General features: G+C 58.6%; 57 protein-coding genes and 2 pseudogenes (2 of these 59 running past the window's edge). 23 read left to right on the top strand and 36 right to left on the bottom strand.

The window, feature by feature from the left end; genetic code table 11:
* Positions 1-1,429: the 5' portion of an N-acetylmuramoyl-L-alanine amidase gene (locus tag ACVW0C_RS04695; protein WP_457384485.1), read on the bottom strand. Its footprint begins 383 nt before the window's first position; 1,429 of the gene's 1,812 nt are visible here — the first part of the coding sequence; the start codon lies at positions 1,427-1,429; the stop codon falls past the left edge of the window.
* Between the two features lie 315 nt (positions 1,430-1,744).
* Here ACVW0C_RS04695 and ACVW0C_RS04690 point away from each other — a divergent pair, with 315 nt between their 5' ends.
* The 3 genes from ACVW0C_RS04690 (at position 1,745) to ACVW0C_RS04680 (ending at position 4,136) form a co-directional block, all read left to right on the top strand.
* Positions 1,745-2,761, top strand: a complete 1,017-nt coding sequence (locus ACVW0C_RS04690) for a hypothetical protein (protein WP_457384484.1) — start codon at positions 1,745-1,747, stop codon at positions 2,759-2,761.
* Positions 2,762-3,114: 353 nt separating this feature from the next.
* Positions 3,115-3,720 (top strand): precorrin-6Y C5,15-methyltransferase subunit CbiT, encoded by a 606-nt coding sequence (cbiT, locus tag ACVW0C_RS04685; RefSeq protein WP_011432027.1) that lies wholly within the window; start codon positions 3,115-3,117, stop codon positions 3,718-3,720.
* Between the two features lie 197 nt (positions 3,721-3,917).
* A complete protein-coding gene (locus ACVW0C_RS04680; protein WP_011432028.1) occupies positions 3,918-4,136 on the top strand; it encodes a hypothetical protein in 219 nt (72 codons plus the stop codon).
* Positions 4,137-4,635: 499 nt separating this feature from the next.
* Here ACVW0C_RS04680 and ubiE read toward each other — a convergent pair whose 3' ends face one another.
* The 5 genes from ubiE to ACVW0C_RS04655 form a co-directional block, all read right to left on the bottom strand.
* Positions 4,636-5,412, bottom strand: a complete 777-nt coding sequence (ubiE, locus tag ACVW0C_RS04675; RefSeq protein WP_414522813.1) for a bifunctional demethylmenaquinone methyltransferase/2-methoxy-6-polyprenyl-1,4-benzoquinol methylase UbiE — start codon at positions 5,410-5,412, stop codon at positions 4,636-4,638.
* A 105-nt stretch (positions 5,413-5,517) separates the two neighbouring features.
* Positions 5,518-6,759: an RNA-guided endonuclease InsQ/TnpB family protein gene (locus ACVW0C_RS04670; protein WP_457384483.1), complete on the bottom strand. Its 1,242-nt coding sequence runs from the start codon at positions 6,757-6,759 to the stop codon at positions 5,518-5,520.
* A 97-nt stretch (positions 6,760-6,856) separates the two neighbouring features.
* Positions 6,857-7,660: a hypothetical protein gene (locus ACVW0C_RS04665; RefSeq protein WP_457384482.1), complete on the bottom strand. Its 804-nt coding sequence runs from the start codon at positions 7,658-7,660 to the stop codon at positions 6,857-6,859.
* A 57-nt stretch (positions 7,661-7,717) separates the two neighbouring features.
* Complete coding sequence (locus ACVW0C_RS04660; RefSeq protein WP_457384481.1) at positions 7,718-7,996, bottom strand: hypothetical protein; 279 nt, start codon at positions 7,994-7,996, stop codon at positions 7,718-7,720.
* A 101-nt stretch (positions 7,997-8,097) separates the two neighbouring features.
* On the bottom strand, positions 8,098-8,721 hold the full coding sequence (locus tag ACVW0C_RS04655) for a CatB-related O-acetyltransferase (RefSeq protein ID WP_414399320.1): 624 nt from the start codon (positions 8,719-8,721) through the stop codon (positions 8,098-8,100).
* 102 nt (positions 8,722-8,823) lie between these two features.
* Here ACVW0C_RS04655 and cobU point away from each other — a divergent pair, with 102 nt between their 5' ends.
* The 3 genes from cobU to ACVW0C_RS04640 are packed head-to-tail and all read left to right on the top strand — an operon-like array spanning position 8,824 to position 10,437.
* On the top strand, positions 8,824-9,381 hold the full coding sequence (gene cobU, locus ACVW0C_RS04650) for a bifunctional adenosylcobinamide kinase/adenosylcobinamide-phosphate guanylyltransferase (RefSeq protein ID WP_414331153.1): 558 nt from the start codon (positions 8,824-8,826) through the stop codon (positions 9,379-9,381).
* A 37-nt stretch (positions 9,382-9,418) separates the two neighbouring features.
* On the top strand, positions 9,419-9,898 hold the full coding sequence (locus tag ACVW0C_RS04645; RefSeq protein WP_457384480.1) for a CRR6 family NdhI maturation factor: 480 nt from the start codon (positions 9,419-9,421) through the stop codon (positions 9,896-9,898).
* Positions 9,895-10,437, top strand: a complete 543-nt coding sequence (locus tag ACVW0C_RS04640; protein ID WP_457384479.1) for a hypothetical protein — start codon at positions 9,895-9,897, stop codon at positions 10,435-10,437. Before ACVW0C_RS04645 ends, ACVW0C_RS04640 begins: the two co-directional genes overlap by 4 nt.
* A gap of 149 nt (positions 10,438-10,586) precedes the next feature.
* On the opposite strand, the gene psbA is transcribed toward ACVW0C_RS04640, so the two are convergent.
* The 4 genes from psbA to ACVW0C_RS04620 form a co-directional block, all read right to left on the bottom strand.
* A complete protein-coding gene (gene psbA / locus ACVW0C_RS04635; protein ID WP_457384454.1) occupies positions 10,587-11,651 on the bottom strand; it encodes a photosystem II q(b) protein in 1,065 nt (354 codons plus the stop codon).
* Positions 11,652-11,758: 107 nt separating this feature from the next.
* Positions 11,759-14,302, bottom strand: a complete 2,544-nt coding sequence (locus tag ACVW0C_RS04630) for a UPF0182 family membrane protein (protein WP_457384478.1) — start codon at positions 14,300-14,302, stop codon at positions 11,759-11,761.
* Between the two features lie 4 nt (positions 14,303-14,306).
* Complete coding sequence (locus tag ACVW0C_RS04625; protein WP_457384477.1) at positions 14,307-15,749, bottom strand: TIGR03279 family radical SAM protein; 1,443 nt, start codon at positions 15,747-15,749, stop codon at positions 14,307-14,309.
* 122 nt (positions 15,750-15,871) lie between these two features.
* Positions 15,872-16,156: a DUF2103 domain-containing protein gene (locus ACVW0C_RS04620; protein ID WP_011432039.1), complete on the bottom strand. Its 285-nt coding sequence runs from the start codon at positions 16,154-16,156 to the stop codon at positions 15,872-15,874.
* A gap of 77 nt (positions 16,157-16,233) precedes the next feature.
* On the opposite strand from ACVW0C_RS04620, the gene ACVW0C_RS04615 reads away from it, so the two are divergent.
* From ACVW0C_RS04615 to ACVW0C_RS04590, 6 genes are all read left to right on the top strand, one after another.
* The gene (locus ACVW0C_RS04615) at positions 16,234-16,911 is read left to right on the top strand and encodes a molybdenum cofactor guanylyltransferase (protein ID WP_202943706.1); all 678 of its coding nucleotides are present in this window, start codon (positions 16,234-16,236) and stop codon (positions 16,909-16,911) included.
* Between the two features lie 32 nt (positions 16,912-16,943).
* On the top strand, positions 16,944-19,085 hold the full coding sequence (locus tag ACVW0C_RS04610; protein ID WP_457384476.1) for an FAD-dependent oxidoreductase: 2,142 nt from the start codon (positions 16,944-16,946) through the stop codon (positions 19,083-19,085).
* A 326-nt stretch (positions 19,086-19,411) separates the two neighbouring features.
* Positions 19,412-19,750 carry a hypothetical protein gene (locus ACVW0C_RS04605; protein ID WP_414329426.1) on the top strand — a complete coding sequence of 113 codons (339 nt, stop codon included), beginning with the start codon at positions 19,412-19,414 and terminating at the stop codon, positions 19,748-19,750.
* 84 nt (positions 19,751-19,834) lie between these two features.
* Positions 19,835-20,176 carry a histidine triad nucleotide-binding protein gene (locus tag ACVW0C_RS04600; RefSeq protein ID WP_011432043.1) on the top strand — a complete coding sequence of 114 codons (342 nt, stop codon included), beginning with the start codon at positions 19,835-19,837 and terminating at the stop codon, positions 20,174-20,176.
* A gap of 85 nt (positions 20,177-20,261) precedes the next feature.
* Positions 20,262-20,912, top strand: a complete 651-nt coding sequence (locus ACVW0C_RS04595; protein WP_414342089.1) for a precorrin-8X methylmutase — start codon at positions 20,262-20,264, stop codon at positions 20,910-20,912.
* Positions 20,913-21,147: 235 nt separating this feature from the next.
* Positions 21,148-21,567, top strand: a complete 420-nt coding sequence (locus tag ACVW0C_RS04590; RefSeq protein WP_457384475.1) for a hypothetical protein — start codon at positions 21,148-21,150, stop codon at positions 21,565-21,567.
* Between the two features lie 103 nt (positions 21,568-21,670).
* Here the strand turns inward: ACVW0C_RS04590 and ACVW0C_RS04585 are convergent, their stop codons facing one another.
* The 6 genes and pseudogenes from ACVW0C_RS04585 to ACVW0C_RS04560 form a co-directional block, all read right to left on the bottom strand.
* Positions 21,671-23,419: a diflavin flavoprotein gene (locus ACVW0C_RS04585; protein ID WP_457384474.1), complete on the bottom strand. Its 1,749-nt coding sequence runs from the start codon at positions 23,417-23,419 to the stop codon at positions 21,671-21,673.
* 115 nt (positions 23,420-23,534) lie between these two features.
* Positions 23,535-25,301 carry a GTPase HflX gene (hflX, locus tag ACVW0C_RS04580; RefSeq protein WP_457384473.1) on the bottom strand — a complete coding sequence of 589 codons (1,767 nt, stop codon included), beginning with the start codon at positions 25,299-25,301 and terminating at the stop codon, positions 23,535-23,537.
* Between the two features lie 263 nt (positions 25,302-25,564).
* Positions 25,565-25,996 (bottom strand): DUF488 domain-containing protein, encoded by a 432-nt coding sequence (locus ACVW0C_RS04575; RefSeq protein WP_457384472.1) that lies wholly within the window; start codon positions 25,994-25,996, stop codon positions 25,565-25,567.
* Positions 25,993-26,610: pseudogene (locus tag ACVW0C_RS04570) on the bottom strand (DUF488 domain-containing protein). The gene ACVW0C_RS04575 and the pseudogene ACVW0C_RS04570 overlap by 4 nt, the downstream one beginning before the upstream one ends.
* Positions 26,607-27,101, bottom strand: coding sequence for a dual OB domain-containing protein (locus tag ACVW0C_RS04565; protein ID WP_414342098.1), 495 nt, complete (start codon positions 27,099-27,101; stop codon positions 26,607-26,609). The pseudogene ACVW0C_RS04570 and the gene ACVW0C_RS04565 overlap by 4 nt, the downstream one beginning before the upstream one ends.
* A 29-nt stretch (positions 27,102-27,130) precedes the next feature.
* Positions 27,131-27,574: pseudogene (locus ACVW0C_RS04560) on the bottom strand (BMP family ABC transporter substrate-binding protein); the annotation flags it as partial.
* Positions 27,575-27,975: 401 nt separating this feature from the next.
* Here ACVW0C_RS04560 and ACVW0C_RS04555 point away from each other — a divergent pair.
* Positions 27,976-29,346: an amidohydrolase family protein gene (locus tag ACVW0C_RS04555; RefSeq protein WP_457384471.1), complete on the top strand. Its 1,371-nt coding sequence runs from the start codon at positions 27,976-27,978 to the stop codon at positions 29,344-29,346.
* Here the strand turns inward: ACVW0C_RS04555 and ACVW0C_RS04550 are convergent.
* From ACVW0C_RS04550 to ACVW0C_RS04535, 4 genes are read right to left on the bottom strand one after another with little or no spacing between them, the layout of a single operon-like run.
* Positions 29,254-29,712 (bottom strand): FxLYD domain-containing protein, encoded by a 459-nt coding sequence (locus ACVW0C_RS04550; RefSeq protein ID WP_414332474.1) that lies wholly within the window; start codon positions 29,710-29,712, stop codon positions 29,254-29,256. The two genes, ACVW0C_RS04555 and ACVW0C_RS04550, sit on opposite strands and share 93 nt — an antisense overlap.
* Positions 29,713-29,743: 31 nt before the next feature.
* The gene (locus tag ACVW0C_RS04545; RefSeq protein ID WP_457384470.1) at positions 29,744-30,370 is read right to left on the bottom strand and encodes a 5-formyltetrahydrofolate cyclo-ligase; all 627 of its coding nucleotides are present in this window, start codon (positions 30,368-30,370) and stop codon (positions 29,744-29,746) included.
* A gap of 44 nt (positions 30,371-30,414) precedes the next feature.
* Positions 30,415-30,879, bottom strand: a complete 465-nt coding sequence (locus tag ACVW0C_RS04540) for an FKBP-type peptidyl-prolyl cis-trans isomerase (RefSeq protein ID WP_414407059.1) — start codon at positions 30,877-30,879, stop codon at positions 30,415-30,417.
* Between the two features lie 60 nt (positions 30,880-30,939).
* A complete protein-coding gene (locus ACVW0C_RS04535) occupies positions 30,940-31,599 on the bottom strand; it encodes a hypothetical protein (RefSeq protein WP_457384469.1) in 660 nt (219 codons plus the stop codon).
* A 97-nt stretch (positions 31,600-31,696) separates the two neighbouring features.
* Between ACVW0C_RS04535 and cobJ the strand changes: the two genes are divergently transcribed.
* Positions 31,697-33,595: a precorrin-3B C(17)-methyltransferase gene (gene cobJ, locus ACVW0C_RS04530; RefSeq protein WP_457384468.1), complete on the top strand. Its 1,899-nt coding sequence runs from the start codon at positions 31,697-31,699 to the stop codon at positions 33,593-33,595.
* 18 nt (positions 33,596-33,613) lie between these two features.
* On the opposite strand, the gene modB is transcribed toward cobJ, so the two are convergent.
* Positions 33,614-35,401 (bottom strand): molybdate ABC transporter permease subunit, encoded by a 1,788-nt coding sequence (modB, locus tag ACVW0C_RS04525; RefSeq protein ID WP_457384467.1) that lies wholly within the window; start codon positions 35,399-35,401, stop codon positions 33,614-33,616.
* Between the two features lie 37 nt (positions 35,402-35,438).
* Positions 35,439-36,200, bottom strand: a complete 762-nt coding sequence (modA, locus tag ACVW0C_RS04520; protein WP_457384466.1) for a molybdate ABC transporter substrate-binding protein — start codon at positions 36,198-36,200, stop codon at positions 35,439-35,441.
* Positions 36,201-36,458: 258 nt separating this feature from the next.
* Between modA and ACVW0C_RS04515 the strand changes: the two genes are divergently transcribed.
* Positions 36,459-36,668 carry a TOBE domain-containing protein gene (locus tag ACVW0C_RS04515; protein ID WP_011430671.1) on the top strand — a complete coding sequence of 70 codons (210 nt, stop codon included), beginning with the start codon at positions 36,459-36,461 and terminating at the stop codon, positions 36,666-36,668.
* Positions 36,669-36,696: 28 nt separating this feature from the next.
* On the opposite strand, the gene ACVW0C_RS04510 is transcribed toward ACVW0C_RS04515, so the two are convergent.
* The 14 genes from ACVW0C_RS04510 to ACVW0C_RS04445 form a co-directional block, all read right to left on the bottom strand.
* Positions 36,697-38,349: a helix-turn-helix domain-containing protein gene (locus ACVW0C_RS04510; protein ID WP_457384465.1), complete on the bottom strand. Its 1,653-nt coding sequence runs from the start codon at positions 38,347-38,349 to the stop codon at positions 36,697-36,699.
* Between the two features lie 343 nt (positions 38,350-38,692).
* Positions 38,693-38,950, bottom strand: coding sequence for a hypothetical protein (locus ACVW0C_RS04505; RefSeq protein WP_011432066.1), 258 nt, complete (start codon positions 38,948-38,950; stop codon positions 38,693-38,695).
* Between the two features lie 99 nt (positions 38,951-39,049).
* Positions 39,050-39,319 (bottom strand): ferrous iron transport protein A, encoded by a 270-nt coding sequence (locus tag ACVW0C_RS04500; RefSeq protein ID WP_238376962.1) that lies wholly within the window; start codon positions 39,317-39,319, stop codon positions 39,050-39,052.
* Positions 39,320-39,456: 137 nt separating this feature from the next.
* The gene (locus ACVW0C_RS04495) at positions 39,457-39,756 is read right to left on the bottom strand and encodes a 2Fe-2S iron-sulfur cluster-binding protein (RefSeq protein ID WP_099813376.1); all 300 of its coding nucleotides are present in this window, start codon (positions 39,754-39,756) and stop codon (positions 39,457-39,459) included.
* Positions 39,757-39,798: 42 nt separating this feature from the next.
* On the bottom strand, positions 39,799-40,164 hold the full coding sequence (nifW, locus tag ACVW0C_RS04490) for a nitrogenase-stabilizing/protective protein NifW (protein WP_099883832.1): 366 nt from the start codon (positions 40,162-40,164) through the stop codon (positions 39,799-39,801).
* Entirely contained in the window at positions 40,161-40,424 is a 264-nt protein-coding gene (locus tag ACVW0C_RS04485; protein WP_414351585.1) for a CCE_0567 family metalloprotein, read from the bottom strand. Before ACVW0C_RS04485 ends, nifW begins: the two co-directional genes overlap by 4 nt.
* Positions 40,425-40,490: 66 nt before the next feature.
* Entirely contained in the window at positions 40,491-40,946 is a 456-nt protein-coding gene (locus tag ACVW0C_RS04480; protein WP_414373906.1) for a NifX-associated nitrogen fixation protein, read from the bottom strand.
* 2 nt (positions 40,947-40,948) lie between these two features.
* Positions 40,949-41,368 (bottom strand): nitrogen fixation protein NifX, encoded by a 420-nt coding sequence (gene nifX, locus ACVW0C_RS04475; protein WP_414342057.1) that lies wholly within the window; start codon positions 41,366-41,368, stop codon positions 40,949-40,951.
* Between the two features lie 74 nt (positions 41,369-41,442).
* Positions 41,443-42,780: a nitrogenase iron-molybdenum cofactor biosynthesis protein NifN gene (gene nifN / locus ACVW0C_RS04470; protein WP_457384464.1), complete on the bottom strand. Its 1,338-nt coding sequence runs from the start codon at positions 42,778-42,780 to the stop codon at positions 41,443-41,445.
* Entirely contained in the window at positions 42,780-44,174 is a 1,395-nt protein-coding gene (gene nifE, locus ACVW0C_RS04465; RefSeq protein WP_457384463.1) for a nitrogenase iron-molybdenum cofactor biosynthesis protein NifE, read from the bottom strand. The genes nifN and nifE overlap by 1 nt, the downstream gene beginning before the upstream one ends.
* Positions 44,165-44,524, bottom strand: coding sequence for a Mo-dependent nitrogenase C-terminal domain-containing protein (locus tag ACVW0C_RS04460; RefSeq protein WP_011432074.1), 360 nt, complete (start codon positions 44,522-44,524; stop codon positions 44,165-44,167). The genes nifE and ACVW0C_RS04460 overlap by 10 nt, the downstream gene beginning before the upstream one ends.
* Before the next feature lie 3 nt (positions 44,525-44,527).
* The gene (locus ACVW0C_RS04455) at positions 44,528-44,752 is read right to left on the bottom strand and encodes a DUF2949 domain-containing protein (RefSeq protein WP_457384462.1); all 225 of its coding nucleotides are present in this window, start codon (positions 44,750-44,752) and stop codon (positions 44,528-44,530) included.
* Between the two features lie 42 nt (positions 44,753-44,794).
* Positions 44,795-45,340, bottom strand: coding sequence for a ferritin-like domain-containing protein (locus ACVW0C_RS04450; RefSeq protein WP_011432075.1), 546 nt, complete (start codon positions 45,338-45,340; stop codon positions 44,795-44,797).
* A gap of 54 nt (positions 45,341-45,394) precedes the next feature.
* Entirely contained in the window at positions 45,395-45,688 is a 294-nt protein-coding gene (locus ACVW0C_RS04445; protein ID WP_457384461.1) for an Asr1405/Asl0597 family protein, read from the bottom strand.
* Positions 45,689-46,461: 773 nt separating this feature from the next.
* Here ACVW0C_RS04445 and nifB point away from each other — a divergent pair.
* From nifB to nifV, 8 genes are all read left to right on the top strand, one after another.
* Positions 46,462-47,898, top strand: coding sequence for a nitrogenase cofactor biosynthesis protein NifB (gene nifB / locus ACVW0C_RS04440; protein ID WP_011432078.1), 1,437 nt, complete (start codon positions 46,462-46,464; stop codon positions 47,896-47,898).
* A gap of 25 nt (positions 47,899-47,923) precedes the next feature.
* Positions 47,924-48,217: a ferredoxin III, nif-specific gene (gene fdxB, locus ACVW0C_RS04435; RefSeq protein ID WP_099813103.1), complete on the top strand. Its 294-nt coding sequence runs from the start codon at positions 47,924-47,926 to the stop codon at positions 48,215-48,217.
* A gap of 39 nt (positions 48,218-48,256) precedes the next feature.
* Positions 48,257-49,456, top strand: coding sequence for a cysteine desulfurase NifS (nifS, locus tag ACVW0C_RS04430; protein WP_457384460.1), 1,200 nt, complete (start codon positions 48,257-48,259; stop codon positions 49,454-49,456).
* A 56-nt stretch (positions 49,457-49,512) separates the two neighbouring features.
* The gene (gene nifU, locus ACVW0C_RS04425) at positions 49,513-50,424 is read left to right on the top strand and encodes a Fe-S cluster assembly protein NifU (RefSeq protein ID WP_414351570.1); all 912 of its coding nucleotides are present in this window, start codon (positions 49,513-49,515) and stop codon (positions 50,422-50,424) included.
* 277 nt (positions 50,425-50,701) lie between these two features.
* The gene (gene nifH / locus ACVW0C_RS04420) at positions 50,702-51,580 is read left to right on the top strand and encodes a nitrogenase iron protein (RefSeq protein ID WP_011430651.1); all 879 of its coding nucleotides are present in this window, start codon (positions 50,702-50,704) and stop codon (positions 51,578-51,580) included.
* Between the two features lie 95 nt (positions 51,581-51,675).
* Positions 51,676-53,139, top strand: a complete 1,464-nt coding sequence (nifD, locus tag ACVW0C_RS04415; RefSeq protein ID WP_457384459.1) for a nitrogenase molybdenum-iron protein alpha chain — start codon at positions 51,676-51,678, stop codon at positions 53,137-53,139.
* A 65-nt stretch (positions 53,140-53,204) separates the two neighbouring features.
* Complete coding sequence (nifK, locus tag ACVW0C_RS04410; protein WP_457384458.1) at positions 53,205-54,740, top strand: nitrogenase molybdenum-iron protein subunit beta; 1,536 nt, start codon at positions 53,205-53,207, stop codon at positions 54,738-54,740.
* 253 nt (positions 54,741-54,993) lie between these two features.
* On the top strand, positions 54,994-55,507 hold the beginning of the coding sequence (nifV, locus tag ACVW0C_RS04405) for a homocitrate synthase (protein WP_457384457.1). Its footprint extends 674 nt past the window's final position; the window shows 514 of its 1,188 coding nt (coding positions 1-514); its start codon is at positions 54,994-54,996; its stop codon lies beyond the right edge, outside the window.

The following is a 55,507-nucleotide window of genomic DNA, read 5'->3' as shown; positions in this document are numbered from 1 at the left end:
CGGTGCGGGTCATCACCACTCCATATCCCCGCTCCTGCAACAGTCGTCGTACCTGGTGGGAAATGGAGAGCACGATGTCCTTCTCCTGGATCCCATCCACCCCGATGGCACCGGGATCCCGTCCCCCGTGGCCGGGGTCGATGGCAATGACCGTCCGGTTCAGAGATTGGGGGGTGGAAGGGGAGGCAGGGCCGGGCGTCTGCGGCTGAGGTATTGGTGGAGGAGCATTCAGAGGTCGCAGCTCCAAGGTAATGCGGCGGGATCCCTGGCCGGGGTTGGGCTCGAAGACATTGAACTCCTCGGCGGGCTGCACCAGAATGCTGACCGTGCGGGCATCTTCCTGGACAAAGCGGATCCGCTCCACCGGCCCTCCAACCGGCAAGCCGGGATCCGGCATAGACTGGGGCAGGCGAGCGGGCGCCACGTTGATGCGGTAGCCACCACTCTCGGGATCCCAGCCGGCCCGGTAGAACATGAATCCATCGGCGCTGATGATCAACCGGTTGCCCTGGAGCTGAACCGATTGCAACGTGGCCAGCGGCCCACTGCTGTTGACAGAGCTGACCTCGGGCAAAAGGCTGGCCTGGGCAGCACCGCCGGCAGGCTGGATCCAGATCCCACCTCGCTGTGGGTCGTAGCGGGCTTCCCAGTCGCCACCGGAGGAATCCACATCCAGCACTACCCGAGCAACGGTGGGCTCAAACTGCCCGATACGCAGCCGCGAAACCCCCAGACGGTTGATGACATAAGCTCGCTGGGTGAGGGCAGGGCTGAGGGTGGTGTTGAGAAAATCCACCACTACCCGATCCGGATCGAGGATGCGCCGCACCGTAGTGGAGGGGCTGCCTTGGGTACGGATAAAAAAGCCTTCTGCTTGCGGGGATACCTCTAAAATTTGATGGCCGGAGCGAGGAGATGGGGTGGGTGCCGGGCGTCGGGGAGGCAGTGTCGGCAAAGGCGGGGACGGCGGGAAGGGATCCCTGGAACCTCCCAATAAGCCGGCAGATGAAGGGGGAGAAGAAGAGAGAGATCCGGCCTGGGTGAATTGAACAGCCCAGCGGGAGGGGCCGGCAGTGAGCAGTTGCAGTTGGTTGAGGCTGAGAGGCTGATCCGGCTGCAGATAGAGCACAAAACGGGTGATGGTATCCGTAAGCTGGCTAATCTGCACAGAGGCGACACGGCCTGCAAAGGTCTGGGTCTGGGGCTCCCGTCCGAAGCGGGTGTTGGGAAAATCCAGCACAACCCGAGGCGGATTCTGCAGCACGAACAGAAAAGGCCGCACCTCGCCCTGGGTGTTAACTTCCAGCCGCCCTTGCTGGGGGTCGTAGTACCAACGCTCAATGCGCGATAAACCTGGGGCTGTAATCGCCTGAGCCTGGACAGATTCCGGGGGAAACAGCCCTGCCCCCGCCAAGCTCAACAGCAGCATCGCCCCCCATATCTGCCTTGACCCCGGCTTGCCAAATTCGGGCATGACCTTCCATCCACTCCCCACACCTGCAACTATACCAACCTGCTTTCGGAGCAGCCTGGGAAGGAGCGCAATTCCGCTCTTGCCTGCAGGGCTGGGGGATGATGGGTAGAGGCTCGCCCCTTCTTCTTCCTGCTTGTTCTCCGGCGAGGTATCTTGGGATGCCCAGGCCACCGGATCCCCTAGCCCTGGCCCGAGCTGGACACGCCCAGTCAATTGTGCAGGTTGTGCGGACAGAACTGCTGCGGCGTCGCTGGTGTGTCCGGGTAGACTTTGCCGACGAGACCCTGCACATTCACCTCATTCGGATCCCCTTATCGGCCTCAGCTCTCCCCCCAAGTTGCCGCCGCCCAACTGTTTCTGATCCTGAAGCAACTGCGGATTCCACGGCTGGATCAAGTGGAGATTTGCGCTTTCCGCGGCTCACGCTTGCTCTGGCGGCAGAGCCTAAAGCTGGGATCCCGGCAGCGTTGGGATCGGTTTTCCTTCGATAACTGGGCAGTCAACGCTTGGGCTTACCCGGCTGCGTTTGCGGTGGCCCTGATGGTGAACAACATAGGCTTGTTGCAGTTGTTGCATTTGCCTCTTCACATTTGGATCCACGAATTTGGCCATGCCACCGTCGCCTGGTGGAGCGGGTATCGGGCTTTGCCTCTGCCCATCGGCTGGACAAGCGTTAGCTCGCAGAGGGATCCCTTTGTGTATTTTGGAATCCTCTTTTTACTGATTCTACTCTTCTGGTCAGCCCGCAAGGAGCGGATTGGGTGGCTGCAGGTGCTGGCCATCTTTCTTGCTCTATTGCAGTTTTACATGACCTGGCTGATGCCCAATCGCACCTGGGAGATGTTGTTTGTCTTTAGCGGCGTTGGAGGAGAATTTTATCTCAGCACCTTTTTGATGGCCAGCTTTTATTTTCCCCTGCCAGATCGTTGGCGATGGGATTTTTGGCGATTTGTCGTGCTGGGGATCGCGAGCAGCAGCCTGTGGAGAAGCTTTTGGGAATGGCACAGCATCAGACTGGGATTGGCCGAGGTTCCCTGGGGAACTTTGTTGGGCGGCCAAGGAGATGCCAGGGGGGATATGAACCGCCTAAACTACGACTTTGGCTGGAGCACCGATCAAATTATCCAAACCTACACTTTTTTAGGGAACCTGTGTGTTTTCGTCGTATTGAGCCTATATGTTCTATTCCTGTTGCGGGCAAATGATGAGATTTGGCTGTATCTGCGAGCAAAGCTTATTCTTTGGATGGATGGTTTGATAGGCTCCAGTTCAAGGAAACGTTCTTAAGATCCTCCTATAGCGATCATTATCCCAACCACAGCTTTTTTCGGCAGCACCAGCTACATCCGGCGCAAAATGAGCTCTTGGGTAAAAGGGATCCCGCTTGTCTCCAGAACTTCCCTAGTGTCCAACTCGATTCCTCAAGGGGGCAGGATCATTTTGGTTTTGGACTGCAGCTTTGCCGGTTGGGAATTGCTCCAACCACTCCGTTGAGCTCAGAGGGCGTTTGTGGTGCCCATCTGGGCAATGATTGGGCGGGAGAAGCGGCACCCCTATCAGGTTGGAGATGGCCTGTTGAGCATTCGCTCTATGCTGAGGGATATGTATAGACAAACTTCCTCTGCAACGGTACTTTACCCATGTCAGCCGCCTTCTCTTGGCCCTACCGCACCCCAGGGATCCCAGACTCTGCCTTTGAACGCATCCCAGGGATCCCGATGAGCCCTCGTGAGGTGCGCGTGTTGGTGCTAAGCCAGTTGCGCCTGGGAGAGAACCACTGCCTGTGGGATATCGGCGCCGGAACCGGCACAATTGCCATTGAAGCGGCTGTTCTATGCCCCAAAGCTCGCGTGATTGCCATCGAGCGAGATGCCGAGGTAGTCAGCCTAATCGAGAGCAATTGCGAGAAATTTGGCCTCACCAACGTGCAGGTGATTCAAGGTACTGCCCCCGATTGTCTGCAACACCTTTCTCCGGCACCGGATCGCATCTGCATTGAGGGAGGCCACCCCCTACGCGAGATCTTGGAAGCCTGCTGGAGCCATCTCAGCCCCAACGGGCGGGTCGTGGCGACGACCAACTCTTTGGATGGGCTCTACGGCCTTTCTGCCGGCCTGGCCGCTGTGCGGGCTCATCATGTGGAGGTGATTCAATCGGCGGTGAACCGCCTGGAACACCGCGGTCGGACTCAAATGCTGCTGGCACTGGATCCCACCTTTGTTTTGAGCGGAGAAAAAATGGGCTAAGTTTTGTGTAAACTGTTTACATTTTTTGGTAAATCTTTTCCTAAGGTGATGGATAAAAGTGGATTGATTTATCTCGGCTGTCTTAGAACCAGCAGAAAAGATTGGGTCACCCAAACCTTAAGCTATACTGATATTTCTCGATCCCAAACTCAAATCTGCTTTTATACCAGATAAGAGAGCTGGGAAACCCAATAGCTATGGATCAATTCCAACACCCCTTTCAGGAGTCACGGGAAGTCAAACTGCGGCAACTGTTGATTCGGGAGCGCTGGCCGGAAATGCTGAAAGGCTGCCGGGCTTGCATCCATTGGGACGACTTCAAGCGACCGGAATGCTGTGGTGATTGCGGCATCGGGGATCGACGCAGGCAAGCAGTAGCCGAAGAAAGCCCACCCAGCAAGTCCCCAGGCATTTAGGGTTCGCAAGCTTCCCAAATTGGGATCCCAGCTCCTGCAGTAACTTTGGTAGTTTCTATTGAGAACTTTTACTCAGGGAGTTTTACCTAAAAACCGGGTCTCAAGCCCGGTCTTCATACCTGCCTGCGGCGGAAGCAAGCTGGCAAAGTGGGGAGGCAACGAGCGCCTCTCCCAAGATTGCTATGTCGTCGCTCCCTAGCCTCTCATCTTGCCCTCATTGGCCCCCTGCTTCCGCTTCTCAGAGGCAGCTCCCCAGCAACCTCAAGGGGGGCAGGAGGATCCATATCAATTTCTACACCAACCCAGTTAGCGACAGGGTCGGCGACAAGCCTCAAACCCTGATTCTTCCGTTGACCCGGTCGATCCCGCTCTGGGCAAGGGTTTCAGGCCCCTCGGCGGAGAAAAATAAGGGGAAATTGCAGCCGTTCGCGCCAGCGGGACGGAGTCCTTAAACGAGACCCTGTCGATCTAGGCCCCTGGATCCCGCTCTGGACAAGGGTTATAATCGGGGAGAGTCGCTTCCCTTCGGGGAAGTGGAATTAGTGGAATTAATGGAAACAATACGAAACTTCTCAATCACCAGTACCCCCATCATGCCCCACGCTAGGGGGTAGAACTTGGCACTGGCAAACCCTGCCTGCAGGGCCATTTGTCGTTGCTCTTCTCCAGAGGGAAAGCGATCTAGGCTGGGATCAATGTAGGCATATTCGGATCCCAGTCCCAAAGTTTTGGCCTGGGCGACCACCTGAGTGTTCAAGTACCAGCGCTGAAATTGTTCGCAAAGAGGGATCCCTGTGGGGCGGTGAAAATCCAAAATGGCGGCACGACGTCCTGGCTTCAGTACTCGCCTAATCTCTCGCAAGGCTTGGGGAATATCGGTTACATTGCGCAAGCCGTAGCCCATGGTAATGGCATCGAAGCTACTGTCGGGAAAAGGTAAGGCCAAGGCATCTCCCAAAACCCACTCCAGGGAGTAGCCAGGGAAGAGCCGGGAGCGACGCCGGGCAATCGCCAGCATGGCGGGAGAGAAATCTAGGCCCACCACATGTCCCCTTCGTCCTACTCGGCGGGCCAACTGCAGAGCCAGATCACCGGTTCCACAGCACAGATCCAGCACATATCCTCCTGAGCTGGCGCCCGACCAACGCACGGCCATACGCTTCCAAACCTGATGGAGGCCCAGGCTCAAGGTTTGGTTGAGGGAGTCATAGTGGGGAGCAATGCGGTCAAAAAGCGCTCGGATTTCCTCAGGCTGTTCAAAGGTTGGGCTAGGCACCTCTTCTCAACTCCACCTCATGTTCCCCGTACAAACTTTGTTGCTCCTGTTGCTCCGCAACGCTACGTGACCGGATCTGTGGTGTAAACTACCCGGCTCCGACCGCTAAGCGGTACGGAGCGGGCTTTCAGTAGCCCTGAGCCTGCTCTGCTCTACCAGAGAACAAAACAGGCCCGAACCTCTAGGCTGGTTTACGGCAGCCCCCAAGAGCGCAATTACGTTTGCACCATTCAAGTCCGCATCTCCTTCCCATCCACAGTGCCCACACTTGAACGACTTACCACTGCGATAGGATTGCGCAGGGTCGGGATGGATGTGCAAACACCGGTGGCAGGTCTGCGACGTGTAGGCGGGCGGAACAAGAATCAGAGAAACCCCTGCAACCCTCGCCTTGTATTCCAGAAATTGACGTAGTTGGTAGAACGCCCAACTGTTGGCCCTGCGCCTTTCGGTTTTGCTGCGGGGTTGTTGATTGACCCTTTCCCGGATCCCTGTCAGGTCTTCCAGGGCAATAGCGCTGTTTGTGGTCTTTGCCCTAGAGACAATAGCTTTGGAGATGCGATGATTGACCCACGTTTTTGCTACGCAACGCTGACGCGACTGAAAGCGTCTTTCCTTGCCAGACAGCCGTTGCAACAGTTCTCTGCATCTGCGCCGCGAACTGCGGGTGCCCTTACTGGCTTTGCGTTGAAGTACCGCCCTCAACCGCGAGTGATGGTCTCGGACTTTGTTCAACTGCTGTCCATTCCAGTTATCTCCTTCCGATGTATGAGCAATATCCGTCCTTCCCAAATCCACGCCCAGCACTCTATCCGTGCCTTGCGGTGGGCACGGTTCCGTTTCCACACAGATTTGAATGGAGTAGAAACCGTCTTTGCGCTTGACCAGAGTGGCGGATTTGGGGTTGGAGCCCGCCAACTGTTCTCTCTGGTAACGGCCAATCGCCAGCTCAAAGCGCTCTCGACCCTCCACCGTGGTCAGCGACACCGTCCAGTCTTTCTCGCGAAACGAAAAGATACGGGCATCGTAGGTCGCAAAGCCTCTCTTGAACGCTTTGACGGGGCGGTTTTTCTGTCGGGCAACTTTACGGGCACCGGCCAGCCGTCTGCAGACCTGCTGGTCGCGTAAGCGGGACGTAGTCCTTGCCAAGTTACTGGACAAGCCGAACCGGGCACGGATTTCGCGGTAGCACAGAGACTGGAGCTTAACGGCGTTGGCGACTTTCTCGGGTGTGTTCTGGTTGACCCAGTTCAAGGCTTGGCCAAAAGCCTCCAAAGTCGCGTCCAATTTGGCGGCCTGCGACTGGGACGCCTTGAGCTTGCAGGATACGGTCAGGACTTGGGTCATGGTTCTATTGTGACTTCCGCATTCCTCCCGGCACTGACCCTACGGGTACAGTGCGGGGCTCCTGCGATTTCTAGCTGAAGCTAAAGGAAGAGGGGTGTTACGGCGGCACTGGGATCCCACTGGCTCCCACTCGGTGGCGGCGGCTGGGGTAATCAGCCAAACTCAGGGACAGGGATCGGGATCCGGCTAGGCTCGAGGCTGGGATGCGGATGGTTCCCTGGAAGACTTGGCTATTGGGGGGCAGCTCCCCCGGCAAACCCTGGGTGAGCGCGTTGATTGACCGTCCATTGTCGTCAGTAATGTTCAGGAAGCTATAGAGAAAGCGCACCGTCTCTGCCGAGTTGTTTTGCATAGCTACATTCAAGACCACTTGGCTTCCCTCGCGACGAACCGAAAGCACCTGCATAGAGACCTGTCCACTGGCGGCAATTGGTAGGGGGGGCGGAGGTGGTGTGGGCGCCGGCGGGGCAGGAACTCCGTCCTGCTGACGGGAACGAGAAGGTGGAGGAGATGGAGTGGCGGGGCGAGGAGTTGGCGACGGGGCCGCCGCCAATTCAGGAGACAATCTGGGGGTGGGTGTTGGAGTGGGAGTTGCAACCGGCGTGGGTGCTGGGGTAAAGAGGGGGGTGGGAGTTGGGGACGGACGAAGGCTGGCTTGGACTGCTGCAATTACCTCAGCCTCGTTCAGCAAAGGCACAGTACGGGGATCCCGAACTTCGCGGGAAGGAGAAGCCCGACCGGCGCCGGTGACGGGAGAAGAAACCCCCGATAGAGCTCGCTGACCAAATAGGTAGCCCAGACAAGCACTCAACACCGTTGTGAAGAGAAACGCGCTCAGCCAGAACAGCACCCCCGAGAATGTGGAGGCGAACTCCTGAGACGGTTTGGCCGGTCTACGCAAAGGCTGTTAACTCCTGCTGCTAGTTCGCTTTCCTATGATACGAAAGTGACAGAGAAGCTAGGGGTTCTCGACCGGGGCAGAGTTTTTGCGCTGTTGCTCATGGGCCTGTAGCGGGGCGCTGTCTAAGTTGGGCAGCCGCTCCCCCAGCCACCAACCCGGATCTTCCCAGCTCAGGGATCCCAGCCATTTCCCGGCCCGATCTGCCAAGACCAAGCCCAACAAAACGGGAGCAGTGGTGATCCCCAGCGCTAGGCTGAGCCAGAGCGGTTGAGGAGATCGAAAAGAGACCGAAGAAGCCTTGTGTTCAGGCGAAGATATTGGCTTGGGATCTGTCATGGTCGAGCTTTTGAGCCTGAAGTACAGTCAGGTTATTCGAGATTGTTTTTTCAAGCGTAACCAACTCTCATCTTAGCCTGCGGGGAATTTCTCAAGTAGTTTCAAACAGCAAGAAGGCTTTGCTTGATCTGAGAAAGCCCTGACATTGCTTCCTGATCTAGTGGCCGACAGAGAAGAGGTGCTGCCTGGCGTATGGCTTCAAGGGGCCAATCCCACCAAGCAAGTTGGATAAGCCACTCGATCACTTCAGGTGCAAAACGGTAGCGAACCACCCTCGCTGGCACGCCCGCAACAATGGCATAAGGGGGGACATCTCGAGTTACCACAGCACCCATTCCAACAACTGCTCCATTTCCAATGGTTACCCCCGAGCGAATCTTAGCGCCATAGCCAATCCAAACATCATGGCCAACAACAATATCTCCGCGAGTTACAGGGTGCCCTTTCAAAGCACGAAGCTCTCGCCAGGAATCAGGTAAATGGGTGAAAGGGTAAGTAGTAACCCAGTCAGTATGGTGCTCGTACCCTACGAAAAAATGCACCCCTCCTGCAATCGAAGTGCAACGTCCAATCTTGACGCGGGATGACTCTCCCATCCAATGAAGGAAAAACTCATATCCGTAGCTTAGGGAGCCAATCGTGAGCAGAGGAAAAGGCTCTAAACCGGCGTGAGCAAAATAGGTTTTCTCTTCCAGCTGGGCAGCGTGCTCGATTCGGATGGGCATAGAGATTCAGCCTCAGGATTGACCGGGTACCACTCGGCTGAGGACTTCAGCAGGCTGTTGTCGAGGTTAGACTCAAACGTCAGTGGATTTCCATTCTACCCAATGGCGATTGTGCTGATCTGTGGCCCTGTGCGCTCTGGCAAAAGCCGGCTGGCAGAGGGTTTGGCTGCGGCTTCGGGCTTGCCGGTTATCTACCTGGCTACCGGGCCGAAACCCGATCCCAAGACGGATCCAGAATGGGCAGAGCGCGTTCAACAGCACCGGCAACGGCGGCCTTCCAGTTGGCAGACTTGGGAAACCGGGAGGGACTTGGGGGCAGAACTGCAAAAGTTGCCCCAGCCCTGTTGTGCGCTGGTGGATTCGCTGGGGGGATGGGTGGCGCAGGGCCTAGACTGTCCCTCTTCAGAATGGGATCCCTTGGTGCAATCCTTCTTGGCAACCTTGCAAAGCCATAGAGGGGAGATCCTCCTGGTGTCTGAAGAAGTGGGCTGGGGGGTGGTGCCCGCTTACCCACTGGGGCGACGGTTTCGGGATCGGATGGGGGAACTAACCCAAAGGCTGGCTCCCCTGGCCGACCAAGTGTTTTTGGTAACAGCAGGTTTTGCCCTGGATCTCACCCGTCTAGGGATCCCAGTGGCGAGCAAGACAGAGCAGAGCTGAGATAAGCTGCATTTGCAAGCCAGATAGCTGTGTTGCCGTGCCGATTACCCTCTACCTTCCTGCCAAGGCCATTCAAACTCTGGATCTCACCCCCGGCCATGAGCTGGTGAAAACCTTGATGGCCGATCCCGTGCGTGCTGCCCAGCAGGTGCAATGCGCCATCGATTGGCCGCGCAGCCCTGAGGATCCACGGGAGCTGTCCGAGATCCCGGAGGTGCGCCTGTGGTTTATTCGTTGGGATACAGTCTACCCCTGGATGCCCTACTTTCTCAATTGGCGCCAAGGAGAACTCGCCCGTTACGCGGCTATGATGGTGCCCCACCAATTCAACCCTCGGGAGGGTATTGTTTACAACCCAGAAGCGTTGGAGATCTTCGTCTATCAGAAGATCTTTGTGTTGATGCGGTGGTTCAAGCAGCAGAACCTGGGATCCGCCTCCATGCTGCGGGATATGGCTTTGGTGTTTGGCTTCGAGATCCAGCCGGAGTTTCTCGCCCTGTGGGAGGCAGAGCCATGAAGGTGATGGTGGCCAACACCTGGCCGGGGATCCCAGGAGCTACGGCAGTGGCCGACGCTTGGCAGCAGGTGGTTCAACGCCCTTGGGGCCGGCTCAGTGTGGATCCTACCCCTTCGGAAGCTCAGCTAAAGGCCCTCTGGCAACAAATCTCCGAGTGGGCAGGAGAAAAAGATCCCCTACTGGTTTTGCCGGGCAGCGTTGCCGATCCCCTGGGGCCAGGCCAAACTTGGGCGGATCTGGCCCATGCGTGGGGGTTGAGCTTGCTGCTGACGCTGCAGCGGGAGACCGCTCTGAGCCAAGCTGCCGCTTTTGCCGCCCTGTTGCGCCAAGCCAAGGCCCGCGGTTTGGGGTGGGTGCTGATTGGATCCCTGACCGAAACTGGGGATCCCCAAGCCTTGGAAAAGCTGGATGCAACTTTGATCCCGCGCCTGGAAGCCCAAGTAGGAATGCCGGTGTTGGGGAGAATGGCTCTTGATGGGCAGATCCTTTGGGATCCAGATGCCCTGCTGCTCTGCAATGCTGCCCAACCAAGGAACTGAGCGCCACCCACTGATCCCTGCGGCTCGAACCGTTCCTCTTCACTTGGAGGGTAGGCGAAACTTCATTCTTGTTGCTAGGGAAACCACAAAAAATCCCCCAGACCAAGCTGGGGAATCCACCAATGCTGTTGAAGCGTCAGGTCAGGCCATCAGCCACGCACCGCAGGCGCTACCTCCACCGCCGCCAAATCCAGCGGGAAGTTGTGCGCATTCCGCTCGTGCATCACTTCCATCCCCAGGTTGGCACGGTTCAACACATCAGCCCACGTCCCAACCACTCGACCGTTGCTGTCCACAATCGACTGGTTGAAGTTGAACCCGTTCAGGTTGAACGCCATGATGCTGATCCCCAGCGCCGTAAACCAAATCCCAATCACCGGCCAAGCCGCCAGGAAAAAGTGCAGGCTCCGGCTGTTGTTGAACGACGCATACCGGAAAATCAACCGGCCAAAATACCCGTGCGCCGCCACAATGTTGTAGGTCTCTTCCTCTTGCCCAAACTTGTACCCCAGGTTCTGAGACTCCTCTTCCGAGGTCTCCCGAATCAGGCTCGAGGTCACCAGCGACCCGTGCATGGCGCTAAACAGCGCACCCCCAAACACGCCAGCTACGCCCAGCTGGTGGAACGGGTGCATCAGGATGTTGTGCTCTGCCTGGAACACCAGCATGAAGTTGAAGGTCCCCGAAATCCCCAGGGGCATCCCATCCGAGAACGACCCCTGCCCAATCGGGTAAATCAAAAACACTGCTGTGGCCGCTGCCACCGGCGCAGAGTAAGCCACCGCAATCCAGGGCCGCATCCCCAAACGGTAGCTCAGCTCCCATTCGCGTCCCATGTAGCAGAACACCCCAATCAAAAAGTGCAGCACAATCAGCTGGTACGGACCGCCGTTGTACAGCCACTCGTCCAGTGAGGCGGCTTCCCAAATCGGGTAAAAGTGCAGGCCAATGGCTGCCGAAGAGGGCACTACAGCCCCAGAAATGATGTTGTTCCCGTACAGCAAGGAACCGGAAACGGGCTCGCGGATGCCGTCAATGTCCACCGGCGGAGCCCCAATGAAGGCGATGATAAAGCAGGTGGTGGCAGTCAGGAGGGTGGGAATCATCAGCACCCCAAACCAGCCAATGTAAAGGCGGTTATCGGTGGAGGTGACCCACTCGCAGAACTGCTCCCACACGTTGCTGGTTGAGCGACGTTGGATAACAGTAGTCATGAGGTCAAACTTCCCTAAGGAAGCGCGAAGATTGACAACCTAAACCTAAAACATCCGTTAAGTTTCGTCAACTACCTGCCTCAAAAATGAGGAGGGGATCCCTTTCTCTACCGGCTACCCCTCGGCAGAAAGAGGGCTTCTAAGGCCTGGCCGAGAGTCGGTTCCATCACCACCCGGTCTTCGTAGGCAGCGATCACCCGGGTGAGCTGAGGCAAGCGGCCCTGTTCTGCTTCGATGTAAAGGGGCTGAACATAGAGCAAAGAAGTCTCGATGGGGATGACCAGCAGCGTGCCCAGGTTCACCCGCGACCCATGCTGGTTCCAGAGGGAAATTTGCTCGGAGATCAAGGGATCCTGATTGACCCGCGCTTCCACCTGTTCCGGGCCATAGATGAGGCGTTGCTTGGAAAACTCGTACACCAGGAGCTTGCCGTAGTTTTCCCCGTCGCAGCGGGCCGCTATCCAAGCCACCATGTTCTGCTTGTTAACAGGGGCATAGGGGGAGAGGAGGACGAACTCAGGAGTGTGGTTTGCAACCCCTTGGGGATCCCTCGGCAAGGTGAGGATGAGATATTGCGGCTGCATGGGAATGCGCCGTCGGTTGCGGAACTGGCCGGGGATCTGCCATTGATCCTCGCGGTTGTAGAAGAGGCGGGGATCCGTCATGTGGTAGGTGGCGAACTGCTGCGCTTGCAGGCGGAAGAGGTCTTGGGGATAGCGGATGTGTTGCCGCAGCGGCTCCGGCATTGCCTCCAGAGGCTTGAAGAGGGTGGGGTAGATGCGGGCGTAGGCTTGGATGAGGGGATCCTGAGGGTCGGCGATGTACCAGTCGATGCTGCCGTTGTAGGCGTCCATCACCGCCTTGACCGAGTTGCGGATGTAGTTGAAGGGAAAGCCGGGCAGGTGCTCCGAGTAGGGGTAGCGGCTGCTGGTGGTATAGGCATCGAAAAACCAGTAGAGCTTGCCATCTCCGATCACTAGGTAGGGATCCCGGTCGTAGAGCAAAAAGGGCATCACCCGACGGATGCGCTCGCGGATTTGGCGGCGATAGAGAAAGCGGGTGGCAGAAGACAGCTCGCGGCTGAGAAGGATGCGCAGATCGCCAAAATGCCAGGCGTAGAGAAACCGCTGCCAGAGGTGGGGAATGGGCACGCCACCGCTGCCCTGATAGCTGCTGTACACATAGCGCTCTGCTGCAGGGTAGTCCAATTCCCGCGCCTCAGCGCCCACGAAAACATCGGTGGTGGTCAGCTCGCCATAGTAGAGGGCCGGCTGCTCCACCCGCAAGACGGAGGCCACCTCAGGGTAGCGAGGAGAAACCCGCGGCGGAATATCCGACAGGAAAAAGTCCGGCAGGCCCTCAGGGGTCACCACGTTCACCGGGCTGAGGGTGAGGCCATAGCCGTGGGTGTAGAAAAACCGCCGGTTAACCCAGGTTTGGGCGGCGGGGGGCACCTGGGCAAAGTCCAGCTCGCGGGCGGCATGCATAACTTGGCGCAATTCTCCCCCAATGCGGTAGCGATCCACATTCACATAGGGAAATTGGTAGTAGGGGCGGATTTCTTGCAGTTGGCGGTAGGTGGCCAATAGAGGCTCCGCATCCCAGAGGCGCACGTTGCTCAGGGTGGATTGATTCTGCTGCAGGATCTCCCAGGTGAGGGCTCCCCCTTCCGGGAAGGGTTGGACTTCGACATCGGCCAGGCCAAAGCCAGCACGGGTAAAACGGATGTTGTCCTCGATGTAGGGGCGCTCCAGCTCCAGCTCGTTGGGGGTGACCAAGAAGGTCTGCACCAGTTGGGGGTAAAGTTGGGTGGTCAGCAGCCCAAACCCCAGGTAGGCCCCCCAGAGGATGGCCGGCGCCAGGAGAGAGCTGGCCCAGGAAGGGCACCAGGACTTGAGGAAAGGAAGGTTGAGGCGGATCCCTTGGCGAGCCAAAGCCCAGAACCCCACTGCCGTCAAGCCCGCCACCCCGCTCATCAAGGTCGTGGCCGGCAGAGTTGCATGCACATCGGCAAAACCGGCCCCAAACACAACGCCGCGGGTGGAATAGAGCAGCTCGTAGCGCTCCAGCCAATGGCCCCAAGCCCGAATGAGAAACAGGGATCCCCCCAAGATCAGCAGGTGCCGCTGGGCATAGAGAGAAAGGGCCAAGGTCAGCCGTTGCTCGGAAAGCCCCAGCTCTACCAAGTAGATGAGGACAACGGCAATCAAGGTGAGCAGCACCAGGTTGAAGCACCACTGCTGCACCGTCTCCCAGAAAGGCAGGCTGAAGAGAAAAAAGCCGAGATCGCGGTTGAAAATGGGATCCGACTCCCCGACGGGCCCCTGGTTCAGCCAGAGCAACAGCGTGAACCAGTGATTGGAAAGAGACCCAGCAAAGAAAACACTCAAACCTGTGGCAATCGCCCAGGCCCCGGTCAAGGTTGCCCCCCGCCAGCAGGAGCAGATGTTGGATCCCGTCACCGCCAGGGCAAAGAGGAAAGCGCCCAGGCCCAGCCCCCAGCGGGCAATTACCCGCGTCCACAGCACCGGCAGGGCATTCAGCTCGGCAAACCAGGCCAGATCTACGTAGAAAGCCGCCAAGCCCGTGATGGCCAGGATCCCCAGCCCCACCCCCAGCAGCAGAAACAATCCTCGCCGCAACCTCTGCATCGCCTCAGGATCCTCGGCTCAAAGCTGTTCTTGGTCGCGTCAGCGGTGCAGTTTCCCTTCGCCCGAGCGTTGCGGAACAACACAGGGTGCCGTAGGCATAGCCCTGTTCTAGCTGTTGCACCGCCTGCACCAAGCCTGCCGGCCCGCCGTCCACCCGCACCACCGGGATCCCCACCTGGGCCTGCACCTCTTGCCAGGTCAGATCGTCCAAAAAGCGCTCCCCATCCTTAAGGGCAATCTGAGGTAGCAGCAGCCCATCGTAGGCCGCCAAGTTTTCAACCGATTTCAAGGCATTCAAGACATCTTGGCCCGTCAGCAGCCCGGTTACCGTCAGGGTTTGTCCCCAAAATTGGCTGGCAATAGGCAAAAGATCCAACTGCAGCCCGCGGATGCGGTTCATCTGCTCCACCACAGGCTGGAAGGCTTGCTCTACGGCATTGCCCACCACCCACAGAACCTTGAGGGGAGAAGGGAGCTCAGGCGGCAGTTTGAGCTGCTCGAACTGGCTGAGGAAAAGCCGCAGGGATCCCACGCCATTCCCCAGTTGGGGGTAATCTTCATAGTGCTCTGCCGGGGGCAGTTCCCACCCCGCCAGCAGATACCACTCATCGGCCAGCCAGGCAAAGGTGGATCCCAATGTTTGCCGAAACCCGACCTGCAAAGTTTCCACCTGCTGGATCACTTCTCGGGCCTTGGCTGCATCGACAGGAACCAGCTCATCACCAGGGGGGCGAAAGCGCGTCAACCCCACAGGCACCACAGCAGCCGACAGCACCGTAGGGATCCCGTCTACGGGCCGGCGAAAGGCGGCCAAATCGAGGAGTGTGCGGGTGAGGTGATCCCCATCGTTCCAGCCTGGGCAGACCACCACCTGTGCGTGCAGTTGCAAGCGATGCTGGCGAAACCAGGCCAACTGCTCCAAAATCAGGCCAGCCCGCGGGTTTTTGAGCAAGCGGCTGCGCAGCTCCGGGTCGGTAGCATGCACTGACACGTAGAGGGGAGAAAGGCGCAGGCGAGCGATGCGCTCCCATTCGGCAGCAGGCAAGTTGGTGAGGGTGAGGTAGCTGCCGTAGAGAAAGCTGAGGCGGTAGTCGTCGTCCTTGAGGTGCAGCGTTGCCCGCATTTCCGGAGGTTGTTGGTCGATGAAGCAAAAGGGGCAAGCGTTGGCGCACTGGATCAGGCCATCGAACAGGGCTGTCTCAAACTCTAGCCCCAGATCCTCGTCGATTCCCTTCTCCAGCTCAACTGTGCGCGGGATCCCTTGGCTATTCAAGATCTCCAGGCTTACATACTCCTCAGCGATCAGGAAGCGGTAGTCGATGAGATCGCGGGGGCGTTCGCCGTTGATGCTGACCAGGGCCTCTCCAGGTTGGATGCCCACTTCTGCTGCCAGGGATCCGGGTAAAACAGCGCTGATACGGGCGGGCTTGAGACTAGCACGAGACATAGCTAACTCATCCTCAACTGATGTGCCATTTGCCCCAGCAGGACGAAGTTCTGGGTCGGGACAGCGTTGCGGAGCAATAACGAGGCTCGGTTGACTACAAACAGTTGACTACAAACAGTTGACTACAAACAGCGGAGAATAGCCGCCTCTAGCTCGGTTTGGCTGAGATCCGTTACCACAAACACCTCTTGCACGCTGCTTCCCTTGCGGGCCACCAGCTTGTACCCGCCCCGGATCGGCACCGAAACCCGCAACTGCAACTGGGGGATCCGCCCACGGCTGCAGGACAGAGCGCCCGGCGTCACGGTTTTAATGCCCGCCTGCCGGGTCAGGCGTTCCAAAACAGGGATCAACCCTGAGATATGGGTAGAGTGGTTCCAAACCAGACGACCAGAGGGCTCAGACATAGCGGCTAGAGTGAGGAAAGGATGGGATCCCTATCCTATTCCTCCACAAATACCTGCTGCTCGTTGTGGAAAACTGGATGTCCAAAATGCCTGAAGATTCCCCGCCTGCGGTCGTGGCTCTGATCTTGGCCGGGGGCAACAGCCGCCGCATGGGATCCGACAAAGCCTTGGTGCTTTGGGATGGGATCCCCCTGCTGCGACGGGTGGCTCAGGTGGCAGCAGCCTGCGCCGACGCGGTTTACATCCTCACCCCCTGGCCGGAGCGCTATGCGCCGGTGGTGGATCCCGGTTGGCACCTCTGGCGGGAAAACGTTCACAGCCGCGACAGCGTTGCAGAGCAACACCGAGGCCCGCTGCTGGCCTTTCAAGAGGGGATCCGGCGGCTACAAACCTTGGCTGCTCCCCCGGAGTGGATCCTGCTGCTGGCCTGCGATCTGCCCTGCTTGCAGGAGCAGGTTCTTGGGGATTGGCGACAGCGCCTTGCCACCCTGCCCCCTCAGACGGTGGCCGCCCTGCCCAAAAGTCAGCGGGGCTGGGAGCCCCTGTGTGGCTTCTACCGCCTGGCGCAGCTAGGTTCTCTGGAGAGTTTCTTGCAGGCAGGAGGAAGATCCTTTCAGGGCTGGTTGTCCCAGGTGCCAACAGCCATCCTGCCCCTGACCGTTCCCGACAGCGGGACGGAGTCCCTTGAGAGGATGCTCACCAATTGCAACACCCCTGCCGATCTGCAGCTGGGGGGAAACCTGGGTAGGGGGTGATCCCTGGGATCGGCAAAGGGAGGGATCCCCTCATGTCACAATGGGTAAAGATTTGCTCGGTTTCTTATCTCGGCGCCGTGCTTACTTCCCTTTACTACCGCGAGATCCCTTGCCCCGATAGTGCTCAAGTGCTGCGCTGGCTACAGGAGTGTATCCCCCTGCCCCAAGGCAGCCAGAAGGTTCTTACCCCCACGGGCCTGCGCCTACAGGGATCCGGCGCTGAGCTGGCCCTTTTCTTGTGGTCGGGGCTGAACACTACCTATCTCAAGGTGTTCCAGTGGTCGGAACAGCCCTTCCCCCGCCAAGCTCGCTGGCTGGGAGAGCTGGAACAGGCCATTCAAAGCCAATTTCCCCACCGCTACCCGCAGTTGCCCCAGATCGATCTGAACCGGGGATCCATCTTCGATCAGCTTGAGCCTTTCTACCCGCAAACGGTGAAGTATTTTCGGCGGATCCCCAATGGAGAATTTGACCTGCAGCGGGTGTACTGGTGGGAAAAGCGCTGGCGGGAAGAAGTGCAACATTGCCACGCAGCCCACCGCCCTGCTCAGCCGGTCTTGTTTCGCCAGCCTGGCCCTGAGCCGGCCCCGGTGGAGTGGGATCTGGCCATCGTGGGAGGAGCGCTGGGAGCCATCTATGGAGCGGCCATGGCTCGCTTGGGCTACCGCGTGGCCTTGGTGGAGCGACTCCCTTTTGGCCGCATGAACCGCGAGTGGAACATCTCCTGGCGGGAGCTGCAAACCCTGGTGGATTTGGGCCTTTTGAGCGCCGAGCAGATGGAGAGCTTGATCCTGCGGGAATATACAGATGGGTTCAACAAGTTTTTTGACGGCAATAGCCCGGTTCGCGCCCCTGTCCTGCACACGCCCACGGTACTCAATCTGGCCATTGATGCGGAAAAGCTATTGCAGCTCTGTGGCCAAATCCTCACTTCCTGCGGGGGAGCTATCTACGAGCGCACCGAGTTTCAGCGGGCCTATGTTGGCGAACAAGGCGTCACGCTGGTTTTGAAGGATTTGCCCACCGGCGAGGAGTTTCGGCTGGGATCCCGCCTTGTGGTGGATGCTATGGGAACAGTCTCTCCCATTGCCCAGCAGCTTTACCGCCATCGGGCTTTTGATAGCGTCTGCCCCACGGTGGGGGCTACCATTGCGGGGGGGTTTGAGCCAGGGGTATGGGATCCCCAGTTTGGGGACATTCTGGCCAGCCACGGGGACATCAGCCGCGGTCGGCAACTCATTTGGGAGCTGTTCCCCGGCCCAGGCGAAGATCTTACCTTTTATCTGTTCCACTACCACCAGGTGCATCCGGAAAACCCCGGATCCCTGCTGGAACTGTACGAAGATTTTTTCACTATTCTGCCGGAATACCGCCGCTGCGACCCAGAGCGCTTGCAGTGGAAAAAAGCGACCTTCGGCTATATCCCCGGACGATTTGGCCAGCCCCGGCACCCTGTTCGCGGCAGCGGGGCGGAGTCTTCGGAACCCTTTGACCGGATACTGCTCATAGGGGATGCGGCGGCTATGCAATCGCCCCTTAGCTTTACCGGCTTTGGATCCCTGGTGCGCAACTGCCCCCGCCTGTGCGATCTGCTGGATACGGCGCTGCGCCACGACCTGCTCAGGGCGGCGGACTTAGCCCAGATCCGGGCCTACCAGGGCAACTCGGCCGTCACCTGGCTCTTCTCGCGGGGGATGATGGTGCCCACCGGCAAGGTGCTGCCCCCCGAGCGCATCAATGCCACCCTCAACAGCTTTTTTGGCATTCTCGCCACCGAGCCGCCGGAGGTGGTGGACGATTTCATCAAAGACCGGGCTGGCTGGCTGGCCTTTAACCGCATGGCCATCAAAGCTGCCCTGCAAAACCCACGGCTGCTGCTGTGGATCTGGGAGGCCGTAGGGGCCAAAGGCTTTGCCCAGTGGCTGCCCACCTACTTCAGCTATACCGGCCTGGCCTTGACCTCTGCTTTGCTCAGGGGCTGGCTTCCAAATCTGCTGCGTCGCCTCCAGCCCTGGCTAGAAGCGCGTTACCCCCGCCTGTGGCTGCGCTGCCTGCAGTGGAGCTACACCCTCACCTATGGGGTAGGGCAGCCGCGCATTCAGTTTCAACTCCCCCCCACTCAAGAAAAGACCCAAGACACAATACCAACTTGGATAGGATCCCTGCAGCAGTGACATACTCCTGCACTCACGCTGATGCACAGAGGGCGGGGCTCCCCGGCGGTCTAGCTAAATGCACCGGACACCAAGGCAATAGCGCTGTCGCCGTGATCCCTCAATAAGGTCTCTATCTGCCGCTCGCGTCAGCAGGGCAGCGTTTTTTCCGGCTTGGCAGCTTGCCCAAGTTGGGTATAATCAATGCCTAATCAGAGATCGACGGCAGTTGGGAAGGGATCCCGACTTCAAACCGGTCGAGAGACTGCTGAACCCCATTTTTTGAGAACCCTTATTTTCGCAAAAAGTTAGGACTGAGCCCAGTCGCGTCAGCGTTGCGGAGCAACATGGTTTACACCTTCGAGATCATCGGCATCGCCCCTGCTCTACAGTTCTTTCATCAGCAACAGAAGCTGGCCCAGCGGCCCTGTGGGGTGGAATACCTGGGTACCAGCTCCTGCACCCTCGATGCGTTACTGGGATCCGTGGAGGAAGTGCCGGCCCGGCGCGGCTGGGACTTGGATCAGTTGGTCGACGCTGTTATCCGCTTTTGGTGCAGCAACCCCGATTTGGTGAGTTTGTGGCGCTCTCGTTTTCGCGATGCCGGGCGAGATGCGCTGTTGGTCTCGCGAGTGGGGCATATTCAATCACTGCGGCAGGAATTTGAATGGCTGCTGAAGCAGTAGGTGCCGAGCGCCACTCTCGCCACCTGGGTGGGAGAATGTGCGGTTAGCAGGTAGGCTAAGGGCAGAACTAATTTGTGAGCACCCATGAGCGACACAGTTTTCGGCAAGATTATTCGCAGGGAGATCCCTGCACAAATCGTTTACGAAGACGATAGAGCCCTGGCCTTCAAAGATATTGCCCCCCAAGCCCCTGTCCACATTTTGGTGGTGCCCAAAGAGCCCATCCCCGGCATTTCCCAGGCCAAGCCCGAACATGAGGCATTGCTGGGACATCTCCTGCTGACCGCTCAGCGGGTGGCTGCCGAGGCAGGTTTAAATAAAGGTTATCGATTGGTGATCAACGAAGGAGAAGACGGCGGGCAAACCGTCTTTCATCTCCACATTCACGTTCTGGGCGGTCGGGGGATGGGCTGGCCCCCAGGTTGAGCGATGGTTTTTCCCACCCATTGGAGCCTCTGCAGGTACAATCCTGTCATTACTGAGGATAAACGGCGGGCGGGGTCTGGGATCGATGGAGTGGCACGTAACCGATGCAGAGAGTTTGATGATCATCGACCAGGAGGTGGGCAAGCACGAGCTTTCTCCTGCTGAGTATGAGGTGGTTCGTCGGGTTATTTATGCTACCGCCGACTTTGAGTACTTGAACCTCATCCGTTTTGGTAACGAAGCCTTACAGGCTGGGGCGGCGGCCTTGGCAGCGCGTACCACCATTGTGGTCGATGAGCCGATGGTACAGGTGGGCATTGCCTGGGCTGTTCAGAACACCTTTTCCAACCCCATCTACTGCGGCAGCGAAGCGATTACCCGTCCCCAAAGGGACAAGACCCGCTCCGCTTGGGGCTTGGAAACCCTGGCCCAACGCTACCCTGAGGCGATCTTTGTGATTGGCCAATCCCAGACTGCCCTCTCCACCTTGGTGCAGCTGATTAGAAAGAAGGAGGTGGCCCCTGCTCTGGTCATCGCCACGCCGGCTGGGTTTGTGAACGTGGTGCAAGCCAAGCAGGAGCTAGCCGATTCCATGGTGCCCCACATCCGCACTGAGGGACGCAAAGGAGGCCCGGCAGTGGCTGCAGCGGTGTTGGATGGCCTGCTGGACTTGGCTTGGCACGCCTATGTACGGGTCAGCAGCGCAGACTATCCTGGCAAATCCGCCGTTTCTTGACATGCTCCTTGCTCTACTGGCTGGCTAAGCCAAGGCAAACTGCGCAGCGGTAGAGCAGGGCTTTAGACCCCATTTCTAGAGTAGGTCTGCTGATCTGATCGAGATCACTCAACTGGGGGGATCCCGAGCACCCGGCCTTCAAGTCGGCATCGGCAAGATGGGAGCTGTGCTCTCAGTCCTGCCCTTGAAAAATGGCCTGAGAGACGACTGGTTGGGCCTATGGAGGGATCTTCCCATGCGGTGTGCCATCTTCTTTTGCTGGCTTGCCTGGGTTTTTGCGCCGGGGGCTTGGGCACAAGCTGAGCCATGTCCGGCGGTTGCCCTTCTGCCCTCTTCACTGCAGTTGTCAGAGGTGTCAGCACCTGCCTCTGCCCTCTCGACAACCCAGATGGACAAGGCAGGGATCCAAGTCAGCCCCTACCAGCGCTGGCGACAGAGGTATGCCCCCTCGGATCCCCTCTCTTCAGGTTTGAACAGCGTCCCTTATCGGCCAGCCCAGCAGGGATCCCAAAGGATTCAACAGGGAACAGAGGGGCTGCCCTTAGGGCCTGCGACCCGCCAAGGGGAACAGCTGGAGCAGATCGGGATCCGCCTGGGAGAAGACAGCCCCTTCTTCCTACATCCCAGTGGGTTGGTCTATCGGCAGTCCTATTGAATTTGTGAGTCTGTTCGCTACAGGGATCCCAGCTTCCCCAGGGAGAAGGGCTGGAGGTGAGGGATCATCTCTCACTTCTCCCTTCTCACTGCTCACGCCTCAATCAGTAATGATTCCCCACCTTGCGGTGGTGGATGGCAGTAAGGCCCTCTGGGCTGGAGACCCGACCGGCTTCCAAGGTGCTGTACACCACCCAGTGATCGCTGGTTTCCAGGCGGCTCACCACACGGCACTCCAGGTAGGCCAAAGCATCGGCCAAGATGGGGGATCCGTTGGCAGCAGGGTAGGTCTTGATCCCGGCAAAGCGGTCGGCTCCCGGTGGAAATCGCTTCAGGAAGTGGCGCATCAAGGGTTGGTAATGGCCTTCTTGCAGCACATTTAACACGAAGGTATCTCCCACCTGCAGGAAGGATTCGATGGCCCGATCCTTGGCCACCGCAATGCTGATCCCTGGCGGATCGGTGCTGGCTTGGGCCACCCAGGAGGCAAGCATGGCGCTGGTGGCTTGCCCTTTGCGGGCAGTGATGATGTAGAGGCCATTGCTGATGCGGCCCAGGGCGCGATCCAGGTCGGCATCCAAGGCTTTCATCTGCTGAATGTTGCGATCCCGCGTCAGCCACTGCCCCAGATCGGTACCTGCTTCTTCGGCCAGTTGCAGCAGAGCCTCGCCGGCAGGCTGCTTAAGCAGAATGGGGGCAAACACCTCTTTGGCGCCGATTTCTTGCAGTGTGTTGCGGCAGAGGTACACCGACTCATCATCTTCGCCGCCCGACTCAAACAGACCAAAGCCTTGCTTGCTGTGGGCAGAGGCCAAAAGGGTTTTCAGCAGCACTTGAGTGGTGGCGGCCTCAGGCCCTGATTGGGGCGGCATGCCTATCACCACACCGGCGGCCAAGCTCATCAGCTCCCGCACCTCGTGGGCATCCACCAGCCGCAAATCTGCCAGCTCCACCTGGATGCCGGTTTTTTGGATCCCGCGGGCAATGGCCTGGGCCAAGGTTTCCGCCTGGCCATAGCCGGACAGGTAGAACACTGCCACCAGGCGCTCGGCTTTGGCCTGCTCGAGGCTCCAGGTGCGATATTGCCCCACCCAGTCGGACAGGTGATGGCGCAGTAGGGGGCCGTGGCCGGTAGCAATGGCAGCGATGGGAGGCAAGGCTTCCATGCGCTTCAGGGCGGACAACACCGAGCGGGCGTTGGGCCCCATGAGGCAGTCGTAGTAGAGCTTGAAGTCGGCCTGCAACAGGTGGGGATGTTCGTCCCAGGCGAAATCGTCGCAGTAGTGCATCCCAAACACGTCGCAGGTGTAAAGGATCTGGGTGCCGTGGTCGTAGGTGAGGATGGTGTCGGGCCAGTGCAAGTTGGGGGCAGAGATAAATTCCAGGACATGCCCCTTGCCCAGATCCAAGCGATCTCCCTGTTTCACCACCAGCCGCTGGAAGGGCCGATGCACCAGATCTTCCAGAAATTGCACCGCCACCTTGGAGGCCACCACCGTCATCTGGGGCGCCAGCTCCAGCAGATCCCCAACCAGGCCGCTGTGATCTGGCTCGGTGTGGCTGACCACCAGGTAGTCGATCGCAGTGGGATCCACGATCCCTTGCAGGCAATCCAGGTACAACTGGCGAAACTTCTCGTGGGAGGTGTCGATGAGGGCCACCTTCTCGCCGCGAATCAAGAAGGAGTTGTAGGTGGTGCCATTTTCCAGAGCAAATTCGATGTCAAATCGATCCCGATCCCAATCTTGGGAGCGAATGGCAAGGGTGTCGGCCCCGATGGGCAGAGTTTGCAGCGTCAGATGGGGCTGGGCCAGGCGAGGTGCGACTTGAGGTGCAACTGCAGTGGTGGCCATGTTCTCTCCCTAACTTTAAGTCGGGTCACAATCCTGATCTCAATGTAACTGAATGTTTATGTTGACGGCGGATGAAGATGAGCTATGCAGGTTTGGAAATCCTTATGGAATGCTTTTAGGGATCCTTGGGTTCCTGCCAATCGAAGGGGTTAGGACTTAGGGCTGTAGCAAACTGGGCCAGGGTGTGGCGCAACTGATCCAGGTTTTGGCCGGTGGCGGCGGAAACAAACAGGGCTTTGGGGTAGAGCAGGCGGACGTCTTCCACCCATTCGGGGTCGAGGCGGTCGATTTTGTTGAACACCAGCTGGCGGGGACCAGTGGCCAAGGGCAGCTTGTCCAGCAAGGTTTCCACCGCCTCGATCTGTCCTTCCCAGTTGGGGTGAGACAGATCCACCACATGCAGCAGGGCATCCGCTTCCGTCACCTCTTCCAGGGTGGCTTGAAAGGCATCCACCAGTTGGTCTGGCAATTCGGTTAGAAATCCCACCGTGTCGGTCAGCAGGACCGCCTGCCGGTTGGGCAGATCCAGCCGCCGGGTAGTGGGATCCAAGGTGGCAAAGAGTTGGTCGGCCACGTAGACCTGGGCATGGGTGAGGGCATTGAGGAGGGTGGATTTGCCGGCGTTGGTGTAGCCCACCAGGGCCACCACGGGAATTTGGGATGCCTCGCGCCGTTGGCGCAGCCGCTGGCGGTGGCGGCGCAGCTCTTCCACCTCTTGCCGCAGCTTGCTGATGCGCCGCTGGATGGCCCGCCGCTCCATTTCCAGTTGGGTTTCCCCCGGGCCCCGAGTACCGATCCCACCCCCCAGCCGCGACATGGTGCGACCGCGACCGGCCAGGCGAGGCAGCAAATACTGCAGTTGCGCCAGCTCCACCTGCAGCTTCCCGGCTCGGGTTCTGGCCCGCTGGGCAAAAATATCCAGGATCACCTCGCTGCGATCCACCACCCGCACCCCCACCGCCTCTTCCAGGGTGCGCACCTGGCTGGGGGTAAGTTCCCGGTCGAACACCACCAAGTTAGCGCCCAGATCCTGGACCAGCAGAGCCAGCTCTTGCACCTTACCGGATCCGATTACCGTGGCCGAATTGGGGCCCTCCCGCCTCTGCCAGAGGGCTTGCAGCACCTGTCCGCCGGCACTCTCCACCAGGCGGCTCAGCTCCGCCAACCCATCCATGAGATCCTCGTAGCTCTGCCCGGACTCCTGCAGCCCCACCAGGATGGCCCGATCCTGATCCAGATCCACCTGGCGGGCGGTCAACTGGCGCCGAAAGCCATCTTCTAGCTCCGCCACCAGCTCCTGCAGATCCTGTTCTGCCAGGATCCCCAAAGGCAAAGGCTCAGAAACCTGCCAACGGCGCTCTCCCTCCGGCAGCAGATGGGCCAGATAGGCCCGGTGAACAAAGCCCGTAGCCGCTCCTCCCCGGCGTCGGTGCCCTCCTGACTTGGACACGGAAAGGGTGATGAGGGCATCCAAACGCTGCAAAGCCATGGCCGTCAGCGCTTTTTGACCGGGGCCCCCCTCCCCCATTTGGGTGGTGATGCAGCGGATCCCGGATAGGCGCTCGGCCCCCTGGCGGGGCAATTCCCAAGCGGGAATCTGGGTTTCAAAAGGGGATCCCACCCCTACGCGGATCACCTGGCCGCGCCGGTTGAGGTAAACGCTGATGGGCCGGCCTTCCAACTCTTGGGTCAGGGATCCCAGCCGTTGGGCAAACTCCACCGTCACCAGGCGGTTGGGGGGTAGGCGCAGTTGGTAAAGCCGTTGCAGTTGCTTTTGTTGGTGGGGCTTTAACCCTTTGGCCTGTTCGGGAAAGCGTCGTGGAGCGATAGCAGAGCTGAAGCGGGGGTCGGTCTGATGGCGAGAGGTGCTAGCCCTGGGCATGGGGACGGGGAAAGACCCAAAAACAAGCTTTCATCTACCATACACGCTAGCTGACAGCAGGAACTTGGGATCCAAAAGCAACGGCGGCAAACACTGGCCCAGTGTTGGAGCTGCCCAAGCGGGGATCCCTGTATTGAGCTTGCTGTCGGTGAGAGAGTTTCCAAATCGGTTGGGCATCCCTTTCGCTCCGTGTTGCCGGAATCCTGCTGCAACTCGGAGTAGCTGCATAAATCGGAAAAATCCGTAGTGCCAGCTCTTAGTTATCATAGATGCACGATTTCAACATCACCCCATTTTCTGCGCAAATATTCAGCAACCAGCCTACGATGACAGTGCTCAGGTGTAGCTTCACTACAAAGCAGACATCCTCCATCGAGAATACTTTTATCCACTTGATCTTCAATGCGACGCTCGGCCATCAGCGACAAAAACTGTCTCTCGTAGTTAGACCATTCACCACTGGCTTTGTAAGCATCGAGAATCTCTTGAGTTGGTGCAAGTTCCGGCAAATGAACATATCCAAGCTTGCAGATCTCGTGAAGAAAAAACTCTAGATCCCTCTTTTTCGTGAATCCCGCTAGTTGTGAGGTGTTATTAAGTCGAGTATCAACAACTTGAACCAGACCAGGCTGTTTTAAGCGATTAAAAAATTGCTCTGCACTTTTCTTCATAAACCCTATCGTAAATATCTTCATGGCCTCGCGCTCCGCTCATCATTTTTTGACATTTTCTCATCTCGATAGGCGACACGCCTGCCTTGAATGAGATAGGCTTCGGCTATAAACTCTTCCCGACTTCTAAACAAGTCCCCCTCTGGAAGTTTGCAAAGGGCAAGAAGACGAGATTCTAGAGCCTCATGAGTCTCCAAAGAGCCATTGGCCAAGATGTGGTTGACCGGAATCCCACTTTGAAAAAATTTACGCGCCACCAGCAACGATCTATGACATTCAATAGGGTCTTTCTCAGCACACATCAGTGCGATCCGATACCGACTAGAACCTTGGATCAGGCGGTCGATCCCTTCGAGGAAGGCTGGCTCATTTGCCAGTCGTTCATACTGAATCCTACCCTGATCATAGCAGCTCGGATTTTCGCTACGTCCTCACAATTCTTTGCCCAGAAAGACGTAAGCAATACCTGCTGACGCTAAAGCACTTTTCAACTTTTCTTGTGAATATTGAGGGACGTAACGGCTATATGGACGTGAGCGAACGTCGCCAATACCAGTGATGTTGTACTGGCGCAGTAAGTCTATGAAAAAATCAATCTCGTGGTTTGAGTGACCAATCGTGTAGATCTCTGATTTCATATGAGTCGACCTGAGTAGAGAACAGCCGCTATCAGCTTGTAGTAATAGCCCAAGTAGGGATCGCTAAGGCTAACACACAGCACCGGATCGGGGATGTCATATTGACCGTCTTCGCCCATTAGGAAATCCCGTTCAATCACAGGATCGGTAACATCCATGCAGTATTTTACTCCCTTGTATACAAACTCGCCGCGTACTCTACGCTTAGAATTCGGGTATCCTGGTGCCTTGTAACCAACCAACAGACGCAAATGCTCGACCGGTACAAGGTAAAGAGAAACTCCGCTTTCTCGCCCGACACTTAACCGGTTGTTCCACCCAGCATAGCTGCTCTCGCCAGTGCCCCAGAGATTCTCAGGGTTGTCTAGCCAACTGTTGATATCCTCCCAAGGCAGGTGGCCAACTTTTTTCCAGCGGTGCTTTGGATTGATAACGTGGTTCTCCCTCTGGTGAGGTAGTGGCTGAGGTGTATCACAAGAGACACAGAGAATATCAAGAAGTTCTGGGTCGCCACCGCTTAGGAAGGCTCGTGGATGTAGTTGTCAAACACGGCAAAATTGCTCAGGGCAGGATCCGGCTTGAGGCTGGATCCCATCAAGAAGCTGACTTTGGGATAGTCTTTGGCTACTTCCCGCGCTTCCCGCTCCACCCCGAAGACCTCACCCACCAGCAGTTGGACGCCGCTCTCGGCATACTGACGCAGCACCCGTGGGTAGTCGGTGTTGGAAACTGACTCCGACCAGGTATAGTCAATATCCCCCCGCTCCTGGGCGGTCATCAAGGCTTTATGGATCCGGCTCACCCACTGCTGCTCAATGGGAACCGTATAAACCCCGGCCACCTTCAGCTTGGTTCCTTGAGCCACCGCGGCATCGCGAACCAACCAGCGGCTCCCCATCAGGCCAGCCACAAAAGCCCCAGAACGCAGGCAGAAGTCCCGCCGGGAGAGTTCTAAACGTGCCATAGTCGCTTCTGTTGAGGTTAGTTCGAGATCGGGTTACTGCTCGGCTTATCGTAAAGGGGAGATCCCTGAAAATATGTATCCTGAAATACAATTTTTTGAGAAGGAGCTTGTTTGTAATGGACAACGAAGTTTCGCTGACGGTTGGAATGGATGTAAGGGCCAAGTCCTCTCAAATCAGCTCTCGATAGATTATCCCTCTGACTACTTGGCTGATATCTTGCACAACCGGATGCTGTTGGGGACTACAGCCCTCTTTTATAAAGTGAGCAATAACCCAATCAACTGGTTTCCTAAATTCGGGCTTTGAGGTAATTTAAGACATCTTTATCTGATTTGGCCTATCATTCAGTCAACTGTAGTTGCTTCTTTCCATCCTAAGTTCAAACAAATAGCCACAACATATGGATCTCATTTTGCGCCGGGCCAATTTGCCGGATGGCCGCAAGGGAATCGATATCGGTATCCAGGGGGATCGCATTGTGGCTCTGGAAAGCAACTTACAAGCCACTGCCCCCCAAGAAATTGATGTCAGCAACCGCTTGGTGTCGCCCCCCTTCGTGGATGCCCACTTTCACATGGATGCCACCCTCACCTACGGGATCCCGCGCGTTAACCAATCGGGAACCCTGCTGGAAGGGATCGCCCTCTGGGGGGAGTTGAAGCCGCTGCTGACTCCTGAGGCGGTGATGGAGCGAGCCCTAACCTATTGCGACTGGGCAGTAGCGCGTGGGATCCTGGCCATCCGCACCCATGTGGATGTGTGCGATCCCAACCTGTTGGCGGTGCGGGCGCTGCTGGAAGTCAAGCAAAAAGTGGCTCCCTACTTGGATTTGCAACTGGTGGCCTTTCCTCAGGATGGCTACTATCGCTCGCCAGGGGCGGTGCAGCTTCTGGAGAAGGCTCTGGATTTGGGGGTGGAGGTGGTGGGCGGGATCCCCCACTTCGAGCGGACGATGGCCGAGGGAGCAGCTTCGGTGCGGGCCCTGTGCGAGATTGCTGCGGCGCGGGGTCTGCGGGTGGATCTGCACTGCGACGAGACGGACGATCCGCTTTCGCGCCATGTGGAAACCTTGGCCTACGAAACGCTGCGGCTGGGCTTGCAGGGGCGGGTGACCGCCTCCCACCTAACCTCGATGCACTCGATGGACAACGCCTACGTGAGCAAGTTAATTCCTCTAATGGCCGAGGCGGAGCTGGGGGTGGTTGCCAACCCGCTGGTAAACCTAGTGCTGCAGGGGCGCCACGACACCTACCCCAAGCGGCGGGGGCTGACCCGGGTGACCGAGCTGATGGACGCAGGCTTGACGGTAGCCTTTGGCCAGGATTGCGTGATGGATCCCTGGTACCCTTTGGGCAGCGGCAACATGCTGGAGGTGGCCCACATGGCCATCCACGCCGCCCAACTGACTGGCTATGAGCAGATGCGCCAGTGTTTTTTGGCGGTAACAGAAAACCCGGCCCGCATTCTGGGGTTGGAAGGCTACGGCCTAGAACCCGGTTGCTATGCCGATCTGGTGGTGCTCCAGGCTGCTGATGCCGTCGAAGCCATTCGCCTGAAACCGGCTTGCCTGTATGTCTTCCGCCGGGGCCGGCTGATCGCCCAAACCCCGCCTGTGGTTGCCCAGCTCCATTTGCCTGAGCGCCCCACCCAGGTGGAGTTCAGCCGCCAGCTTTGGACCTCATCGGCGCACGGTACCGCTGAAGCCGCTGGCCTTGAATTGCTCCAGGGTGAGGGGCAGGGGGCTGGTTATGGGCACCGAGATGCGAATTGAAAAAGGGCTCTCGCCGGGAGGAACTTCTGCAATGGCCCCCAGGCGGGTACGCTCCGGCAGAACCTCGTTGCCGTTGGCATCGTAAAGCCGACCGAAGACATCCGCGTTCAGCAGGGTATTTTTGGAGCGGTTGACCACTGTGCCTTCGACGAACAGGCACCTGGCCGGTATGGGGTTGCCGTTGCTGGTCACCAGGTTGGTGTATTCGGGGGTATCGGGACAGGGGGTGACGTGGAGATCCTTCAGTTGCAGGGGGATCGCCCCAAAGCCCATCAAGAGCACCGCCAATGCCACACAGCCAAAGCTCATGCAGACAAGACGCAGCTTTTGGGTTAGCCACTGCGCCGGCTTCCAAACTTGGCTCATCGTTTTTCCTCCAAGGCCCACCCTCTTTAGTCTAGGGGATCCCTGTCTCGTAGAACCTCTCCTCGGTTTGGATCCCATCCAGGCGCTGATCCCAAGGATCCTGAGGTAGAGGCTGCTCCAGTAGGCAGGCTTGGGGGACAATGCCCCACTTGGGCACACTGGGATCCGGCAGAGAGGCCAAAAAGCGGTCGTAATAGCCGCCGCCATAGCCCAAACGCCTTCCCCACCGATCGCAGGCCAGGGCAGGCACCAGGATCAAATCCGCCTCGGTGGGGTCGAGGGTTTTGCTGTGGGGAGAGGGCTCCAGTAGCCCCCGACGATTGGGAATCAGCTCAGCCGGCTGGTAGCGGTGCCACTGCATTTGCCGCCGCGGCAGACAACGGGGGATCCCCCACTGCTTCTCTGGAAAAAGGGCAAACAGGGATCCCAAGTCCACCTCGGAGCCGAAGGCCACATAGGCCAGGATGGTTTTGGCGGCCAAAAGTTGGGGGCAAGAGGCCAAATGAGCCACGATCTTCTGGCTGATAAGGGATCTGTCCAACCCCTGCCGCACCTGGCGAAAGTGCTGGCGCAGGCGAGCTTTTTCTAGGGCAGGATCTGCTGCCAGAGAACTGGGCCGCCAAGAAGAAGACAGTTCCGGGGAAGGGAGTTCCTGCACAAGCCCAATGCCGCCTGGATATTCGGTCTCTGCAAGATCTGAATCTACTGGATGGCCAGGAGCTCCACTTCAAAATCCAAGGTGGCATTGGGGGGGATCACGCCGCCGGCGCCGCGGCTGCCATAGGCCAACTCCGGCGGAATGCGCAAGTACCGCTTGCCCCCCACCCGCATGGTGGCCAGCCCTTCCTCCCAGCCACGGATCACCTGCCCTACTCCGTAGGTGAAGACAAAAGGCTGATTGCGCTTGTAGGAGCTATCGAAGATGGTGCCATCCTGTAGCTTGCCCACGTAGTTGACCACCACCGTTTGCCCCGGCTGAGGCGAAGGCCCACTGCCTTGAGTGATGTCGTAGTATTGCAATCCCGACTCGGTGGTGATGAAGTCCTTGGCTGGGGATTGCACGCTCACCACCGGATTGTCCTTGGCCCGCGACAGAGCCACGGCCGGCTGGCCGCCCCACACCCCGAGCCACAGCAAACACAGCACCAGCAGCAGCACCCGTTTCATCCGTTGGCGTCTCCCCACCGCCGACTTTTGGCTTTCCTTTAACAATCTTAGGGGATCCCGTCAGCCTTTCAGTTCGGCAAATTCGATGATCTGACCCTGGTGATCCCGCACCCAAAAGACGAAGGGCTTCTCGGAGCGAATGCTGTTGCGGATCCCTTGTTTGTTGATTCGCTTCAGAAGGGCCTTAAGGGACTCCCGCTCATAGCTGACATGGCGATAGCGAACGCCGCTGCTGCGGCCCGCTGCCGGTACAGTCCCGTAAGCAGAAGCAGATGAGGAGCTGGGCCTGGAGGTGCTGCCGTAGGGGCCAGAGCCCCCATAGGGATCCGTGGAGCCGGGGATCACGTGCAATTGCACATTGTCGGAGAGCTGATACCAAAGTCCGGGGGTATCCAATTGGGTGGGCCCAGAGGTGGGACGGGCTTTGGCATCGAAGCGGGGACTGAGGCCAATATCCCCTGGAAAGTAAGCGGATCCTAGGCTGTAGCCGACCATGCTTTGCTCGTAGCCGTAGTAGTACTGCAGGGGCAGCTCCGCTTCCGGCAGTTTCAACACCTTCTCGTAAAACCCTCTGGCCTGCTCCAAGTCCGGCACGATGATGGTGTGGACGCGGGGAGCGCCGCTTAAGAATGTCCACATGGCCCCCCCATAGGCCGATAGCAGCAAAAACATCAGCCCCTTCGTGGAGAGCAAAACCTCCAGGGGGATTAGGGGCAGCATCAGTCCAGGTGGGATGACCATCGGCACTTGTCCCTTCGCGGGTGGCTCTATGTCCAGTATAGGATCCGGGGAGAATCCTGGCCTTGGCCCACGCTCGATGAAGCTTGCTCTGTTTGCCCCCAGCCCGCGCGCCCGCCGGTTGGCCAACTCCCTGATCCCCCTCCTAGGCAAGGAGGTCATCTGCTGGAGCAAAGCTGAACCGCAGGGGCTGCCCTCCCCCTGGCAAGCCTACGGGGATCCCAAGGATCCCACAGCGCCAGGCTCCCTAGCAGAAGCCGTTGCCCAAACCTGGCCCCAGGTGCAGGGCTGTCTCTTCATCTTGGCCGCAGGGTCGGTGGTGCGGCTCATTGCCCCCCTCTTGCAGGACAAGCAGCGGGATCCAGCGGTGGTGGTGGTGGACGAAGCCGGTCGCTGGGCTATTAGCCTGTGCGGGGGACATGTGGGGGGGGCCGATGCCCTGGCGCGGCAGGTGGCCGCTACCTTGGGAGCCCAGCCGGTTCTCACCTCTGCTTCCGAGGGGCTGGGGATCCCGCCTTTGGATTTGCTGGGGGATCCCTACGGCTGGCGGCGGGGCGCTGGAGATTGGAACGGGGTGGCAGCCGCCTTGACGCGGGGAGAGCCGGTGGCCGTTCACCAGACCTGCGGCACGCGGCTTTGGCGACAAGCTTGGCCGGCAGATCATCCCCTAGTGGCCTCCTCTCCTCCCCATCCCGTTGCCCAGATCTGGATTGGGGAATACCTCTCCCCTCCCACGGGGATCCCGACAGTGCACTGGCATCCGCGGGTGCTGTGGGTGGGGGTGGGCTGCGAGCGGGGCACCACCCGCGCTTGGCTAGAGGGATCCCTGCGCCGCCTGCTGCAGGCCCAGGGGCTGGCTTTTGAGGCCATTGCCGGCCTGGCCACCCTAGAGCTCAAGCAAGACGAGCCGGGTCTTTTGGAGCTGGCTCAGGCCCACGGCTGGCCCATTGAGTTTTTCCCGGCAGAGGCTTTGGCTGGGATCCCGGTTCCCCACCCTTCGGAGGCGGTGCGGCAGGCGGTGGGCACTCCCTCCGTAGCCGAGGCGGCTGCTCTTTTGGCGGCTCAGATCTGGGGAAGAGGTGACCGAGCTTTTGAGAGGCCCTCTTGCGTTGCGGAGGGGAAGGCAACTCTTCTCTGCCCCAAGCAGGTCTTCACGTCAGAAACCGAAGGGGCCTGCACCCTGGCCATTGCCCGCGCGGCGCAGGAGTATTCCCCTCGCAGCGGCCACCTCTGGCTCATCGGCACTGGTCCTGGGGATCTGGGTCAATTGACTTTGGCTGCCCGTATGGCTTTAACTCAGGCCGATGTGGTTGTTGGCTACCAGCTTTATCTGGATCTGGTGGATCCCCTTTTGCACCCCGGCCAAATCCGGGAGGTCTCTCCCATTACCCAAGAGCTGCAGCGGGCCAAACAGGCCATCGCTTGGGCGCAGCAGGGGCTGAAGGTGGCGGTGATTTCTTCGGGGGATGCGGGCATTTACGGCATGGCGGGGCTAGTGTTGGAGTGCTTGGCCCGCTCTGGCTGGGATGGGATCCGCCCTTCTCTGGAGGTGCTGCCGGGGATCTCTGCCTTCCAGGCGGCTGCTGCCCGGCTGGGGGCTCCGCTGATGCACGACTTCTGCGCCATTTCCCTCTCGGATCTGCTTACCCCTTGGCCGGTGATCGAAAAACGCCTGCAGGCGGCTGCAGCTGCCGATTTTGTGGTGGCCCTTTACAACCCCCGCTCCCGGCAGCGGGTGGATCCCTTCCTCAAGGCTCTACAGATCTTTCTGCAGGCCCGACCCGCCCATACCCCCGTGGCTTTGGCCCGCAACCTCTACCGCCCCGGCGAAACCCTCCACCTCACCACCCTAGGGGAGCTGGATCCAGAGGAGGTGGACATGCTCACCCTGGTTCTTATCGGCAACTCTCAGACCTTTCGCCATGGAGACCGGCTGATTACCCCGCGGGGCTATTGCCTGGGCGAAGAACCCACTTGACGGGTGTTAAGCCCAGACTCAAAACACCATCAGATGCCGGGGATCCAACTGCAGCCACCACGGGGATCCCCAACCTTCCACCTCTCGCCAGCGCTCCCGCCACACCTCGGCTTGCAGGTGGTAGTCCTGGCTGTGGGCAGGAGGACCGCCCAGCCTAAAGAAGAGAGTCAGTCGGTGGGGGGTCTCGCTCCACTTCACCAGCCAAGCCGGAAACGTGTTGGGCAGCTTCCCGTCGGGCCTGAAGGTGAGGTGGTGGGCGCGGATGGCGATGTATTCTCCCGCTGGGGATCCCTGTACCTGCAGCTCACAGCCCCAATCCAAGGCCAGCACCCGTTGAGGGCCCAGGAGCTTGGCCCGCGAGATGTTTTTGCAACCCGTCAGTTGCGCCACACTAAGGCAGGGGGGAGCCTCAAATAGCTGACGCTTGTCCCCCTGGGCAATGATTCGCCCCTGCTCCATTACAGCCAGATCCCCGCAGAGGCGGAAGGCTTCCTCAATGTTGTGGGTTACCAAAAGCGTGACTCCCTTGTAGTCGGCTAGGATCTCCCCCATCTCCTGCTCCAGATGGCTGCGCAGGTGGGCATCCAAAGCAGAAAAAGGCTCATCTAGCAGCAAGATCTCCGGCTCAGAAGCCAACGCTCGCGCCAAGGCCACCCGCTGCTGCTGTCCTCCAGAGAGCTCGGTGGGGTAGCGGTTTTCCCAGCCTTTCAGCTTGACCAACTGGAGCTGGGCCTGGATCCGCTCTTGTTTTTCCGCTTCGCTCAAGCCCGCAGGGATCCCAAAAGCGATGTTCTGGGCGACAGTGAGATGGGGAAACAGAGCGTAGTTCTGGAAGATCACCCCTACCCGTCGCTGAGCGGGGGGCAGCCGGATCCCCTGTTCGGCGTCAAACAACGCCCGCTCGTTGAGCAAAATGCGCCCACCATCCGGGGTTTCGATCCCGGCAATGCAGCGCAAAAGTAGGCTTTTGCCGGATCCAGAGGCCCCCAGCAGTCCTAATGGCCGCCCGTCGCAGCTCAGTTGCGCCTGCAGCTCAAATTGGGGCAGCTTCTTGTCAATGTCCACCCAGAGGCGGGGGGCCGGAGTTGAGAAATCCAGATCCCTTCTGGCCAGAACCCGCAGGGGGCGAGGGGGAAGCTGCTGCAGAGGCTGTCGCTGAAACCAAAGGTTAACTGCCGTCATCACCCCCAAGGACAACCCCAAGACCAGGGCCGAGCTGATGGCCGCCCCCCGCATATCCCCCGCCTGAACGGCAAAGAAGATGGCCATGGATAGGGTTTGCGTGCGGCCCGGGATATTGCCTGCCAGCATCAAGGTGGCGCCGAACTCCCCCAGAGCGCGAGCAAAACTGAGGGTAACCCCCGCTAGGATCCCCGGCAAGGCCAGTGGGATCAGCACCCGCGTAAAAATCTTGGCCCTACTTGCTCCCAGGGTGCGGGCTGCCGCCACCAGCGTCGGGTCGATCTGCTGGAAAGCTCCCAGGGCCGTGCGGTACATCAGGGGCAGGGCCACCACCGCTGCCGTGATCACCCCGGCATACCAGGTGAAGATGACCGACAAGTTCAGCGAGGCCAAAAGTTGTCCCAGAAGGGTTCGCCGGCCAAACAGCAGCAACAATAGGAACCCCACCATGGTGGGCGGCAACACCAGCGGCGCCAACAAGAGGGCCTCGATGAGAGAGCGCCAGCGACCTCGGTAGTGCAACATCCCGTAAGCTGCCAGCGTCCCCACCCCAAAGGTGATGCCCGTGGCCAAGCCGGCAATCCGTAGGGAGATCCAAAGCGGGGATAGGTCGTAGTCGCTCATTTGGAGTAACTCATCCGCGCCATTGCAGAGGGATCCCTCACAGGCGGATAAAGCCGTACTTCACAAACACCTCTGCTGCTTCTTCTGAGGTTAAAAACTCCAAGTAAGACTGTCCGGCGGGAGTATCGCGCACCAATGCCACCGGGTAGATAATTGGCGTAATGGGATCCGCCGTAGCCACCACCCGCACCCGATCCGAAAGCTGAGCATCCGAGGTAAACAGGATCCCAGCGTCAGCATTGCCCTGTTCTACCGCCGTTAAGATTTCCCGCACCGTGCTGGCAAACACCATCTTGGGCCGCAGCGTCTCAAACACCCCTGCTTGGGTGAGAATTTCCTGGGCATAGCGTCCGGCGGGCATGGCCTGCAGATCCCCAATGGACAGAACCCGGATCTCTTCCGCCACCAAGTCGGCAAAATCCTGAACCTTGGTTCTGGCATTGGCAGGCACAATTAAAGCCATGCGATTGCTGAGAAGATCTCGCCGGGATCCCTCCACCAGCAGGTTTTGCTTGGCAAGGGCGTCCATAAAAGAGGCGGCTGCGAAAAATACCACGTCCAAAGGAGCCCCCTGCTCCACCTGTTGCTGGAGAGAGCCGGAATTGGCGAAGTTGTACTCAACCTTGATGTCGGGATAGCGGGCGGTGAACAACCGGTCGATTTCCGTTAAAGCCGGTTGCAAGCTCACCGCAGCCCCCACCAAAATGGGCTGAGATTGTGCCAAGCCGGGAGCCGACCCCCACCTCAAAGCCAGGGCGGCCAGGATCCCTAGGAATAACATTGCAGTTCTTCGTTTCATAGCCATTTTTCTTTGACCCGTGACAACTCTCAGAACAGGAAAATCCGCCAATGGTTCGGTGCTTTTGACTGTCGGAATTGGGTTGTAATTTGTATCTGTAGATACACACCTAGACTATCGGCAGCCATTCCTCCCCAGAGGCAACGATAAGCATCTGATAGTATTGAAACCAATGTTGAATGGCCATCTGCCGAGATCCCTTCTTGTTCAGTTTGGTCAACACCCCTGTTGCTTTAAGTGTTCAACAAAGGAGAAGTCATGCAAATCAGCACTCGCAACTTTTTTAAAGGAACTGTAAAAAGCTTCCAGGTGGGCATGGTCAATGCCGAAATTGTTCTGGAAGTTGCACCAGGCATAGAAATAACAGCCATTATTTCTAAGCACTCTGCCGAACGGTTGGGTATAGCAGTTGGAAAAGAAGCGTATGCTGCCATTAAAGCCTCAGATGTGGTCATCGCCGTGGATTAGTGGTGGATTAGCAAATTGAGTGACTGGCCTAGACTTGCTGTTGCCTGGGATCCAAATACAGGGCTTTGATAAGGCGCTGGCGATCGTTTAGGCTGATCCGAAGCCGCCCATTCTCTACATCCCGCACCCAGCTCTGGCTGCGCCCCAGCCTCTGGGCCAATTCCCGCTGGCTGATTCCCTTTTGCCGGCGTGCCGCCGAGATATCCGCTCCACGCAAAGCTTTGCTTGAGGGGAAGTCTTTTGGGTTTTCGGGAGGGCCAGGGAGATCCGAGTCTGTTGCAACAGGCGCAGACTTTGCCCTACGCTGCCGCCGAGATCCCGATTCTCGGGTTGGGGATCTGGCTTCTTGAACTACTCGACGATGCCAGTCGGAGGGCAGATGAAATCGTTGAATGCGAGCCTGCATCAAGAGTCCCCACTTGCCCCGCGGCCCGGCAGCGGTCAGCAGGCCGCCATTATTGGCATCTTCAATCCAAAAGTTCAATGCCTCGTCCGCATCCTCGGGCACAGCTTCCAGGCGAGCCCACAGGGGTTGAATGGAAGAAGGATAGGTGAGGGGATCGAACTCCGGCTTGAGGCCGTAGTGGTTGAGAACCTCCAGATCGCTTTCAAAGGTGCGCACCAGCCGTTTGCGTTCTTGGAGATTGAGATAAGCTTCCTGCAGTCGCTCTTCCCCGTAGGCCACTCGCATCAGGGTGGGCACCGTCAGACGCTGTTGCCGCCCCATCCTCACTTTGAACAACAGCCACAGCAGCAGGCGCATGGCTCCTTCATGGTGTTGCCAATGGCTCATCACGGCCTGCAGCAGGGATAGGGGCAGGCTGCTGTACTGATAAAAGGCTTGCCCCTGGCGGCACCCTTGTCGATTGAGAAAGTACCGTGTCCATTCGCCGGGCTGAATCGCCCAAGTCAGGCCCACCAGATGGTTGCAGCCCTGCTCATCTTTTTGAAAGTGGCGATGCATCTTGAGCAGCCTCCACAGAGGGCTAGCCGGTACCGAAAACCCCTTCACCCGCCCCTGATCCGGCCAATCGATGGAGACTTGAATCCGACAGAGCTGCTCTATCCAGGTCATGAACAGGTGGAGACGGGTCATCTTGCTCAGATCTTTACGTTTATCCCAGCCCAAATAGGACTCCAATTGTGAGTCGGTGAAAACAAAGGATTCCTTCCAGGGGCTATCCAACCCGGCGGCATAGGCAGCAAAAATAAGATGCAAACAGGCAGTTCGCACATCGATCGGAGCACTTTGTGGGATCCCGTCCAAACATAGAGTTAGGGTCAGAGATCCCTGGTTGTGGCCAACAGATTTCTGATAGCAAACCTGGTTATCTCCCTGCTTTTGCAGATTGAGAGATTGAAATTGAGATAGGAAATTGCAAGCTTCCCAGACCACAATTGACGAAGCAAAAGCCTGGCTATGGCTGTTCAAAAATAGAGGTGGACTGCTGCGAATGCGGGCCGTGACCGTGCGGTTGCGCCCCTTCATGGCTTCATAAGGCTGCGGGGCAGAACCGGGACACAGGCTAACGCACTGAGGTTCTGGGAAGAAACCTTCGCAGTCATTGCACAACAGAGGATTAATCCAGTATTCCCCATCCTGAACAACGATAGCTTTTGTAGGACAGCTATCTACGCAAGCGTGGCAACCGATACAATCCCCTGAGATTTGATAAGCCATAGCCCTCAAACTCCATAACGTTTCCCTGTAGCTCTCCCTCGTTCACACCTGCTATCGCATCTGCGCAACCCTAAACCCGGCCATGGAGACCTTCCTCGCAAAGCCGTGGCAGCCCGGCGAGAGACCTTAGTTTAAGGTCTGTTTCCTAAGCTCAATTCGTGAACTGGATTGAACGATACCTCAAAAGATCCCCGGCAGGCCAGGGAGATTTGGTCTAGGGTGAACCTTCTGGAAAGCTTTGTTTTCTCTTAACTTCTAATGTTTGCAGTGAACTTTTGAGATGGCTTTGCAGGCTACTCCTCCCCCCTTGAGAGCCTTTTAGGGATCCGAACTGCAACAAGTGTCAGGCGAAACGCTCAATAACCAAGCCGACACAAGGTCGTCCGCCCACCCAATACGTCGATTCATCGGCAAGGTTGTGGCTTGGCTCTAGATGCCAACCCAAGGGATTGGGTTCTAGCTCCAGCGCCCGCACGATTTCCTCTGGGCTTAGTCCTGTGCAGAGTTGGATGTGTTGCAACTTGGGGAAAGGCTTTTCCACAAGGCTAAGCTCTTCAGCAGCTTTAAGGATGGAGCCCAGGTGCAACAAACAGGTGTTCATGGCTTTGCTCCCAAATCAAGATAGGTTATGAAGAGATGAGCTTCCCTTACTTTGAGTGTCCCTCATTACAGGTTAAAAATTGGGTAAATAGACTACATTTTAGAAGGCTCTTGGCAAATTTAAGATTGTTTTCTTATTCGGTTCTTGGGTAGACATCAAGGCGCAACGGGGATCCATGTAAACCCAGATGGGTTTAGCTAAATGAGCAGGAAGGGAAAGTTGGCCACTGGGTAGGAGTAGGATCCACTCAGGGTGACGTTGGATAACCTGGAGATAGGTACCTGGAGTGAGACCCATTTGCTGCAATTGGGCGCAAGCAGCTTCGGATCCGCGCAGTTGGTAGATGCGACCTTCTTCTCCAACCTTCATGAGTTGGAGAGGAGATATGGTTATTGAGATCTTAGGGACGGTGGGCGGTGCCAACATATAGGGATCCCTAATTCTAGAAAAAAATAGAAAAAAGGCTGCTTAAGCCTATCGGCGAGCAACTGGAGAGCAGCCGTCTATCAAACCAAGTAAGCTTCCTGGTGAGTGCGAATCGTACAATTGGAGCGAGGTTTAGCCACGCAGAGCAGCACAAATCCTTTGGCTATTTGCTCCTCATCCAGAAAGGTTTGCTCCGATTGATCGACTTCTCCTTCTACCACTTTGGCCACGCAAGAGGAACAACTACCGGAGCGGCAGGAAGAGGGCAAATCCACATCTTGATCCTCAGCCGCTTCTAGGATGGTCGAATCTTCATCTACTGAGATATAGGTGTCGAGCCGTCGTTTTGGGTTAACCAAGTGAACTGTGTAGGTAGCCATGATGAGATCTCCAGAGAGTTGACGAGGGGTAAACAAGGGAGCTTAGGCAGGGATCCCAGGGCTGCATTCGCCCCGCTCTCCCGAAGAGCTGCAGCCGGCACAGCCGCCAACGGGATCCGGACAACCATAGTCTTGAAAGACTCGGAAGAGCTTCTCCTGCTGCGGGGTAGAAGTGAGAAAGGTTTGATACGCTTTTTCCAGCGCTTGCCGGGCTTGCTCCAGCCATTCTTCTTCGCTGCCCTGGAAGTGCTCCAGAGGAGCCAGATACTGAGCGAATTTGCGTAGGATATGCAAGCGATTTACATTGACCACCCGCGGATCGTAGGGGAGCTCGAAAAAAGCGAAATAATCCTCGGCATTGACTAGGGCTTGGAAGTCTTTCCAACGGCGGTTGCGGTTCCAACTCATCGGCAGGTCTCCAGGGTTTTCAAGCGTTGTCTGAGGGTGTGCAGCCGGGCAAACAGGGCATAGGTGCGGGCTGCCAAGTCGGGGAGTCGCTCGAACCCGTCGGGTAGCCCCTCGGCCAGATCGTGCAGATCCATTTTCAGTTGGCCTGCTTTGCTGTTTAGGCGCTTGATCTCGCTGCGGAGCTGGTCGGCAGAGAGGTGTTCGAAGGGCTCGAAAGCCAGGTCGTTCACAACATTCTCAACGTCACTCTCATTCAACATGGGCAAGGCACTCCTAATTACTGAAGAAAAAGAAGAAAAAATGGCTGCCGGGACGGAGACAAGCGGCTACAGTCGGCCCACCTCAGGGTAGGTTCGGGCCAGTTGGATCCCTTTGTCGATAAGGGCAGTAGCTTTTTCAGTGAGCTGTTCGAGAGACTCGAAACCGAAGCGATGGGCATCCCGCAGGGTGTTGACCACCAACAACAACCGCCCTGAGAAGACCAGCACCCAACCAAAGCCTTCGCTGTTGAGATCCAGCACCACCTGAGCTAGGAGGCCCGTTTCCTTTTCAATCAGGGCGGCAATGGCGCGGTAGTAGATGAGAATGCGGCTCCGCACCCCGGGATCCACCTCCCCTTCGAGGGATATCTGGCGTTTTTGGGCTTTGGTGACGACAAAGGGCTTGAGCAGCAACTCATCACTCCAGGCGCGGTAGGTGCCGTAGGGATCCGCCGCCCGCATCTGGCGAACGATCTCCTGCAGGATGGGGCTGGTCGAGGGGGAAAGAGGGGTAACCGTCATGGCTAAACCTCCGCAGGGGAAGTAGAGGGATTTGGGGCTTCGGCTTTGCGGGCGCGCTCGGCCAAGAGCACTTTGCGCAGCCAGGGGGGAGGATTGTGCAGGGTGGTTACCAGGCGCTGCAACAAGCTCTCGATGGATTCTTCTTCCGACTGCACTTTAATGGGGGTGATGCGGCGGTTGATCAGGCGGGCGGCGGCACTGCTGCCAATGGCAGCCACGTAGATGAGGGTGACATCGGCCAAAGCCTGCAGCTTGGGCACCAGCTTGTCCTCGTTGCCATCTGCCTCCAAGTTGCCCCCAAAGGTGAGGGTCTTACAAAATCGGTAGCCTTCGGGGGTGACTTCGTAGAGGTCGATCTGGTTGGCCCAGCCAAAGTGGGCATTGACGTGCTTGCCGTCGCGGGTTGTAAAGGCCACTTGCATAGGCGTTCTCCTTAGAACCGTGAACTTGAGGGTTTAGGGGAGCTAGGGGGATCTAGCTCGAAGCTCTGGATCCCTTAGAATCCATGCCCAGAAACCTGGGGTGGGCTGGGGTGACGGGCTTCCTCCTGCTCCATCAGCAGGTTGCCGACAGCAAACAGTTGGGATAGGGTGCCGCGATAGCCCACCTGACAGAGGTGGTTGGCCCCCAGCCGGTCGAAGATAGGGATCCCCATTCGATGCACTGGGATCCCCAGCCGCTTGCCCAGGCGCGCCACGTGGGAGTTGCCCACCAGCAGGTCGGCCCCGGGTGCTAGCTCCTCCAGATCCCCCAGATCCCCCACCCGCACTGCCTCAATGGGAAGGGTGCTCAAGTGGGGATCCGGTGTGGGACTGATGGCCGCCTGGATCTGACAGCCCATATCCAGCAGCCAGTCCACCCACCCCCAGAGCAGATCGGCTTCTAGGGCCAAGGCAATCCGCTGGTTGCCGAAGAAAAAGTGGCAATCCAGGAGGGCATCCTGGACTTGGCTGCGCTGGCGGCGGTAGCGCAGGGGCACCGGCTGTTGGCTGTAGTCGGCCAAGGTTGCCAAAAAGGGATCCACAGCCTTGAGACCGGTCAGGTGGGGGAAAACCCGATAGGGGGTGCCAAAGCGCTGGGCCAGGATCTGAGCGGCAGGGCGCATGCTCTCGCCGACAGCTATGGTGAGGCCGGAACGCCCGAGCTGGCGCAATTGCTCAAGGGTGGTGCCGCCGTCCGGGGTCGCCCTAAAGCCGGTGCCCAAGTGTCCGTCCAGGGAACCCGCGGGATCCGGCACCAGGATCGGCTCTAGGCCAAAAGCCTCCGCCATTTCTTTGATCTCCTGGGCGTCGGCAGGGGTGAGGGCAGGCCCGCACAGCACCGTTACCTGGGCAGGGCGGACGGATCCCGACGGCGGCTCTGGCAAGGTGCTGACCAAGCTGTGGACAGCGATGGCATAGCCGTCCTGCAGGGATCCCTTAAAGTCAGGCGTGGAGGCCAAGACGATGGGCAGATCCTGCAATTGCGGCTGGCGTCGGCGCAGCTCCCGCAGGATGCGCGGCATATCGTCCCCGCGGGTTTCCGTGAGGCCGGTGGTCAGAAGACCAATCAGCTCCGGCTGGGCCTTCTCCACCAAGGTGAGGATGGCAGCTTCGACATTCTCCTCGCCTCCCAAGATAGTGTCCACTTCGGACATGGCAGTGGTGGACATGGGAATGGCCTCGCGGAAATGACGTACCAGCAGCGCTTTGGCAAAGGCCGTACAGCCTTGGGAACCGTGGAAGAGCGGCAGACAGCCCTTGATCCCCAGAAAGGCCAGGGCCGCCCCCAGCGGAGCGCTGAGTTTGAGGGGGTTGACGCTGAGAGGCTTGCGTTCTTGGATGAGCTGGGCCATCATCCCACCTCCTTTGCTGCTGAGGTCTCCCAGGGGGCAGGCCGTCGCAACTGCTCCCAGATGGGGCTGTGGAGGGCGGCATCGATCTCCCGCGCCAAGTTCACCAGGCCGCGATAGCCGGCATAAGCGTGGTGCCGCTCCTGGTTGATGTCCAGAAAGGGGATGCGGGCCTTGAGGGCGGTGTACTGGTTGCGTCCGCCGGCGATGAGCAAGTCCGCTTTCGTGCGCTCCACCACCTTGAGCAGCTCTTGAGGGCTGCCCTTGTCCAAGAGAATGCCATCCTGGCCGAGCAGCTCGCGGATGCGGGCTTTGTCTTCTTCGGTGCTTTTGCGGGTGCTGGTGGCCGTTACCTGCATCCCCAGATCTCGGGCAGCAGAGATGATCGACCAACTTTTCACGCCGCCGGTATAAAGGACAACTCGTTTGCCCGCCAGCCGCTGCCGGTAGGGGGCCAAAGCCGCCTCGGTGGCGCGAGTTTCTCGCTCGATGAGGGCCTCGGTACGCTCCTGCAGTTGCGGATCCTTCAGCCCTTGGGCAATGGCCCTTAGGCAGTGGTTCATCTCCTGCAGCCCGTAAAAGGAAGCCTCGATGTAGGGGATCCCGTAGCGCTCCTGCATCTTGCGGCCCACATTGAGCAGGGCTTTGGCGCAGATGAGGACGTTCAGCTTGGCCCGGTGGGCGGTACAGATCTCGCGGTAGCGGCCATCGCCGGTGATCTTGGCCAAGATGCGGATCCCCAGCTCGTCAAACAGAGGCAAGACATCCCACAGCTCGCCGGCAATGTTGTACTCGCCGATGAGGTTAATGTCGCGGGGAGTGGTGTACTCCGGGGAGGCGGTGCCGATCACATAGTCCAGCAGCGCTTCTCCGGCCAGACGGTTGCCTAGGTTTTTGCTGCCCACAAAGCCGGGCGCATTCACCGGAATGACCGGGATCCCAAGCTGGCGGCTGGCCCGCTGACACACGGCCTCCACATCGTCGCCAATGAGGGCAGTTACACAAGTGAGATAGACAAAAATGGCGGCAGGCTGGTATTTGGCCTGCAAGTCAAGGATGGCCTGGAACAGCTTTTCCTCCCCCCCGAAGATGATCTCGTTCTCGCTCAGATCGGTGGTGAAGCCCACCCGATAAAGCTGGGGGCCAGAAGAGAGGCTGCCCCGCGTCCCCCAAGAGTTGCCGCTGCAGGCGATTGGCCCATGTACTAGATGGGCGGCATCGGCGATCGGCACCAGGGCAATCGAAGCCCCGTCAAAGGCACAGCCTCCCTGCGCTCCTCCTGGCTTGGCTTGCTCGGCACAGACTTTGTTTTTGCCTTTGCCGTCTTTCTTGTGGTTGTGCTCGCAGGCGGTCTCGTTGAGCAGCTCCGCCACTTTAGTCCGGCTGATCAAAGGCATGATGGGATCTCCTGAGAAGAGGGGGGCTGGGGTTGAGCCGCAGCTTCGGCCAGATAAGCCGCCGCCCGTAGCCGCAGGGCGATGATCTCCTCGTAGAGGGGGTTGATGCGACAGAGGGCCGGAATGTGGATGGTGCGGGATCCCAGTCGGATATCCCGCTCAAAGGGACAGGAAGCCGGGATCAAACGACAAATCCAACGGGCCTGCCGGGATCCCCGAATTTCAATGCTGTTGAGCCAGCGGCGCGGCCACTTCAGGGCGGATCTGAAAATTGAGTTCAAAACCAGGCCGAGCCATCCCAAAGGGTTGCCGACTCTGGGAAAGGGAAGAGAAGGGTAGGGATAAGTCATGGCTTAAACCTCCGAATGGGTAGAATTGGTAACAAGAGGAGGGGGAGCACACCATTCAAAAATCTGCTCCAGTTGCTCCAAGGAAATCAGCCCGTAATGCCAAAGAATCATGGGCAAAGGGCCCTGTTCACACCCATGCCGTTTCAGGGCGAAGGTGAGGGCGGGTTCCGGGATCCCAAGCTCAACTTGCAAAAACTGCAGCAGCGGCGCCCGATCGGGGGTAAGCATGGCAGAGTCTCCCAAAACGAGGGGTGGGCGTAGATGGGCAAGCTAGGATGGGGACAAGCCCAAAACCAAGCTGTCGGCAGCCAGAAAGTGGGCCAGGTGAAAGGCCCGTTCTTCCGTCCGCAGCAAAATCTGCTCGTAGAGGTGACGGGTGGCGCGATCCCCAACACTTTCCGCCAGAGCCGCCTGGCGACGCAGCAGATCGATTAGGCTTTGCTCGGCCCGCAAATCCGCTTCCAGCATGGGCCGCACAGCCAACGCATCGTCCCCTTCTGGGCTGAAGCAGCACAGCTCCGCCAGCTTGGCAAAGCTGGAGGCCGGGATCCCACCCAGGCCGTTCAGGCGCTCCCCCACCTCATGGGCGTGGTTCTGAACTTCCTGTAGACTTTCGTTGAAAAATTGATGAATTGAGTAGAACTCTGCTCCTTCGACAACCAGATGGTGCTTCAGATACTGCAAATACAGCCCCTGAAGACTGGCCCAAGCCAGGTTGAGGCCCTCGCAGATGGGAACCGTGATCTCCCGTCCCAGGTGAACGGGGTTGTCTCGGACTTGTTGGAAGGAGCGAGTTGAGGGGGATGGAGTGGTCATTGGCGCTACCAAAACGAGGTGAACAGGAGAAGCAAGAAGGCAAACGGCAGAGGTTCAGGGGTGGTCATCCCCTCCTGCAGATCTCTCAGGGGGATCCCAGGTCTGGAGAGACCAGCAGCGATCCAACCAACTCAGCCAGCCAGAGCGGTCAAGGGTGAAAAGGCGGAGCACACTGTGGACGAGGAGGGCTTCGGTGGGGGTGCGAATCATCACCCACAGTTGGCCGGTCGGGGTACAGCCACAGGTCAAATCCAGCTCCTGCAGACGGTAGAGAATCCGCCAGCGATCGCAACGGGGCACCTGCAGCACTTCAGCCGTTTTCGGTGGGGGAGAAACAAGGGGGGACATAAGCTCACCGGTTGGGAAGCAGGGGGCGAGTCTCAACAGAGGGGCAGAACCGTTGGGTTTCTGTTCCCCCGCTTATATCCCCCGCTTATAGCAAGCGGCTGCAGGGGCTCAGGCTTGGCAGCGGGCGATCAGGATTGATTGAGTTATTGCCGATGTACTCAAGCCCTGGAAGCTTGGCCCAGAGCGCAAAAAAAGTTTTTCTGGGGATAGGGGGTTGAGTCTTTTGCCTGCAGGGATCCAGTATTTTCGGGGAAGGGTATGGGTATTTGAGCGAGTACATCCCCCCTGTCACAACAAGAAAGTCCGACGGCCTGCCGCCGCAATAGTCTTCACTTCCTTGGCGAGGACTTTGCCCCAGGGGGATCTTTCCTCAAACTCAAACGGCTATTTTCAATACACTTTTGGGCTGATACGATATTAAATCGTAGCAATTGATGCAAAACGCAGCCGAGGCTGCGGCGCTTGAGTGCATCTGAGCAGATTTTTAGTATTTCTTAAGCATTGCCCCAAGCCCTTGTCGAATCAGGGATTCCGGGGATCCTCCCCACAGCCGGATCCCCCGCCCCTTTGGGTCAAAATACGGCATCCCCGGCCTTGAAAAACCAGACCCTTGACCCCTAAAAAAAGTTGGATTTGGCCTGCCATCAGGCTTTGCAGGTCTTGAGTACAAAGCCAATAAACTCGATCAGTTCTACCGGGCTGAGTGCAACGGAGCGGGCAGAGGGCGGTTGATATAACCGCCAGTAACGTTCTATCCCCTGGTTGACCCCACTATGCCGCCCCTTTCAACTCCGCCCCGCCAGGGATCCCCCTTCCCATCGGCCTGCGCTTGCAGCAGCAGCCCCCGCCAGGCTCTCCCCCCTCATCTGCAGCAACGCATCGCCACCCATCCCTGCTACAGCGAAGCAGCTCACCATCACTACGCCCGCATGCACGTGGCGGTAGCCCCCGCCTGCAACATCCAGTGCAACTACTGCAACCGCAAGTTCGACTGTGCCAACGAGAGCCGGCCCGGTGTGGTCAGCGAGCTGCTGACCCCGGCGGAAGCCGCCCACAAAGTGCTGGTGATTGCCGGCAAGATCCCGCAACTGACGGTGGTGGGCATTGCTGGGCCTGGGGATCCCTTGGCCAACCCCAAGCAAACCTTCGAGACCTTTGCCCGCATTGCCGAGAAAGCTCCGGATCTCAAGCTCTGCCTTTCCACCAACGGCCTGATGTTGCCGGACTACATCGACGAGATCAAACGGCTGAACATCGACCACGTCACCCTGACCATCAACATGGTGGATCCAGAGATCGGAGCCAAGATCTACCCCTGGATCCGCTGGCGGCGCAAGCGCATTCGAGGGGTGGAGGCAGCCCGCATCCTGCACGAACGGCAGATGGAAAGCCTGGATCTGCTGCGGGAGGCAGACATCCTCTGCAAAGTCAACTCCGTTCTCATTCCCGGCATCAACGACACCCACCTCTTGGAAGTGAACCGGGTGATCCAGGAGAAAGGGGCTTTCTTGCACAACATCATGCCCCTGATCTCGGCGCCTGAACACGGCACCTACTTCGGCCTCATCGGCCAGCGGGGCCCCACCCCTCAGGAATTGAAAGCCCTGCAAGATCGGTGCTCCGGCAACATGCGGATGATGCGCCACTGTCGCCAGTGTCGGGCGGACGCGGTGGGCCTTCTGGGGGAAGACCGCAGCCAAGAGTTCACCAAGGAGCGCTTTATGCAGATGACCCCCGAGTACGACCCCGAAAAACGCCGCCAGGTACAGGCAAGCATTGCCCAACTGCAAGCTCAGCAGCAGGCAGCCCCGACCCACTGGACAGCCGACCTGCCTCCCGACAGCCCCTCCATCCTGGTGGCCGTGGCCAGCAAAGGCGGTGGCTTGGTCAATCGCCACTTCGGCCATGCGCGGGAGTTTTTGATCTACGAGGTCAACGCCCGTGGGGCGCAGTTTGTCGGCCACCGCAAGATCCCGCAGTACTGCCACGGGGGATCCGGGGAGGACAACAACCTAGAGCAAATTCTGGATCTCATCAGGGATTGCCGAGCTGTATTGGTCTCCAAGATTGGCGATTGCCCCATGAAGCGTATTCGCGAGGCCGGCATCGAAGTGGTGGAAGACTACGACCTCATTGAAACGGTGGCCCTCAAGTTTTACCGCACCTGGTTGGTCAACCAGGCCCTGGACAGCAAATCTTCCCGATCTTGAGACCTCATCTTTTGGAGACGCGGCCATGGCTACTGTAACTGCTCTCACCAAAGGCGGACTGCCCTGGATCCCACAGTTTATCGAAAGCCTGGATATCAGCCGCTGCCTCGGCTGTAGCCGTTGCCTCAAAGTCTGTGGCCGTGGTGTGTTTGCCCTCAGAGCCCTCAACGAAGACGGCGAGTTTGTCGACAACGAAGAGGAAGGAGAAAGTGAGCGCAAAGTGATGACCATCCTCAATGCCGCCCTCTGCATCGGCTGTCAGGCTTGCGCCCGCATTTGCCCAAAGCAGTGCCATTCCCACGCTCCGCAAGCCGTTTAACGTTGCCCAACCCCTACCTTGTATCGATTCGGAGCCTGTATGAACCCCGTGATCTACCTGGACAACAACGCCACCACCGCCGTGGATCCCCTGGTTCTGGAGGCGATGCTGCCCTATTTGCAGACCTTCTACGGCAACCCCTCCTCGATGCACAGTTTTGGCGGCCAGGTGGGGCGTTCCCTCAACCAAGCCCGCGAACAGGTGGCAGCCCTTCTGGGAGCCGACCCGACGGAGATTGTCTTCACCAGTGGCGGCACCGAAGGCAACACCACGGCCATTTATGCAGCCTTGGCAGCCCAACCCCAGAAGCGCCACATCATCACCACGCAGGTAGAGCACGCCTCGGTGCTCAACGTCTGCAAGCACCTGGAAAAACAAGGCTACCGCGTCACCTACCTCTCGGTGGATGAGCAAGGCTGCCTGGACTTGCTGGAGTTGGAAGCAGCCCTGACCGGCGATACTGCCCTGGTGAGCTGCATGGCCGCCAACAACGAGACGGGCGTGCTTTTCCCCATCGAGGCGGTGGGATCCCTGGCTCGCAGCTATGGGGCTGTTGTCCATGTGGACGCAGTACAGGCGGTGGGCAAGATCCCTCTCGATCTGCAGCGCCTGCCGGTGGATCTCCTCACCCTTTCCGGGCACAAGCTGCATGCCCCCAAGGGGATCGGCGCTCTCTATGTGCGGCGGGGCTTGCGCTTCCGTCCGTTGCTGCTGGGAGGGCATCAGGAGCGAGGCCGCCGCGCCGGGACGGAAAATGTGCCGGGCATCATCGCCCTGGGCAAAGCGGCTGAGCTGGCCCAAGCCCACCTGGGGGATCCCCATGAGCGGCTGCTGCGGGATCGCCTGGAGCAGGGCTTGCTGCAGCGGATCCCGGATATCCAGGTTAACGGCCACCCCACCCGGCGGCTGCCCAACACCACCAACCTGGGCTTCAAGTTCGTGGAAGGGGAAGCGATCCTCTTCTGGCTGAACAAATACGGCATCTGCGCCTCCTCCGGCTCCGCCTGCACTTCCGGATCCCTGGAACCCTCCCATGTGCTGCGGGCCATGCGCCTGCCCTACACCGTTTTGCACGGCTCGATCCGCTTCAGCCTCTCCCGCTTTACCCAGCCGGCAGAGGTGGAGCGGGTGCTGGAGGTTTTGCCGGGGATCATCGAGCATTTGCGGGCCATCTCCCCCTTCAGCCACGAGGCGGAAGACTGGCTGCAACAGCAGGAGCGGGAACTGGCTCACCGCTGACCCCCCTCAAACTCATCTTCCCTCGACCGTTAGCATCCTCAACTCAGGATCCAGCCATGTGGGACTACAGCGAAAAAGTTTTGGAACTCTTCTACCACCCCAAAAACCAAGGGCCAATGGATCCCAGCTCCGAGCCTGGTGTTCGGGTGGTGGTGGGAGAAGTGGGCAGCATCACCTGTGGCGATGCCCTGCGGCTCTACTTAAAGGTGGACGAGGCCAGCGAGCGCATCTTGGCTGCCAGCTTCCAAACCTTCGGCTGCACCAGCGCCATCGCCTCTTCCTCGGCTCTGACGGAGCTGATCACCGGCCTCACTCTGGATGAAGCCCTGCGGATCGACAACCGCCAAATCGCTGACTACCTAGGCGGCCTGCCCCCCGCCAAGATGCACTGCTCGGTGATGGGGCAAGAGGCTCTGGAGGCAGCCATCTACAGCTATCGCGGCCTTCCTCTGCCTGACCACACGGATGATGACAGCGCTTTGGTCTGCTCCTGCTTTGGCGTCAGCGAGCAAAAGATCCGCCGCTTGATCCGGGAAAACCACCTCACCTCCGCTGAGGAAGTAACAGCCTACAGCAAAGCGGGTGGTGGCTGTGGTTCCTGCCTGGCCCAGATTGAAGACCTGATCGCCGCTGTTCTGGCAGAGACTGACGCAACCCCTTCAGAAGATTCAAGAAATTCAAAAGGGAACTCCCAAAACCAGACAGAGCCCTCTCCCGCTGCTCCCTCTCCCCTCACCACCTTGCAAAAGATCGCCCGCATTCAGGCCGTCCTGGAGGAGGAAGTTCGCCCGCTGCTGTTGGCCGATGGCGGCGATGTGGAGCTGTACGACCTGGAAGGGGATCAGGTGTGGGTACGCCTCAAGGGATCCTGCACCACCTGCCCCAGCCAGCAAAACACCCTGCGGTTGCTCATCGAAACCCGCCTGCAAGAACAGGTGTGGCCCACTTTAACCGTGCATGCCCTCTAGTTCCCCATTCTCGATAAGCCTGAGAGCCCTATGATCTGCCCCACTGTTACTCCCCGTCGCTTCCCCCATCTCCTGCCTCGATTCGGGAGAGCCCCACCGTTCAACCGGTTTGCTTTTGGATTCCAAGGGATCCAAGGCTGCCTTCCCGCGAGCTGAAATCCTTTGCAGTAAGGATCCCGTCTCGCTAATGCGACCAGTTGCGCCCATTGGCAGGAGATTTCTAACCCTTAAGTCGCCCCCAAGTCTTTCCTCAAGTCTTCATTAGGAGAACTGAACCATGAGACAAATTGCATTCTACGGCAAAGGCGGTATCGGCAAATCCACCACCTGTCAGAATACCGTTGCCGGTATGGCCGAATTGGGGCAGCGGATCATGATCGTCGGCTGCGACCCGAAGGCCGATTCCACCCGCCTCATGTTGCACTGCAAAGCCCAGACCACCGTCCTTCACCTGGCGGCGGAGCGGGGATCCGTAGAAGACGTGGAGCTGGAAGAAGTGGTTCTCACCGGCTACCGAGGGGTGCGCTGCGTGGAATCCGGTGGCCCCGAGCCTGGCGTTGGCTGTGCCGGACGAGGCATCATCACCGCCATCAATTTCTTGGAAGAAAACGGAGCCTACGAGGATCTGGACTTTGTCTGCTACGACGTGCTGGGGGACGTGGTCTGCGGCGGTTTTGCCATGCCCATTCGGGAGGGCAAGGCCCAAGAGATCTACATTGTTTGCTCCGGCGAAATGATGGCCATGTATGCGGCCAACAACATCGCCCGCGGCGTGCTGAAATACGCCTACTCTGGCGGCGTGCGCTTGGGTGGCTTGATCTGCAACAGCCGCAAAGTGGATCGCGAGATCGAGCTGATCGAGGCTCTGGCCGAAAAGCTCAACACCAAAATGCTGCATTTCATCCCCCGCGACAATGTGGTTCAGCACGCAGAATTGCGCCGCATGACGGTGATCGAGTACTCCCCCGACTGCAACCAAGCTGACGAGTATCGGGCCTTGGCCAAAAAGATCATCAACAACACGGATCTGAGGATCCCCACCCCCATCTCTATGGATGAGCTGGAGCAGTTGTTGATAGAGTTCGGCGTTTTGGACGACGACCAGAAAATCGCCCACCTCATCGGCAAAACCGAAAAAGAGTTGGCCCCTGTCTGATCCCCGAAAAGACGGGCTGGGGGTAGCTGGTTTCCTCCCTCAGCCCCCCCTCGCACTGTGGCTTTTATCCATGACACCCAATAGCTGAGGTTCTCATGACTACTCTGAAAAGTATCCTCAAAGAGGAAACCCGGAAAATCGTAACGGAGGTTCTGGAAACCTACCCCGAAAAAGCTCAGAAAAAGAGAGCTAAGCACCTCAACGTCTATGACGAGGGCAAAGCAGATTGCGGAGTAAAATCTAACATTAAATCCATCCCCGGCGTCATGACCACTCGCGGCTGTGCCTATGCCGGTTCCAAGGGGGTGGTGTGGGGGCCGGTCAAAGACATGATCCACCTCAGCCACGGCCCCGTGGGCTGCGGCTACTACTCCTGGTCGGGACGGCGCAATTACTACGTGGGAATCACCGGGGTGAACACCTTCGTTACCATGCAGTTCACCTCCGATTTCCAGGAGCGGGATGTGGTGTTTGGGGGGGACAAAAAACTGGCCAAACTCTTGGTAGAAGCCAGCGAACTCTTCCCCTTGGCCAAAGGCATTACCATCCAGTCCGAATGCCCCGTCGGCTTGATCGGGGATGACATCGAGGCAGTGGCCAAGAGAGTTTCCAAAGAAATTGGCAAGCCGGTGGTACCGGTGCGCTGCGAAGGCTTTCGGGGGGTCTCCCAGTCCCTGGGCCACCACATCGCCAACGATACGGTGCGGGACTGGGTTTTGCCCATTGCTGACAAGAAAGCGAAGGAGGGATCCCTCAACTTTGAGCCCGGCCCCTACGATGTGGCCCTGATTGGGGACTACAACATCGGCGGCGACGCTTGGTCTTCCCGGATTTTGCTGGAGGAGATGGGCCTGCGGGTAGTGACCCAGTTTTCCGGCGATGGCACCTGGAACGAGATGCTGCTTGCCCCTCGGGTGAAGCTGAATCTCATCCACTGCTACCGCTCCATGAACTACATCTGCCGCCACATGGAGGAAGCCTACGGGATCCCCTGGCTGGAGTTCAACTTCTTTGGCCCCACCCAAATTGCCAAGTCGCTGCGGGCCATCGCCCAGCGGTTCGACGAGACCATTCAGGCCAAGGCGGAGCAGGTGATCGCCAAGTACCAGCCCCAGAGCGAGGCTGTCATTGCCAAGTATCGTCCCCGCCTGGAGGGCAAACGGGTGATGCTGATGGTGGGCGGACTGCGACCCCGCCACGTCATCCCGGCCTTCCGGGAGCTGGGCATGGAGGTGATTGCCACCGGCTACGAATTCGGCCACGGCGACGACTACAAGCGCACCACCCAGTACATCGACGACGGCACCCTCATCTACGATGACGTGTCCGGCTACGAGTTTGAAGAATTTGCCAAGAGGTTGAAGCCAGATCTCATCGCCTCCGGCATCAAGGAGAAGTACGTCTTTCAAAAGATGGCTTTGCCCTTCCGCCAGATGCACTCTTGGGACTACTCCGGCCCCTACCACGGCTACGACGGCTTTGCCGTGTTCGCTCGCGATATGGATTTGGCTTTGAATAGCCCCACCTGGGATCTGGTCAAAGCCCCCTGGAAGTCTTAGCTTGCAGCCGGGATCCCAGACGCCAACGGCCCTTCCTTCCCCTGCCCCTCATTAGGAGACCGACCATGCCGCAAGATATCCAAGACATCAAAGATCATGCCCGCCTGTTTCAAGATCCGGAGTATCAGGCGCTTCTGCAGTGCAAGCAAACCTTTGAAGATCTCCCTTCCCCGGAAGAAGTGGCCCGGGTGGCCGAATGGACAAAATCTTGGGAATACCGGGAGAAAAACTTTCAGCGGGAAGCTTTGACGATAAACCCTGCCAAGGCTTGCCAGCCCTTAGGGGCCATCTTCGCCGCTGTCGGCTTTGAGGGAACTCTGCCCTTTGTCCATGGATCCCAGGGGTGCGTGGCCTATTTTCGCACCCATCTCACCCGCCACTTTAAGGAGCCCTTTTCGGCGGTCTCCACCTCGATGACGGAAGATGCGGCGGTGTTTGGCGGCCTCAAAAACCTAATCGAGGGACTGGAAAATGCCTACGCCCTCTACAAGCCCAAGATGATCGCCGTGTGCACCACCTGCATGGCGGAGGTGATCGGGGATGACCTGGGGGCCTTCATCACCACGGCCAGAAATGAGGGAGTGATTTCCCGCGACTTCCCGGTGCCCTATGCCCACACGCCAAGCTTTGTGGGATCCCACATCACCGGCTACGACAACATGCTCAAGAGCATTCTCAGCACCCTCACCGAGCCGGTGGGCCGCACGGGTAGCAATGGCTACATCAACGTCATCCCTGGCTTCGATACCTACGTGGGCAACTTGCGGGAGATCAAGCGCATCTTCGGCTTATTTGGGATCCCGCTGACTTTGCTGGCGGACAACTCCGACTATTTGGATTCGCCCAACGACGGCACTTTCCACATGTATCCCGGCGGAACCCCTCTGGAGGTGGCCGCCCAATGCCTCAACGCCGAGGCTACTTTTTCCTTCCAGCGCTACACCACGCCCAAGACCCTGGAGTTTCTAGCAGAGGCCTCGGGTCGGCCCACCCTGACGGCGCGGCCAGTGGGTATTCGGGGCACGGATGAGTTTTTGATGCAGCTATCCCAGTTAACGGGCAAGCCCATTCCCGCCGAGCTGGAGATCGAACGGGGCCGGGCGGTGGATGCTTTCACGGACTCCCAAGCGTGGATCCACGGCAAGCGGGTAGCCCTGTATGGGGATCCGGATCTGGTGATGGGCTTGCTCAGCCTGTTGCTGGAGCTGGGAGCGGAGCCGATCCATGTGGTGGTGACCAACAGCAACGAGGAGTTCGAAGCCGAGGCGCGGGCACTGCTGGCCTCTAGCCCCTATGGACAGGGGGCAACCGTCTGGGGGGGCAAGGATCTCTGGCATCTGCGCTCTCTGATGTTCACCGAGCCGGTGGATCTGCTGATCGGCAATTCCTACGGCAAATACCTGTGGCGGGATACGGGCACGCCTTTGGTGCGCATCGGCTACCCCATCTTCGACCGCCACCATCTGCATCGCTATCCCACCTATGGCTATGTGGGGGCGCTCAACCTCCTTAACTGGATTGTCAACACCATTCTGGATGAGGCCGATCGGCGCAGCATCATCCCCGGCAAAACCGACATCTCCTTCGACTTAATTCGTTGATGGCCAGAGCAGCGGGATCCCAGAGGCCGGACTTTGTCGGACTTTGTCAAGGATCCCCTGCTCCAAAGACTCCACCCCGCTAAGAGGAACAGCCAAGCCTTACAGGAATCTGATGAATTCTGCGGCAACTTGGTTGAGCTTTCTACCCTGGACATGATTGCCCTGACGCAACCGGGGTCCCGCTAGCGGTGCGGAGCACCATCGACGGTTACCGATTGCCTAGGCGGGCCGTAGGTCTTGGAGGATGGATCCCATGAATTCCTCTATCACCATCAACGACACCACCCTACGCGATGGGGAGCAAGCGGCAGGGGTAGCCTTCCAAATCCCCGAGAAAATCTCCATTGCCGCCCTCTTGGATGCCATTGGCGTGCCCGAGATCGAGGTGGGGATCCCGGCCATGGGCGCCGTGGAAACGGAAGCCATTCGCGCCATGCTCAGCCTGGGGCTGCGGGCTCAGCTGCTGGGCTGGAACCGGGCTGTGCCCAGCGATATCCTCGCCTCTATTCGTTGCGGCCTCAAGCGGATCCACATCTCCGTGCCGGTCTCGGATCGGCAAATGGCCGCTAAGTTCCAAGGGGATCGCCCTCGGCTGCTGCGACAGTTGCGCCAATGCGTGGAGATGGCCTTGGAGCAGGGGCTGTGGGTCTCGGTGGGGGCAGAAGATGCCAGCCGCACCTCCCTGGAGCAGGTGATCGAGCTGGCCCAAATGGCCCAAAGCTGGGGCTGTCGGCGCTTCCGCTACTGCGATACGGTGGGCGTTTTGG

The sequence above is a fragment of the Thermostichus sp. OS-CIW-26 genome (assembly GCF_054058395.1).
The sequence above is the reverse complement of the archived record's forward strand: the minus strand, read 5'-3'. Positions and strand labels throughout refer to the sequence as shown.

Bases quoted from the DNA above. Each gene is read 5' to 3' on its own strand.
- ACVW0C_RS04535 (WP_457384469.1), bottom strand. From the start codon at position 31,599: ATGCTGCCCCTAATCCCCCTGGAGGTTTTGCTCTCCACGAAGGGGCTG.
- ACVW0C_RS04495 (WP_099813376.1), bottom strand. From the start codon at position 39,756: ATGGCTACCTACACAGTTCACTTGGTTAACCCAAAACGACGGCTCGAC.
- ACVW0C_RS04460 (WP_011432074.1), bottom strand. From the start codon at position 44,524: ATGACTTATCCCTACCCTTCTCTTCCCTTTCCCAGAGTCGGCAACCCT.
- cobJ (WP_457384468.1), top strand. From the start codon at position 31,697: ATGAAGCTTGCTCTGTTTGCCCCCAGCCCGCGCGCCCGCCGGTTGGCC.
- ACVW0C_RS04680 (WP_011432028.1), top strand. From the start codon at position 3,918: ATGGATCAATTCCAACACCCCTTTCAGGAGTCACGGGAAGTCAAACTG.
- fdxB (WP_099813103.1), top strand. From the start codon at position 47,924: ATGGCTACTGTAACTGCTCTCACCAAAGGCGGACTGCCCTGGATCCCA.
- nifX (WP_414342057.1), bottom strand. From the start codon at position 41,368: ATGCAAGTGGCCTTTACAACCCGCGACGGCAAGCACGTCAATGCCCAC.
- ACVW0C_RS04630 (WP_457384478.1), bottom strand. From the start codon at position 14,302: ATGCAGAGGTTGCGGCGAGGATTGTTTCTGCTGCTGGGGGTGGGGCTG.
- ACVW0C_RS04445 (WP_457384461.1), bottom strand. From the start codon at position 45,688: ATGTCCCCCCTTGTTTCTCCCCCACCGAAAACGGCTGAAGTGCTGCAG.
- ACVW0C_RS04640 (WP_457384479.1), top strand. From the start codon at position 9,895: ATGAAGGTGATGGTGGCCAACACCTGGCCGGGGATCCCAGGAGCTACG.
- ACVW0C_RS04480 (WP_414373906.1), bottom strand. From the start codon at position 40,946: ATGACGGTTACCCCTCTTTCCCCCTCGACCAGCCCCATCCTGCAGGAG.
- ACVW0C_RS04590 (WP_457384475.1), top strand. From the start codon at position 21,148: ATGCGGTGTGCCATCTTCTTTTGCTGGCTTGCCTGGGTTTTTGCGCCG.
- ACVW0C_RS04510 (WP_457384465.1), bottom strand. From the start codon at position 38,349: ATGGCTTATCAAATCTCAGGGGATTGTATCGGTTGCCACGCTTGCGTA.
- nifB (WP_011432078.1), top strand. From the start codon at position 46,462: ATGCCGCCCCTTTCAACTCCGCCCCGCCAGGGATCCCCCTTCCCATCG.
- hflX (WP_457384473.1), bottom strand. From the start codon at position 25,301: ATGCCCAGGGCTAGCACCTCTCGCCATCAGACCGACCCCCGCTTCAGC.
- ACVW0C_RS04620 (WP_011432039.1), bottom strand. From the start codon at position 16,156: ATGTCTGAGCCCTCTGGTCGTCTGGTTTGGAACCACTCTACCCATATC.
- ACVW0C_RS04540 (WP_414407059.1), bottom strand. From the start codon at position 30,879: ATGAAACGGGTGCTGCTGCTGGTGCTGTGTTTGCTGTGGCTCGGGGTG.
- ACVW0C_RS04625 (WP_457384477.1), bottom strand. From the start codon at position 15,749: ATGTCTCGTGCTAGTCTCAAGCCCGCCCGTATCAGCGCTGTTTTACCC.
- nifS (WP_457384460.1), top strand. From the start codon at position 48,257: ATGAACCCCGTGATCTACCTGGACAACAACGCCACCACCGCCGTGGAT.
- ACVW0C_RS04605 (WP_414329426.1), top strand. From the start codon at position 19,412: ATGGTTTACACCTTCGAGATCATCGGCATCGCCCCTGCTCTACAGTTC.
- psbA (WP_457384454.1), bottom strand. From the start codon at position 11,651: ATGACTACTGTTATCCAACGTCGCTCAACCAGCAACGTGTGGGAGCAG.
- nifD (WP_457384459.1), top strand. From the start codon at position 51,676: ATGACTACTCTGAAAAGTATCCTCAAAGAGGAAACCCGGAAAATCGTA.
- ACVW0C_RS04505 (WP_011432066.1), bottom strand. From the start codon at position 38,950: ATGAACACCTGTTTGTTGCACCTGGGCTCCATCCTTAAAGCTGCTGAA.
- modA (WP_457384466.1), bottom strand. From the start codon at position 36,200: ATGAAACGAAGAACTGCAATGTTATTCCTAGGGATCCTGGCCGCCCTG.
- cbiT (WP_011432027.1), top strand. From the start codon at position 3,115: ATGTCAGCCGCCTTCTCTTGGCCCTACCGCACCCCAGGGATCCCAGAC.
- nifU (WP_414351570.1), top strand. From the start codon at position 49,513: ATGTGGGACTACAGCGAAAAAGTTTTGGAACTCTTCTACCACCCCAAA.
- cobU (WP_414331153.1), top strand. From the start codon at position 8,824: ATGGCGATTGTGCTGATCTGTGGCCCTGTGCGCTCTGGCAAAAGCCGG.
- nifE (WP_457384463.1), bottom strand. From the start codon at position 44,174: ATGCCTTTGATCAGCCGGACTAAAGTGGCGGAGCTGCTCAACGAGACC.
- ACVW0C_RS04450 (WP_011432075.1), bottom strand. From the start codon at position 45,340: ATGACCACTCCATCCCCCTCAACTCGCTCCTTCCAACAAGTCCGAGAC.
- nifH (WP_011430651.1), top strand. From the start codon at position 50,702: ATGAGACAAATTGCATTCTACGGCAAAGGCGGTATCGGCAAATCCACC.
- ACVW0C_RS04660 (WP_457384481.1), bottom strand. From the start codon at position 7,996: ATGACAGATCCCAAGCCAATATCTTCGCCTGAACACAAGGCTTCTTCG.
- nifK (WP_457384458.1), top strand. From the start codon at position 53,205: ATGCCGCAAGATATCCAAGACATCAAAGATCATGCCCGCCTGTTTCAA.
- modB (WP_457384467.1), bottom strand. From the start codon at position 35,401: ATGAGCGACTACGACCTATCCCCGCTTTGGATCTCCCTACGGATTGCC.
- ACVW0C_RS04455 (WP_457384462.1), bottom strand. From the start codon at position 44,752: ATGCTTACCCCCGATCGGGCGCCGCTGCTGCAGTTTTTGCAAGTTGAG.
- ACVW0C_RS04575 (WP_457384472.1), bottom strand. From the start codon at position 25,996: ATGAAGATATTTACGATAGGGTTTATGAAGAAAAGTGCAGAGCAATTT.
- ACVW0C_RS04585 (WP_457384474.1), bottom strand. From the start codon at position 23,419: ATGGCCACCACTGCAGTTGCACCTCAAGTCGCACCTCGCCTGGCCCAG.
- nifW (WP_099883832.1), bottom strand. From the start codon at position 40,164: ATGAGTTGGAACCGCAACCGCCGTTGGAAAGACTTCCAAGCCCTAGTC.
- ACVW0C_RS04550 (WP_414332474.1), bottom strand. From the start codon at position 29,712: ATGAGCCAAGTTTGGAAGCCGGCGCAGTGGCTAACCCAAAAGCTGCGT.
- ACVW0C_RS04485 (WP_414351585.1), bottom strand. From the start codon at position 40,424: ATGTTGAATGAGAGTGACGTTGAGAATGTTGTGAACGACCTGGCTTTC.
- ACVW0C_RS04595 (WP_414342089.1), top strand. From the start codon at position 20,262: ATGGAGTGGCACGTAACCGATGCAGAGAGTTTGATGATCATCGACCAG.
- ACVW0C_RS04610 (WP_457384476.1), top strand. From the start codon at position 16,944: ATGTCACAATGGGTAAAGATTTGCTCGGTTTCTTATCTCGGCGCCGTG.
- ACVW0C_RS04615 (WP_202943706.1), top strand. From the start codon at position 16,234: ATGTCCAAAATGCCTGAAGATTCCCCGCCTGCGGTCGTGGCTCTGATC.
- ACVW0C_RS04555 (WP_457384471.1), top strand. From the start codon at position 27,976: ATGGATCTCATTTTGCGCCGGGCCAATTTGCCGGATGGCCGCAAGGGA.
- ACVW0C_RS04655 (WP_414399320.1), bottom strand. From the start codon at position 8,721: ATGCCCATCCGAATCGAGCACGCTGCCCAGCTGGAAGAGAAAACCTAT.
- ACVW0C_RS04600 (WP_011432043.1), top strand. From the start codon at position 19,835: ATGAGCGACACAGTTTTCGGCAAGATTATTCGCAGGGAGATCCCTGCA.
- ACVW0C_RS04500 (WP_238376962.1), bottom strand. From the start codon at position 39,319: ATGAAGGTTGGAGAAGAAGGTCGCATCTACCAACTGCGCGGATCCGAA.
- ACVW0C_RS04515 (WP_011430671.1), top strand. From the start codon at position 36,459: ATGCAAATCAGCACTCGCAACTTTTTTAAAGGAACTGTAAAAAGCTTC.
- ACVW0C_RS04670 (WP_457384483.1), bottom strand. From the start codon at position 6,759: ATGACCCAAGTCCTGACCGTATCCTGCAAGCTCAAGGCGTCCCAGTCG.
- nifN (WP_457384464.1), bottom strand. From the start codon at position 42,780: ATGGCCCAGCTCATCCAAGAACGCAAGCCTCTCAGCGTCAACCCCCTC.